This window comes from Pseudomonas sp. NFACC05-1 (assembly GCF_900100135.1).
Lineage (GTDB): Bacteria > Pseudomonadota > Gammaproteobacteria > Pseudomonadales > Pseudomonadaceae > Aquipseudomonas > Aquipseudomonas fluorescens_Q.
This window is the reverse complement of record NZ_FMTR01000037.1, coordinates 1-42,646: the sequence shown is the minus strand read 5'-3', so window position 1 is coordinate 42,646 and position 42,646 is coordinate 1. Positions and strand designations below refer to the sequence as shown.

At 60.1% G+C, this 42,646-nt stretch carries 42 protein-coding genes and 1 pseudogene; 30 read left to right on the top strand and 13 right to left on the bottom strand.

The window, feature by feature from the left end; genetic code table 11:
- Nucleotides 1-866: 50S ribosomal protein L3 N(5)-glutamine methyltransferase (prmB, locus tag BLO97_RS28990; protein WP_092349558.1), on the bottom strand; the 866-nt coding region annotated here is incomplete at its 3' end.
- A 254-nt stretch (nt 867-1,120) separates the two neighbouring features.
- Between prmB and BLO97_RS28985 the strand changes: the two genes are divergently transcribed.
- The 5 genes from BLO97_RS28985 (at nt 1,121) to BLO97_RS28965 (ending at nt 3,892) form a co-directional block, all read left to right on the top strand.
- A complete protein-coding gene (locus BLO97_RS28985; RefSeq protein ID WP_003204493.1) occupies nt 1,121-1,711 on the top strand; it encodes a cysteine hydrolase family protein in 591 nt (196 codons plus the stop codon).
- Between the two features lie 130 nt (nt 1,712-1,841).
- Nucleotides 1,842-2,162: a hypothetical protein gene (locus tag BLO97_RS28980; RefSeq protein WP_063324821.1), complete on the top strand. Its 321-nt coding sequence runs from the start codon at nt 1,842-1,844 to the stop codon at nt 2,160-2,162.
- A gap of 73 nt (nt 2,163-2,235) precedes the next feature.
- The gene (locus BLO97_RS28975; RefSeq protein WP_092349561.1) at nt 2,236-2,793 is read left to right on the top strand and encodes a Smr/MutS family protein; all 558 of its coding nucleotides are present in this window, start codon (nt 2,236-2,238) and stop codon (nt 2,791-2,793) included.
- 77 nt (nt 2,794-2,870) lie between these two features.
- Nucleotides 2,871-3,416 (top strand): GTP cyclohydrolase I FolE, encoded by a 546-nt coding sequence (gene folE, locus BLO97_RS28970; protein WP_072348971.1) that lies wholly within the window; start codon nt 2,871-2,873, stop codon nt 3,414-3,416.
- A gap of 104 nt (nt 3,417-3,520) precedes the next feature.
- The gene (locus BLO97_RS28965; protein ID WP_092147896.1) at nt 3,521-3,892 is read left to right on the top strand and encodes a glutathione S-transferase N-terminal domain-containing protein; all 372 of its coding nucleotides are present in this window, start codon (nt 3,521-3,523) and stop codon (nt 3,890-3,892) included.
- A gap of 79 nt (nt 3,893-3,971) precedes the next feature.
- On the opposite strand, the gene BLO97_RS28960 is transcribed toward BLO97_RS28965, so the two are convergent.
- Nucleotides 3,972-5,138: an aminotransferase-like domain-containing protein gene (locus BLO97_RS28960; protein WP_092224664.1), complete on the bottom strand. Its 1,167-nt coding sequence runs from the start codon at nt 5,136-5,138 to the stop codon at nt 3,972-3,974.
- Nucleotides 5,139-5,219: 81 nt separating this feature from the next.
- On the opposite strand from BLO97_RS28960, the gene BLO97_RS28955 reads away from it, so the two are divergent.
- The 5 genes from BLO97_RS28955 (at nt 5,220) to BLO97_RS28935 (ending at nt 13,644) form a co-directional block, all read left to right on the top strand.
- Nucleotides 5,220-5,666: a MarR family winged helix-turn-helix transcriptional regulator gene (locus BLO97_RS28955; RefSeq protein WP_092147764.1), complete on the top strand. Its 447-nt coding sequence runs from the start codon at nt 5,220-5,222 to the stop codon at nt 5,664-5,666.
- A 333-nt stretch (nt 5,667-5,999) separates the two neighbouring features.
- Entirely contained in the window at nt 6,000-7,349 is a 1,350-nt protein-coding gene (locus BLO97_RS28950) for an NCS2 family permease (RefSeq protein WP_063324817.1), read from the top strand.
- 63 nt (nt 7,350-7,412) lie between these two features.
- Nucleotides 7,413-8,042 (top strand): LysE family translocator, encoded by a 630-nt coding sequence (locus tag BLO97_RS28945; protein WP_092349555.1) that lies wholly within the window; start codon nt 7,413-7,415, stop codon nt 8,040-8,042.
- A 121-nt stretch (nt 8,043-8,163) separates the two neighbouring features.
- Nucleotides 8,164-11,880, top strand: coding sequence for a calcium-binding protein (locus BLO97_RS28940; protein ID WP_175489873.1), 3,717 nt, complete (start codon nt 8,164-8,166; stop codon nt 11,878-11,880).
- Nucleotides 11,881-12,054: 174 nt separating this feature from the next.
- Nucleotides 12,055-13,644 (top strand): hypothetical protein, encoded by a 1,590-nt coding sequence (locus tag BLO97_RS28935; protein WP_139197745.1) that lies wholly within the window; start codon nt 12,055-12,057, stop codon nt 13,642-13,644.
- A 96-nt stretch (nt 13,645-13,740) separates the two neighbouring features.
- Here BLO97_RS28935 and uraH read toward each other — a convergent pair whose 3' ends face one another.
- Complete coding sequence (uraH, locus tag BLO97_RS28930; RefSeq protein WP_092349549.1) at nt 13,741-14,094, bottom strand: hydroxyisourate hydrolase; 354 nt, start codon at nt 14,092-14,094, stop codon at nt 13,741-13,743.
- Nucleotides 14,095-14,507: 413 nt separating this feature from the next.
- Between uraH and puuE the strand changes: the two genes are divergently transcribed.
- The 6 genes from puuE to BLO97_RS28900 all read left to right on the top strand — a co-directional run bounded on the left by puuE (nt 14,508) and on the right by BLO97_RS28900 (nt 20,164).
- Nucleotides 14,508-15,449 (top strand): allantoinase PuuE, encoded by a 942-nt coding sequence (gene puuE, locus BLO97_RS28925; RefSeq protein WP_063324813.1) that lies wholly within the window; start codon nt 14,508-14,510, stop codon nt 15,447-15,449.
- The gene (uraD, locus tag BLO97_RS28920) at nt 15,446-15,961 is read left to right on the top strand and encodes a 2-oxo-4-hydroxy-4-carboxy-5-ureidoimidazoline decarboxylase (RefSeq protein WP_092349546.1); all 516 of its coding nucleotides are present in this window, start codon (nt 15,446-15,448) and stop codon (nt 15,959-15,961) included. Before puuE ends, uraD begins: the two co-directional genes overlap by 4 nt.
- A 54-nt stretch (nt 15,962-16,015) precedes the next feature.
- Complete coding sequence (gene alc, locus BLO97_RS28915) at nt 16,016-17,011, top strand: allantoicase (protein WP_063324811.1); 996 nt, start codon at nt 16,016-16,018, stop codon at nt 17,009-17,011.
- Between the two features lie 147 nt (nt 17,012-17,158).
- Nucleotides 17,159-17,662, top strand: a complete 504-nt coding sequence (locus BLO97_RS28910) for an ureidoglycolate lyase (protein WP_063324810.1) — start codon at nt 17,159-17,161, stop codon at nt 17,660-17,662.
- A gap of 52 nt (nt 17,663-17,714) precedes the next feature.
- The gene (locus BLO97_RS28905; protein ID WP_092147745.1) at nt 17,715-19,016 is read left to right on the top strand and encodes a urate hydroxylase PuuD; all 1,302 of its coding nucleotides are present in this window, start codon (nt 17,715-17,717) and stop codon (nt 19,014-19,016) included.
- A gap of 362 nt (nt 19,017-19,378) precedes the next feature.
- Nucleotides 19,379-20,164 carry an outer membrane protein OmpK gene (locus BLO97_RS28900; protein ID WP_092147742.1) on the top strand — a complete coding sequence of 262 codons (786 nt, stop codon included), beginning with the start codon at nt 19,379-19,381 and terminating at the stop codon, nt 20,162-20,164.
- A 138-nt stretch (nt 20,165-20,302) separates the two neighbouring features.
- Here the strand turns inward: BLO97_RS28900 and BLO97_RS28890 are convergent, their stop codons facing one another.
- Both BLO97_RS28890 and BLO97_RS28885 read right to left on the bottom strand, forming a co-directional pair.
- Nucleotides 20,303-21,463, bottom strand: coding sequence for a patatin-like phospholipase family protein (locus BLO97_RS28890; protein WP_092147736.1), 1,161 nt, complete (start codon nt 21,461-21,463; stop codon nt 20,303-20,305).
- A 44-nt stretch (nt 21,464-21,507) separates the two neighbouring features.
- Nucleotides 21,508-22,440 carry a lipid A biosynthesis lauroyl acyltransferase gene (locus BLO97_RS28885; protein WP_092349544.1) on the bottom strand — a complete coding sequence of 311 codons (933 nt, stop codon included), beginning with the start codon at nt 22,438-22,440 and terminating at the stop codon, nt 21,508-21,510.
- A gap of 118 nt (nt 22,441-22,558) precedes the next feature.
- Between BLO97_RS28885 and minC the strand changes: the two genes are divergently transcribed.
- From minC to BLO97_RS28855, 6 genes are all read left to right on the top strand, one after another.
- Entirely contained in the window at nt 22,559-23,296 is a 738-nt protein-coding gene (gene minC, locus BLO97_RS28880) for a septum site-determining protein MinC (protein ID WP_063324805.1), read from the top strand.
- Nucleotides 23,297-23,496: 200 nt separating this feature from the next.
- Nucleotides 23,497-24,309 carry a septum site-determining protein MinD gene (minD, locus tag BLO97_RS28875; RefSeq protein WP_058542331.1) on the top strand — a complete coding sequence of 271 codons (813 nt, stop codon included), beginning with the start codon at nt 23,497-23,499 and terminating at the stop codon, nt 24,307-24,309.
- On the top strand, nt 24,309-24,563 hold the full coding sequence (gene minE, locus BLO97_RS28870) for a cell division topological specificity factor MinE (RefSeq protein WP_003179111.1): 255 nt from the start codon (nt 24,309-24,311) through the stop codon (nt 24,561-24,563). Before minD ends, minE begins: the two co-directional genes overlap by 1 nt.
- A gap of 102 nt (nt 24,564-24,665) precedes the next feature.
- A complete protein-coding gene (locus BLO97_RS28865) occupies nt 24,666-25,301 on the top strand; it encodes an RluA family pseudouridine synthase (RefSeq protein WP_092224652.1) in 636 nt (211 codons plus the stop codon).
- A 238-nt stretch (nt 25,302-25,539) separates the two neighbouring features.
- Complete coding sequence (locus tag BLO97_RS28860) at nt 25,540-26,829, top strand: M18 family aminopeptidase (protein WP_092224650.1); 1,290 nt, start codon at nt 25,540-25,542, stop codon at nt 26,827-26,829.
- A 262-nt stretch (nt 26,830-27,091) separates the two neighbouring features.
- Nucleotides 27,092-27,274 (top strand): hypothetical protein, encoded by a 183-nt coding sequence (locus tag BLO97_RS28855; protein WP_063324804.1) that lies wholly within the window; start codon nt 27,092-27,094, stop codon nt 27,272-27,274.
- Nucleotides 27,275-27,281: 7 nt separating this feature from the next.
- Here the strand turns inward: BLO97_RS28855 and BLO97_RS28850 are convergent, their stop codons facing one another.
- Nucleotides 27,282-28,028 carry a UTRA domain-containing protein gene (locus BLO97_RS28850; RefSeq protein WP_063324803.1) on the bottom strand — a complete coding sequence of 249 codons (747 nt, stop codon included), beginning with the start codon at nt 28,026-28,028 and terminating at the stop codon, nt 27,282-27,284.
- A 349-nt stretch (nt 28,029-28,377) separates the two neighbouring features.
- Here BLO97_RS28850 and BLO97_RS28845 point away from each other — a divergent pair, with 349 nt between their 5' ends.
- The 6 genes from BLO97_RS28845 (at nt 28,378) to BLO97_RS28820 (ending at nt 33,686) form a co-directional block, all read left to right on the top strand.
- Nucleotides 28,378-29,445, top strand: a complete 1,068-nt coding sequence (locus BLO97_RS28845) for an ABC transporter substrate-binding protein (protein WP_092349541.1) — start codon at nt 28,378-28,380, stop codon at nt 29,443-29,445.
- Nucleotides 29,446-29,564: 119 nt separating this feature from the next.
- A complete protein-coding gene (locus tag BLO97_RS28840) occupies nt 29,565-30,371 on the top strand; it encodes an alkaline phosphatase family protein (protein WP_063324801.1) in 807 nt (268 codons plus the stop codon).
- Between the two features lie 5 nt (nt 30,372-30,376).
- Nucleotides 30,377-31,213 carry an ABC transporter permease gene (locus BLO97_RS28835; RefSeq protein ID WP_161951765.1) on the top strand — a complete coding sequence of 279 codons (837 nt, stop codon included), beginning with the start codon at nt 30,377-30,379 and terminating at the stop codon, nt 31,211-31,213.
- Nucleotides 31,200-32,000 (top strand): ABC transporter permease, encoded by an 801-nt coding sequence (locus BLO97_RS28830; RefSeq protein WP_092201692.1) that lies wholly within the window; start codon nt 31,200-31,202, stop codon nt 31,998-32,000. The genes BLO97_RS28835 and BLO97_RS28830 overlap by 14 nt, the downstream gene beginning before the upstream one ends.
- Nucleotides 31,997-32,986, top strand: coding sequence for an ABC transporter ATP-binding protein (locus tag BLO97_RS28825; protein WP_092147727.1), 990 nt, complete (start codon nt 31,997-31,999; stop codon nt 32,984-32,986). The genes BLO97_RS28830 and BLO97_RS28825 overlap by 4 nt, the downstream gene beginning before the upstream one ends.
- A gap of 46 nt (nt 32,987-33,032) precedes the next feature.
- The gene (locus BLO97_RS28820) at nt 33,033-33,686 is read left to right on the top strand and encodes an HAD family hydrolase (protein WP_063324797.1); all 654 of its coding nucleotides are present in this window, start codon (nt 33,033-33,035) and stop codon (nt 33,684-33,686) included.
- 222 nt (nt 33,687-33,908) lie between these two features.
- Here BLO97_RS28820 and BLO97_RS28815 read toward each other — a convergent pair whose 3' ends face one another.
- From BLO97_RS28815 to BLO97_RS28795, 5 genes are all read right to left on the bottom strand, one after another.
- Nucleotides 33,909-34,697, bottom strand: a complete 789-nt coding sequence (locus tag BLO97_RS28815; RefSeq protein WP_092147724.1) for a DUF2182 domain-containing protein — start codon at nt 34,695-34,697, stop codon at nt 33,909-33,911.
- Complete coding sequence (locus BLO97_RS28810) at nt 34,697-35,332, bottom strand: DUF1326 domain-containing protein (RefSeq protein ID WP_092147721.1); 636 nt, start codon at nt 35,330-35,332, stop codon at nt 34,697-34,699. Before BLO97_RS28810 ends, BLO97_RS28815 begins: the two co-directional genes overlap by 1 nt.
- A gap of 226 nt (nt 35,333-35,558) precedes the next feature.
- Nucleotides 35,559-35,798 carry a hypothetical protein gene (locus BLO97_RS32430; protein WP_092349537.1) on the bottom strand — a complete coding sequence of 80 codons (240 nt, stop codon included), beginning with the start codon at nt 35,796-35,798 and terminating at the stop codon, nt 35,559-35,561.
- A 9-nt stretch (nt 35,799-35,807) separates the two neighbouring features.
- Nucleotides 35,808-36,029: a hypothetical protein gene (locus tag BLO97_RS28800; RefSeq protein WP_092224639.1), complete on the bottom strand. Its 222-nt coding sequence runs from the start codon at nt 36,027-36,029 to the stop codon at nt 35,808-35,810.
- Between the two features lie 255 nt (nt 36,030-36,284).
- Nucleotides 36,285-37,247 carry a zinc-binding dehydrogenase gene (locus tag BLO97_RS28795; RefSeq protein WP_063324792.1) on the bottom strand — a complete coding sequence of 321 codons (963 nt, stop codon included), beginning with the start codon at nt 37,245-37,247 and terminating at the stop codon, nt 36,285-36,287.
- 139 nt (nt 37,248-37,386) lie between these two features.
- Here BLO97_RS28795 and BLO97_RS28790 point away from each other — a divergent pair, with 139 nt between their 5' ends.
- Nucleotides 37,387-39,465, top strand: coding sequence for a carboxy terminal-processing peptidase (locus BLO97_RS28790; protein WP_170846016.1), 2,079 nt, complete (start codon nt 37,387-37,389; stop codon nt 39,463-39,465).
- Nucleotides 39,466-39,583: 118 nt separating this feature from the next.
- Nucleotides 39,584-41,371, top strand: coding sequence for a bifunctional diguanylate cyclase/phosphodiesterase (locus BLO97_RS28785; protein WP_092349534.1), 1,788 nt, complete (start codon nt 39,584-39,586; stop codon nt 41,369-41,371).
- 237 nt (nt 41,372-41,608) lie between these two features.
- On the opposite strand, the gene BLO97_RS28780 is transcribed toward BLO97_RS28785, so the two are convergent.
- Together BLO97_RS28780 and BLO97_RS28775 are read right to left on the bottom strand one after the other, a co-directional pair.
- Entirely contained in the window at nt 41,609-42,025 is a 417-nt protein-coding gene (locus tag BLO97_RS28780; RefSeq protein WP_092201680.1) for a hypothetical protein, read from the bottom strand.
- Nucleotides 42,026-42,034: 9 nt separating this feature from the next.
- Nucleotides 42,035-42,646: pseudogene (locus BLO97_RS28775) on the bottom strand (type IV secretion protein Rhs); the annotation flags it as partial.

The following is a 42,646-nucleotide window of genomic DNA, read 5'->3' as shown; positions in this document are numbered from 1 at the left end:
TCGGCGCTGAGCATGAACACGCCATGACCACCGCGTTCGAAGTCGAGCCAGGCGAAATCGACTTCCGGGTACAACGCCTCGACGTGCACCTGGCTGTTGCCCACCTCGACAATCAATAATCCCTTCTCGGTCAGATGATCGGCCGCCTCGGCCAGCATCCGGCGAACCAGGTTCAAGCCATCATCGCCACAGGCCAGGCCCAGCTCCGGTTCGTGCTGGTACTCCTGCGGCATGTCGGCGAAATCTTCCGCATCGACGTAAGGCGGGTTCGACACGATCAAGTCGAAACGTTGCCCCGGCAGACCGTCGAAGCCATCGCCCTGGACCGTGAACACGCGCTCGTCGACGCCATGGCGCTCGATGTTCTGGTTGGCCACTTCCAGCGCTTCGAACGACAGGTCGGCCAGCACCACCTCGGCCTCCGGGAACTCATAGGCACAGGCAATGCCGATGCAGCCGGAACCGGTGCACAGATCAAGAATTCGTGCCGGTTCCTGGCCCAGCCACGGCTCGAAATGCTTTTCGATCAGTTCGCCGATGGGCGAGCGCGGAATGAGCACGCGCTCGTCGACGATGAACGACATCCCGCAGAACCAGGCCTCACCCAACAAATAGGCGGTTGGCACACGCTCTGTGATACGCCGGCGCAGCAGGCGCTGCACATGAACCAATTCTTCGTCTTCAAGACGGCAGTCCAGGTAGCTGTCGGCAATTTCCCATGGCAGGTGCAATGCGCCCAACACCAGTTGCCGGGCTTCATCCCACGCATTGTCGGTGCCATGGCCGAAAAACAGATCCTCCCCATGGAAACGGCTGACGGCCCAACGGATATGGTCGCGCAGGGTACGGAGACGAGAAGTGATCACGGCGGCAAACTCCAGAAAAATCGACGGGCGAGTCTACCAGTCAAACGCGACCCCACCCAAACACGCCCCGATGACGAACGAAAAACCCCGGACCAATCGTAGGAATTATCCGTTTTTTGATCAGCCTATTGAACAAGATGAGCATCTTGACAAGGCTGTAGGCCAGCAACGGCGGCCCTTGCGATGGAAGCGATTCACAGAACCGCTCAGCCAGAGGACAATGTCGCAAAAGCCCCACTCGAAGGAGCCCCAGAATGTCCGTTCCAAAAACGATGTTTCAACTCAGCGGCCGTGGTTATGCAGCGGCCAATCTGAGTCAAGCGACCCTGATCATCATCGATGCCCAGAAAGAATACCTCGCCGGCCCCCTGGCCCTGAGCGGCATGGATGCAGCCGTCGCGAACATCAAGCAATTGCTCGGCGCGGCCCGTGCAGCCGGTCGGCCAATCGTGCATGTGCGCCACCTGGGCACCCATGGCGGGCTGTTCGATCCACAAGGCGAGCGCGGGGAGTTCATTCCCGGCCTCGAACCCCAGGCCGACGAAACCGTGATCGAAAAGCTACTGCCCAGCGCCTTCCACGGCACCGAGTTGAAAAAGCGCCTGGAAGACTTCGGCCCCCTGGACCTGATCGTGTGCGGGTTCATGAGCCACTCCAGCGTCAGCACCACCGTGCGCGCCGCCAAGAACCTGGGCTTTCGCTGTACCCTGGTGGAAGACGCCTGCGCCACTCGCGACCTGCCGTACAAGGGCGGCGTCCTCAGCGCCGAACACGTTCAGCAGACCGAAATGGCGATCATGGCGGACAACTTCGCCACCCTGGCGTTGACCCGTGACTTCATCTGATTCGCCTTGATGAGCGGCCACTTTCGCCGCTCATCCGCAAAAGCCTCGCATTTGCCGCAATTGCCCTACCTTCAGGAACAACCCGAACATCTTCCGGTCGAAGGGCCGATACCCATTGAGGAAGGTCGGAATGAAGTTATCCGATGGTTTTGACGCACGTCGCTTGCGGCCCAAGGGCCCGAGCAACTGGCGGTTTCGTTTTGGCGCGGCAATCGCCGCGCTACTGGCAACACTCGGTGTGTTGCTGGCCATGGCCGGTGCGGCCAGCCTGCTGGGCCGCCCGCCCGCTCTGGGCGAATTGAATGCCACCCCACTGGGTTCGGCGATCATCCTGGCGATCGGTCTTTTCGTGTTGTTGCTGGGCGTCTGGCTCTGGCGCCGCTGCCGCCGTCGCGCCCGCCAATCCCTGGAGCTGGCCATGGCTCCGCACCTGATGAAAAAGCACGACTGACCCGCCATCCGACGTTTTGTCGCGCCTGATCCCGCCAGAGTTGGGTAAACTGGTCGGCTTCGCGGAGGCTGACATGCAAGACGACGACTTTTCCCTGTTCAAAAGTGCGATCCAGGGCGTAAAACCGATCAAGCACGACCGCGCCGAGACCGGCAAGCCCAAGGCCGACCGCGCACAAATCGCCAAGCTGCGCCAGGCCGCTACCGTGCGCACCGACGCCACGACCGTGGATGGCTTGTCTGATCAGTTCGTGATCGACGTCGGGCCGGAAGACGAGTTGATGTGGGCACGCGACGGTGTCCAGGAAAGCCAGATGCGCAAGCTGAAGGTCGGCCAGATCCCCTTCGAAGGCAGCCTCGACCTGCACGGCATGACCGTGGAAAAGGCCCGGGAAGCTCTTTGGGCGTTCCTGGCCGAAGCCACGAAATTCGAAATCCGCTGCGTGCGCGTCACCCATGGCAAAGCCGTGCGCCTGGACGGTAAGCGGCCGATGATCAAGAGCCACGTCAACACCTGGCTGCGCCAGCACCCGCAAGTGCTGGGCTTCACCTCCTGCCAGGCAAAACACGGCGGCGCCGGAGCGGTGTACGTGATGCTCAAGCGCACCATGATGGAAGGTCGCGACGAATAGCCCTCGATTGCCGAGCTTGCAGCGCCGTGTCCGCCACCGTACCCTTGCCCTTTGCGTAAAATCCCACAGGTAGTTTCATGTCTCTGGAACAGAATTATTCCGCGATCCTCGGCCAATTGGGCGAGGACGTTTCCCGCGAGGGCCTGCTCGACACGCCCAAGCGTGCTGCCAAGGCCATGCAGTACCTCTGCCGCGGTTATGAACAGACCCTTGAAGAAGTCACCAACGGTGCCTTGTTCAGCTCCGACAACAGCGAGATGGTGCTGGTCAAGGACATCGAGTTGTACTCGTTGTGCGAGCACCACCTGCTGCCTTTCATCGGCAAGGCTCACGTGGCCTACATCCCGAGCGGCAAGGTGCTGGGGCTGTCGAAGGTCGCTCGCATCGTCGACATGTATGCCCGTCGCCTGCAGATCCAGGAGAACCTCAGCCGCCAGATCGCCGACGCGGTCCAGCAAGTGACCGGTGCCTTGGGCGTGGCGGTGGTGATCGAGGCCAAGCACATGTGCATGATGATGCGCGGTGTGGAAAAGCAGAATTCCTCGATGATCACCTCGGTGATGCTCGGCGAGTTCCGGGAAAACGCCGCCACTCGCAGCGAATTCCTCAGCCTCATCAAGTAATCCGCCGCATGAAGAAAACCGGCATTGATCGCCGGTTTTTTTTCGCCTGTGAAAAATCAGGTAAGCTGCGCGCCCTCTTCTTCCCTGCCGCGAGGCTTAATACCGTGATCGTCAAAGCGCTTCGGGTTGGCTTGGGCCAGCTCATCATCTTCATCGACTTCATCACCCGCCCGGGCAAGAAAAAGCGCCCGGCCGAGGCCCAGGCGCAGGTCGAGCAGGCCGCTCGCAGCCTGACGCTGTATCAGTTCCACGCCTGCCCGTTCTGCGTGAAAACCCGCCGCACCCTGCGCCGCCTCAACGTACCGGTGGCCCTGCGCGATGCGAAAAACAACGCGCAGGATCGCCAGACACTGCTGGAACAAGGCGGCCGGATCAAGGTGCCGTGCCTGCGGATTGAAGAAAATGGCGAGACCACCTGGATGTATGAGTCCAAGGTGATCATTGAGTATCTGGACAAGCGGTTCTCGGCAGCCTGACCATTTTCCACCGTGACGACTGGCCCCATCGTGAGCTTGCTCGCGATGGGGCCCGGACAGCCACCGCAGAATCCTGATATCAAGCCGCTTTTGCCGCCAACGCCTCCCGCACCACCCCCGCCAAGCGCTTGAGCCCTTCATCCAGCCGCGCCGGGTCGATGTGGCTGAAATTCAAACGCAAGTGCCCCGGGTGCTGGTCCGGCTCGGGGAAAAAGGGCTCCCCCGGCATGAACGCCACGTCGGCAGCCAGTGCGGCGGCGAGCAAGGTGCGGGTGTCCAGCGGTTGCTTGAGGGTCAGCCAGAAGAACAGCCCGCCCTCGGGCACGTTCCAGTCCGCGAGGTCGGTGAAATGCTTCTCCAGCGCGGCCTGGAACCGATCGCGGCGGTCCCGGTAAAAATCCCTCAGCTCACTCAAATGGCGACGGTACCGCTCGGTGCCGATCCATTGCAACGCCTGCCATTGGCCGATGCGATTGGTGTGCAGGTCCGCTGACTGCTTGAGTCGCAGCAGATGCGGGAACAGATCCGGACTGGCAATCAAATAGCCTACCCGTAGCCCCGGCAACAGGGTTTTCGACACGGTGCCGGTGTAGATCCAACTGGCCTTCTTCAAGCGACTGACGATCGGCGTGGCGCTGCCGCCATCGAACGTCAGCTCGCGGTAGGGTTCGTCCTCGATCAGGGTCACGCCAAACTCATCCAGCAGCGCCGCCACGGCATCGCGCTTGGTCTCGCTGTAGCGCACCGCCGAGGGGTTCTGGAAGGTCGGAATCAGGTAGATGAACGCCGGCCGATGCCGCTCCAGCCGAGCCCGTAACGCTTTCAGGTCCGGACCGTCGGCTTCCAGGGGCACCGTGATGCAATCGGCGCCAAACAGCTGGAAAATCTGCAACGCCGCCAGGTAAGTGGGCGCTTCCAACATCACTTCAGTCCCAACGTCGATGTGCAGCTTGGCCGCCAGGTCAAGGGTTTGCTGGGAGCCGCTGACCACCAGCACCTGACTCGCCTCACAGGCCACACCCAGCGCCCGCGCCTGGGCCGCCAGGGCTTCGCGCAGGGCGGGTTCGCCTTCGCTCATGCCGTACTGGCCCATGGACAAGGGCATGGCCGCCCATTCCACTTTCGGCAGCATGGCTTCGGCCGGCAGGCCGCCGGCGAACGACATCACTTCAGGGCGCTGCGCCGCCGCGAGGATTTCTCGAATCAAAGAACTTTTGAGGCGCGAGACACGTTCGGAAAAAGCCATGGGGTCACCTGTAGCGGGGCACGGGAGGAATGAGTCAAACTGGTTGACCGAAATTACGCCGACCCGTGTGGATACGTCAATATGCTTGACCTTAAAAACCCAACTTCCCAACAAATGGCCATGGAAGCGTTCTTCTTCGGTTACCAGGCGTTCACCGCCAAGGCCGATGAAATGCTCGAGCGCCGCGGGTTGAGCCGGGTGCACCAGCGAATCGTTTTTTTCATCGCCCGCTACCCGTCCCTGAGCGTGAAGGAGTTGCTGGCGGTTCTTGGCGTGAGCAAGCAAGCGCTGAACATGCCGTTGCGGCAGCTGATGGAAATGCACCTGGTGAACAGCGTCGCGTCCGAGACCGACAAGCGTAAACGGCTGCTGGAACTGACGGCCGAGGGCGAGCGGTTCGAACAGGCGTTGCGGCGTGAGCAGGTGAAATTGCTGGAGCGGGTGTTTACCGAGGCTGGGGAGGCGGCGGTGAATGGCTGGTTAGCGGTAAACCTGGCACTGGGGAAGGGACAGGTGGCTGTCGACTGAGTTTCCTCCGCAAGCTGTGTATTGCCCGGTCTATCGCCATCGCGGGCAAGCCTTGCTCCCACGGAGGGTCTCAGCGGACGCTCGCTGTGGGAGCAAAGCGTGCTCGCGATAGCGCCCGCAACGGCGATATATCCCTATCGCCCGACATTTCGTCGACAACACAGAAAACATTATTTGCATTATTTGTATACAAAAGCATAATTCGCTTCGTGCGAGTTCCTGACCAATAGGTCAACATACTTCGCCAGCCTTACCTGCCTCAGCGCATCGCAACCACCCCCAGGGCGTATGCGGTGCTGGAAATAACAATAAGACTCTTGAGGAGTACTCGCTGTGGAAAGCCGCAAACCCGAAGCCCGGACGCTGGACCTCTCGCCGCCGCTACGCAGTGGCTGGCTGGAGCGCATCTTCAAACTCAGCTTGCATGGCACCACGGTGAAGACCGAGCTGATTGCCGGCCTGACGACCTTCATCACCATGGCCTACATCATCTTCGTCAACCCCAACATCATGGCCGACGCCGGCATCGATCACGGCGCCGCCTTCGTCGCCACCTGCATCGCCGCGGCCCTGGGTTGCCTGCTGATGGGACTGTACGCCAACTGGCCGGTGGGCCTGGCGCCAGGCATGGGTTTGAACGCGTTCTTCACCTACACCGTGGTCGGGACCATGGGCTACAACTGGGAAACCGCGTTGGGCGCGGTGTTCATTTCCGGTGTGCTGTTCATGATCCTGACCCTGTCACGGGTGCGCGAGTGGCTGCTCAACAGCATTCCAGTGAGCCTGCGGTTCGCCATGGGCGCGGGGGTCGGCTTGTTCCTCGGACTGATCGGCCTGAAAACCGCCGGGATCATCGTCGACAGCCCCGCGACCCTGATCAAGCTCGGCTCGTTGCGTGAGCCCGGTCCATTGTTGGCCGCGGTGTGCTTCCTGATGATCGCCGTGCTCAGTTATCACCGCGTGTTCGGCGCGATCCTGATCAGCATCATCGCGGTGACCCTGGCCGGTTGGGGCCTGGGATTGGTGCAGTACAACGGCGTCATGTCGACACCACCGAGCCTGGCTCCCACCTGGATGGCGATGGACGTAGCCGGTGTGTTCAACGTCAGCATGATCAGCGTGGTGCTGGCCTTCCTGTTCGTGCACATGTTCGACACCGCCGGCACCCTGATGGGCGTTGCCCAGCGCGCCGGCCTGGTGAAAGCCGACGGCAAGATCGAGAACCTGTCCCGCGCCTTGAAAGCCGACAGCGCCTCCAGTGTATTCGGCGCCATGGTTGGCGTGCCGCCGGTGACCAGCTACGTGGAAAGCGCCGCCGGTGTAGCGGCGGGTGGCCGGACGGGGCTTACCGCCGTGACCGTCGGTGTGCTATTTATTGCCGCCATGTTCTTCGCACCGCTGGCCGGGATGATCCCGGCCTACGCCACGGCCGGCGCGTTGATCTACGTCGCCATGCTGATGATGGGCGGCATGGCCCATATCGAATGGGACGAGGCGACCGACAGTATCCCGGCCATCGTCACGGCCATCATGATGCCCCTGACGTTCTCGGTCGCCGACGGTATCGCCCTGGGTTTCATCACCTATGTGGTGCTCAAGGCCGGCACCGGTAAACACAAGGAAATCTCCGTCAGCCTGTGGGTGCTCTGCGCGATCTTCATCGCCAAGTTCATCTTCTTGTAAGCGATACACCTAGCCACCCGCCTCATCCCTTGGATGAGGCTTTTGCACCTGAGGACCCACGCAATGAATCTGGAAACCTGGCTGTTGTTCAGCGGCGCCGCCTTGGTGGTGATCCTCATCCCCGGCCCTCTGTCGCTGTTGATGATCGGCAATAGCCTGAACTACGGCCTGCGCCGCTCGTACCCGGCGTTCCTCGGCGGCGTAATCGCCTCGATCTGCCTGTTGAGCGCATCGGCGCTGGGGCTCGGTGCGTTGTTGATGGCCTCGGAGCAACTGTTCAGCGCCCTGAAGATCGTTGGTGCGCTGTACCTTTTTTATCTAGCCTGGCAGAGCTGGCAGCAGTCGCGCCAACCCGCCCAAGGCGCCGAAGTGCCCCAGGCCGCAGCCGTCCCACGCTTTGGCGCCCTCTTCGGCCGGGCGTTCGTGCTGGGCGCCAGCAACCCGAAGGACATCCTGTTCTTCGCCGCGTTCCTGCCGCAATTCTTGAGCGCCGAGCAAGCGTTCCTGCCGCAACTGTTGATCATGATCGCCACCTGGACCGTGCTCGACCTGCTGTGCAAGCTGGCCTACGGTCTCGGCGCTCACGGCGCGGCGCGGTATTTGCGTACGGGGAAAGGCCAGAGCTGGTTCAACCGCATCAGCGCAGGATTATTTGGCGGCGCGGGCGCAGCCTCTTTACTGTCCAGCCACTGAACCCGTCGTTTTTCATGTCGGGCTTTCGCAAAACACCGCAACAACCAATCGATGTACACCCTTCAGGAAAACACCTTAGATAGAGGGCCATTCACATCATCGTTGAACAAGGACGTTCACAATGACCAAGGTTTTCTATCCCTCCCCTGTTTCTGACGAGCACGCCGTAGTCATTACGGACCTGGGCTTTCATGCCAATGAGCACACCGCCGAAACACTCGACTTCAGGGTGGCCGATGAGACGCCGCTCAGCACCGAACACAAGCATCGGCAGGCCCAACTCGACGTCGTGGATAAACTTTATGGCCCGCTCTCTATCGGCACCGTGAAGGTGACCCGTTCAGCCCTGGATGCGTTGGGCGCCACGACCGATGGACAACCGCTGACAGGGGACAATACTTTTTTCCGCACCCCCAATCGCTTTTTCTTGAACTCGCTGCAGTTCAGCGCCGTTGACATCGAAACGCGTATGACGATCACCAGCGATGTGGACGACTATCGGTTACCCACTTTGCTTTTCGAAATGGCGAGTCAACGTTCGCCCACGGCGCGCCCCTTGTTGAAAGAAAATCCTGATACACAGGCTGAACCAACCGGGTATCGAAGCACGCTTGAAAAGCTTTTGAACGCCGCCCAGAGACTCAACCTCCATGCGCTCTCGCAAACCATGAGTTGGGTGAGCCAAGCGAAGAGCAACCTCCTCATCCCAACGGGCCTTGGCCTCCAGGCCTTCGGCATCTACAGCGGTCTGCGAGGCCTGCAGGACGCCATCCAGAACAAGGACGCTTACCAGACGGTCTTCAACGGGGCCGGCGTGGCGGCCGAGATGGCCTCGATCGGTGTCGAGGCAGCGGTGACCCGACAAGCCACTCAGATGATCAAGGCCGGCCAGAATGCCCTCAGGGATTTCGCCAAAACAGGCTTCGCCATAAGGCTCGCCCGTGGAAGCAGCCTGATCGCCAGCGTACTGACACTGCCTTTCGATATCATCGCCGCTGTCGACTCTTTCAAGGCCGCCGCCCGCGCCACCGGCAAGGAAGCCACCGACCACTACGTCAGCGCCGCCTTGAGCGTCACCAGTGCGGCCATGAGCTTGACCCTCGGCATCGCCGCACTGGCAGGCTTCAGTTCAGCCGGACCCGTGGGCCTTGCCGCAGGGCTTATCCTGGTGGTGGGATCACAAATCTGGGGCGCGATTCGTCAAGTCGATGAAATCGACGACTATATCGAACTCACCGCGCACGAGCGCCTGCGCACCGGTTGGCTCGCTTTCTGGGCAATCAGCCCTGATAAAGACATCCAGGATCGCTACACCCTCGCCAAGGCGACCGCCGAACATACCAAGCGGCTGCGGGCCAATGCCTTGTACTTGCTCAAGGGCCCATTGAAAGACAGCACTGAGGCGATCGTAAACGGAGCATTCACCGTAGAACTCGAACCGGTGACCTACACCACTTGGAATTGGTGGACGGGAGAACAATACCAGGCGACCACAGTACGTCCCAGGATCAAGGACAGCGACGACTGGATCGACGCGCGAAGTGGCGTTACTGCTCAGACGCCCGGCGCAGTCATTGAAACGTCGGCGGAAGATAAAGGCATCCATTGGTATATCGGCGGTGGCGACGACACGGTTCTAGGCGTTGAAAACCAGCCAAATGTCTTCCATTACGGGGCGGGCGTTAAAAAACTGACCGGCGGCGTGAAAGATGACGTTTTCATCTTCGAGGGCTCGGCAGAGCCTCTCAGTGGAGGACAAACAACGAATACCCTGGTGGGAGGCCTGGGCAACGACACGCTCATCTTATCGGGTCGCACCCGCAATAGTCAGGAGCCGCGCCTGGGCTATCAGGTCGACCTGGAGGCCGGGCACGTATCCGTTATCACTCAAGCCAGTCATCAAACAGAGAGCGAACACACTCCCCATACGCGCCTTGAAGGCATTGAAAATGTCGAAATCCCCGAGGGTGGTGCCAACGTCATCAAGGGTAGCGCCGGCCCGAACATCATTAAATCCCGCGGCAATGACTCAATCGAGGCCGGTGCGGGAAATGACCGGATTTTTCTCCTGAATGGAAACAACCGTAATGCAGACGGTGGACCTGGCGATGATGTCTATGCCATTGCACATAAACCCGGTTGTGTCTCCATCAGCGAAGATGGCGTAGGCAACAGCGTCATCGCTCTGGACTGGAGAGCGGACCTGATTGAAAGCTGGCGAATAGAAGAAGGTCACTTGGTTATGACGTCCTGCTTCGACGCAAACGACTGGGCGCTTCGAAAAGTCATCATCAGGAACGTCTATGAAGACACCGATTATCCAAGCCCCCTACAAAACAATAAGCTGACGTTCATCACCCAGGATGGCTACCATTTGGTACCCGACCTGCCTGACACGATCGAGCACCGCGCTCCGCTGGACATTGAAGCCATCGTGGTGCAGGCAGGAACACCACGAAACCCGGCCATTCTCAATGGACGAAGCGAGCAGCAGATCGCCCATGACAAAGACACCAGTTTTTACGTTTCACGCATCAATGAACTCACCACGCTCAAGGTCAAGCAAAAAAGCAAATTCTCCACCACCCTCCATCTGGACTATAGCGACGCTGAACTGACCCGTATCGAAGCCCATTACAGCGCCCACGCCACTCAGGAAGCCGAAGGGGATACCGTAAAATACGGCGAATGTGGCCTGACATTACACTTTGGCGTTCGCCGAGTCGTCTTGAAGAACCTGGCAAGTTCCGATGAACGTTATAGCGCGCAAAACCCGCAGACAGGGCGGCGTGCATTTTCCGCCTTGGGTTCGCATCACACGTTCATTCTGGTCATGAACGACGGCTCATCCTACCGTCTGGTCCAACCCTCGCCTGACTATGATCTGTTGCTGGACAAAACATTCATCGGTAAAGAGCCGGTCGAGTGGAAAACAGAAGCGCCACGGGCACTCACACCGACGAGAAAGCACTACGCCTACCTACAGCCCTTGGACAAGCATCCCCACTACATGCGCAGTTGGGCAGCCTGCGCCCTGCTCACATCCCCTACCGAACAGACAGGCATCGAAGTCCTGATTGGCGAAGGCGCCACCTACCTTGTTCACTTGAGCCCGGACATGACGCTACGCCTGTCCACGCCGGGCGCGCTGGCCGGCGCCAATCCTCGACTCCCCCGGGCCTCGCTATGGGAACTCGACGCCCGGCACCTCGGGCCAGTTGAGATCACGTTTTCTTCCAACCTGCTGCGGATCGGCACAGCAATCATTCATCTTCCAGTCCATGAAGCTGGAGACCTTGTCGACCAGATACGCGTCATCACCGCACGAGGCGTTGTCCATGCTGTCGACAGTCTGTTCGAGCGAGTTTATGTAGAAGCGCTCGATGGCCGGTACTTTGTCCCACTCGCCGATCCCAGCGCAGTGTTGCCCAGCGAACTGTCCAGCCTGGCATCCGAAGAACTGAAGGTCCTTCACATTGCTGTCAAGGATGGGTCTCCCGGCAACTTGAGCTATAACCTCAAGACCCGCCAATGGATCCTCGACACCGATAAGTCCCGAGTCATTGAGACGGCGGACCTGAAAAAAACAGACCTGTGTGAACACGCCCTCCAGATCTATCAGGACCTGGCCCGCGATGGCCTCAGCCAGACCCCACCCATGGGGGATGAAGCCCTGCGTTCGTTGCGTGGCAAGTGCGTGGAATTGATGGAGAGCGTCACATTGGCACACTCGGTGATGTTTGCCCGGGCGCTAGCCCTGAGCGCGGTCTTCGGCATCAGGCTTTCGCAAATGGGCTGGCTCCTCTCATTGGCTGAGCCCTCTCCCGAACAGATATAGGCTTCAGGCATCTTTTCGAAGTTTTTTCCAGACGCCATACATATGTACCGCATCTGCCTGTTGGTTTTCCACGAACATTCTCAAGCCCTGGGCCTGCCCGCTATGCGACAGGCCGCTCGCTTCATGGCCGCATGAATCAACACTATTTTTCAAACTCAAGAACAGGCATTTTCAATGAGTCCAAGACAAAACACCCGGCCCAAGCCGCCAAAGTCGCCCCCCGATACACCTCACTCCAGCCGCGATACGACAGCGGAAACAACGCTCGCAAACCCAGTGAGGGGAGAGGGAATCGATCCACCATCCGTCTCGCCAACCGAGCACGCGATCGAAACGCCTGAATCTTTGCTCTCGACCATTCAGATATCCGAAATGGCATCACCGGCCACCATCCGTGAAGCCCCTGCCTCGGTATCGCTGGACGATTACTACCTTTCACCCGAGCTGGTGCCCATGTTATCGGAGCCGGACGCAACGTCTGGGATCCGGACGTTCAGGACACGCACTTACGTCGAGCTTTCAGAGGGTGGGACGGTGCTGCTTGGACGCGATTCCGAACAGAACTACAGGGCCCGGTCAGGCATCGAACTCGTCGCTTCCGGACCACGCCTGGAGCAAGTGGAAGGCAGCCACCTATGGCGTCAGATTCCGCACCGAGAGGCGATGCACGACGATGATTCCGATCTTGCTTCCACGCCCCATAGGCTATCGGATGATGAGGCGTCGCCAGTGACCGCGCCTAAGCGTCAGCGCGCGACGACCTCACAAAGCGAAGCACCTGGGCAAAGCGCCCCGGTATTCAGTAAGAATTGGGGGATCGACCCAAGATTCATGGTGTCCGAGTTCATCACCCTGGACAACGTCCACTACAAGGTGGTGACACGCAGCGACGCGCGAGAACATCCGATCGCCTACGTTCAGCCGCCCACTCATCCCACCTATGATTTTGACCTGTTGGAAGCTACCCTCCGGCATACGCCTGACGAGCAGCCCCGAGGCGCAATGCAAATCCCACCGGATAACCAGTGGGAAATTGACGCCCGGCTTCCCTTTGAAAAACCACTGACGGCTTACGTCAGGGATTGTTTTCCAGAAGTCACGACAGTCACCTTGGAAAACATCGCAAGAAAGCAATTCGAACTCGCCAATAACGGACCGTTCGCCGATGCCGCGGGCTTGACCGCCCTGCGCCAGATTTTCAACGGCTGGAAAAACGCCAACCTCGCGCCGCATCCGCAATGGTCCGATCCGCTCTTGATGCTGCCAACGCTTGCGACCACGGCCTCCTCCAGAGGGGCTGCCCGCTCGATAACCCTGCCCGCCCCATTTTCGACGGGGACGCTGGAGCGGCTGGATTTTGATCCCATGCGGTTCCAGCGACAGTGGCTTTCTTTCCAGTCGACGTACACACCCGTGGAGTTCAAACGCTTTATGGCCGCCCTTCTGACCCGCAACGGCTACACGGTCATGGAGCCAAGCTCCTACAATAGTTTCCCGGCATTGGTATTCCAACGCGCCGAGCATGACCATGTATTTTTCATGAGCCTGCATCGCACCAGGATCCCAAAGATTTCCCTGCCAACGTACCTGGACCCCAATACAGCCGGCGTCCTCCTGGAAAACCAGCTCGGCGAAGCCGCGGCGAAAGTCGCCAGGGACGCCCACGCTGCCAACAAAATCATCTGGCTCAAAGGCGGTACTGAAATCCGTCCAGGCATTGCCGACACGGTCTTCATCATCCGGGATGACAATTCCAGGCTGTAAATACGCCGCGCAAAAAAAGCCCGCAGTGTGAGCGGGCGAAAAACCAAAGAAGCTTTATGCGCAGTGGCTTCCAGGACCAGGCAGTTGCTTGGGGGCTCAACTGCCTCGATAGGTTGAATAGGCGTAAGGCGAAATCAGCAGGGGCACGTGGTAATGCTCCTGCTCGGCCGAAATGCCGAAGCGCAGCACCACCACATCCAGGAACGCCGGCTCGGACAACTGGACACCACGGGCGCGGTAGTAATCGCCGGCATGGAATTGAATCTGATAGACGCCCGAACGGTAGTTATCCCCTTGCAGCAGCGGCGCGTCGCAGCGACCGTCGCTGTTAGTCAGCGCGCTGGCGACCAGCTGCAGTTGCGAACCTTCCACCCAGTACAACTCGACCTTGATCGAGCTGCCCGGGCAGCCGTGTGCAGCATCCAAAACGTGAGTAGTCAAACGTCCCATTGATTGTGCGTGCCTCGCTGCTGGGCAGTCCGGCGCGACGCCTCCTGAATCAGTTGAAAGACAGGCCGCACCGTTTCGGAGCACGAAACACTACGGCGATGAGCGAATTAAGACACTTTAAAAGAAAATTGTACACAATAAAAAACAGATATTCAGTCGGCACTCGTCCCGACAAAGGTTCCCGCCCAATCTTAAGCCAAACCAACGGATACGCCATTCTTCCAACCATTAATTGACCATATGGGCAGGTTTCTTGCAGTGTAGACAAACCCGGGACAGCGGTGAAAAATGCAAAAAACCAGGCTTACAAATCGCACATAAAGTTGTATACAATCACTCCATCGTCGTGACGCCAGCCTATGATCCATCGCCAGGGCGCCACCCACATGGTTCGAACAAGAAGGAAAACTGCAGTGAGCGCTGACTACCCACGCGACCTGATCGGTTACGGCAATAACCCTCCCCATCCGCAGTGGCCGGGCAATGCCCGTATCGCCCTGTCCTTCGTGCTCAATTACGAAGAAGGCGGCGAGCGCAACATCCTGCATGGCGACAAGGAATCCGAGGCGTTCCTCTCGGAGATGGTCGCGGCACAACCGCTGCAGGGCGAACGCAACATGAGCATGGAATCGCTGTACGAGTATGGCAGCCGTGCCGGGGTCTGGCGGGTCCTCAAGCTGTTCAAGGCATTCGATATCCCGCTGACCATTTTCGCCGTGGCCATGGCCGCCCAGCGCCATCCGGAGGTGATCCGTGCCATGGTCGCCGCCGGTCACGAAATCTGCAGCCACGGCTATCGCTGGATCGACTACCAATACATGGATGAGGCCCAGGAGCGCGAGCACATGCTCGAAGCGATCCGCATCCTCACCGAAATCACTGGCGAGCGCCCGCTGGGTTGGTACACCGGTCGCACCGGCCCCAATACCCGCCGGCTGGTCATGGAGGAAGGCGGTTTTCTCTATGACAGCGACACCTACGACGACGACCTGCCCTACTGGGAACCGAACACGCCCAATGGCAAACCGCATCTGGTGATCCCCTACACCCTCGACACCAACGACATGCGCTTCACCCAGGTGCAGGGTTTCAACAAGGGCGATGATTTCTTCCAATACCTCAAGGACGCCTTCGACGTGCTGTATGCCGAAGGCGCCGAAGCCCCCAAGATGCTCTCCATCGGCTTGCATTGCCGCCTGATCGGCCGCCCTGCCCGCCTGGCGTCCCTCAAGCGTTTCCTCGAATACGTCAAAGGCCATGAACACGTCTGGTTCAGTCGTCGTGTCGACATTGCGCGTCACTGGCAGCAGACCCATCCGTATCAAGGGGCTTCGAAACCAGGAGCGTCGAAATGACCGCCTTCCAGACCCTCAAGCCCTCGACCTTGAGCCGTGAAGCCTTCATCCGGGCTTTTGCCGATATCTACGAACATTCGCCATGGGTCGCGGAAAAGGCTTTCGACCTGGGCCAGGACCCGTCGATCGACCAGATCGAAACCCTGCACCAGCGCATGAGCGACATCCTGTTGAGTGCCGATCACGCCAGCCAGCTGGCACTGATCAACGCTCACCCGGACCTGGCAGGCTTTGCTGCCGTCCAGGGCCAACTGACCGAAGCCAGCACGAACGAACAGGCCGGCGCCGGTATTCACCAATGCACGGCCGAAGAGTTTCAGCGCTTCACCGAGCTGAACGACGCCTACAAGGCCAAGTTCAAGTTTCCCTTCATCATGGCGGTAAAAGGCAGCAACCGGCACCAGATCCTCGCGGCGTTCGAAACGCGCATCCATCACTCGGTAGACACCGAATTCAAATGCGCGCTGGCAGAGATCAACAAGATCGCGTTGTTCCGACTACTGACCCTTTAGCGAGCAGCCTCCTGCAAGCATCCCCAGCCAACTTATTAAAGGCAGACAAGAAGAATGAAAGCTTACGCCGTACCTTTCGAGAAGTTCGTCAACCTGGCCGACGCCCGCCTCGGCACCAAGATCATCTCGGTCACCGATGACTGGTTCGCCGACGCCAACCGTCTGTTCCAGCCGACCCCGGCCGTGTGGAAGGAGGGCGTGTTCGACGACAACGGCAAGTGGATGGACGGCTGGGAATCGCGGCGCAAGCGCTTCGAAGGCTACGACAGCGCAGTGATCCGCCTGGGCGTGGCGGGTTCGATCAAAGGCGTGGACATCGACACCTCATTCTTCACCGGTAACTATCCCCCGTCGGCCTCCCTCGAAGCCTGCTTCCTGACTGAAGGCGAGCCAGACGAAAACACCCAATGGACTGAAGTGCTGTCGGCCGTCGAGTTGCAAGGCAACAGCCACCACTATCACGAAATCAACAACGACCAGGCCTTCAGCCATCTGCGTTTCAATATTTACCCCGATGGCGGCGTGGCTCGGTTGCGGGTCTACGGCATTCCGTACCGCGACTGGTCGGCCGTGGGCGACAACGAACAGATCGACCTGGCCGCAGCCCTCAACGGAGGCCGTGCCCTGGCCTGCTCCGATGAACACTTCGGCCGCATGAGCAACATCCTCAACCCGGGTCGTGGCGTCAACATGGGTGATGGCTGGGAAACCGCCCGTCGTCGCACCCCGGGCAATGACTGGGTCATCGTCGCCCTGGGCCACGCCGGCATCGTTGAGCAAGTCATCGTCGACACCCTGCACTTCAAGGGCAACTACCCCGACAGCTGCTCAATCCAGGGCGCGTTCGTCAAGGGCGGCACCGACAGCCAGATCGAAACCCAATCGCTGTTCTGGCGCGAGCTGCTGCCGAGCCAGAAACTGGAAATGCACGCCGAACACACCTTCGCCGAGCAGATCAAGGCCCTGGGGCCGATCACCCACATCCGCCTGAACGTGTTCCCGGATGGTGGCGTGAGTCGTCTGCGGGTGCTGGGCAAGATAGCGAAGTAGACACCGCACCTGTGGCGAGGGAGCTTGCTCCCGCTGGACTGCGTAGCAGTCCCATTTCGAGGGCCGCTTCGCGACCCAGCGGGAGCAAGCTCCCTCGCCACAAAAGCTGAACAAACGACACAGAATTTTTTGGATAAGAAGACCAGCATGCGCACACTCAAGATCGAACCGTTGACCAAAGAAGCCTTCGCCCCGTTCGGTGACGTGATCGAAACCGATGGCAGCGATCACTTCATGATCAACAACGGCTCGACCATGCGCTTCCATCGCCTGGCAACGGTGCAAACCGCCACGCCGGACGATCAGGCGATCATCAGCATCTTCCGCGCCGACGCGTTGGAGATGCCGTTGACCGTGCGCATGCTGGAGCGCCATCCGCTGGGCAGCCAGGCGTTCATTCCGCTGCTCGGCAACCCCTTTCTGATCGTGGTCGCGCCACTTGGCGATGCACCTGTATCAGGCTTGGTCCGCGCCTTCGTCACCAACGGCAGGCAGGGCATTAATTACCATCGCGGCGTCTGGCACCACCCGGTGCTGACGATCGAAAAGCGGGATGACTTCCTGGTGGTTGATCGCAGTGGCACAGGCAATAACTGCGATGAGCATTTTTTCCAAGAGGATGAGTTACTGATCCTCGCCCCCCACCAATAAGAGAAGCGTCCGATCACGCGCAGACAAGCGTGACGGGCGAGAGGTAAAGACTGTGGAAGCACATATGCTGGAATGGCTGAACCTGAGCGTACGCTGGGTTCATATGATTACTGGCGTGGCCTGGATCGGCGCGTCGTTCTACTTCGTCTGGCTGGAAAACAACCTCAATCGCGTCAATCCAAAAAGTGGTCTGGCTGGTGACTTGTGGGCCATCCACGGTGGCGGCATCTACCACCTGGAAAAATACAAACTCGCGCCACCGTCCATGCCGGACAACCTGCACTGGTTCAAATGGGAAGCCTATTTCACCTGGATGTCGGGTGTCGCGCTGCTGTGCGTGGTGTTCTATTGGAACCCGACCCTATACCTGCTGGCCCCCGGCAGCAGCCTCAGCGGCCCCGAAGGCGTGGCGCTGGGTATCGGCTCGTTGTTCGTCGGCTGGTTCGTCTATTCCTTTCTCTGCGACTCGGCCCTGGGCAAGCGCCCCGCCCTGCTCGGTTTGATCCTGTTTGTGCTGTTGATCGCCGCCGCCTACGGGTTCAGCAAGGTGTTCAGCGGTCGCGGTGCCTACCTGCACGTCGGGGCGGTCATCGGCACGATCATGGTCGGCAACGTGTTCCGCATCATCATGCCAGCCCAACGTGCGCTGGTGGCGGCCATCGCCGAGAACCGCACGCCCGATCCGGCGCTGCCGGCCAAGGGTTTGCTGCGTTCGCGCCACAACAACTACTTCACCCTGCCGGTGCTGTTCATCATGATCAGCAACCATTTCCCGAGCACCTACGGCAGCCAGTACAACTGGCTGATCCTGGCCGGGATCGCCGTGGCGGCGGTGTTGGTGCGGCATTACTTCAACACACGCCATGACAGCAACCGGTTTGCCTGGACGCTGCCAGTCGGCGCCCTGGCGATGATCTGCCTGGCGTATGTCACTGGGCCCAAGCCCATGCCCACCACGCCGGAAGTAGCCAAGGTACCTGGCGTGATCGAGTACCAACCGTTGCCGGAAACGGCAGTGGGTGGCGGCGCGAAACCGGCAACCGCCCCGGCCGCACCGGCATCGGCCCCCACTCAGGCCGCCAACGCTCAGGGCCCATCGTTCGAGAAGGTCCACAGCGTGATCCAGGAGCGCTGTTCGGTCTGCCATTCGGCCAAGCCCACCAGCCCGTTGTTCAGCGCCGCACCAGGTGGGGTGATGTTCGATACACCAGAGCAGATCCAGCAACAGGCTGCGCGCATCCAGGCCCAGGCCGTGGCCACCCAGATCATGCCCTTGGGCAACATCACCCAGATGACCCAGCAGGAACGCGACCTGATCGGCGCGTGGATCAACCAGGGCGCGCGGACCAACTGAGCCGCGCCCCAAATTCGCCGCGAATGCGCCGTTGCAGGGCACTTGATCCCACCAGGACAAGCCCGTACCCTGCGCGGCCGTTCACACCCGGGCAGCGTAAAAAAATCATCGAATCCTGACCGAAACGCCAGCTTATCCAGGCATCACCGGGGATATCGGACGTCCCTGGAAAACATCTTTTTCGACTGTTCCAAATAGCCGGACGAGCTTTTTTCGGGTTTGGCTCAGCTCTTGCTATCAGCATCTGCCATGAGCAAAAAGCTGACCGAACGGATGTTTTTATCCGTAGAAAAAAGCGCCACATCAAGAGCGCTGATCTGAAAAAAAAATGGCGGTACCACTTACCTTTGGGAGCAAACCGAATGAAACGTACATGCACCAGCCTGACACTCGCAGGCGCCTTGTTGGTCGCAGGCCAAGCGATGGCCGATGACCTGTTCCAATGGCAGAACAATAGTCTGACCTACCTGTACGGCAAGGATTTCCAGGTCAACCCGCGCATCCAGCAGACCGTGACCTTCGAACACGCCGATGCCTGGAAATACGGGGATAACTTCTTCTTCCTCGACCGGATCTTCTACAACGGCCAGGATGACAGCCAATCCGGCCCGAACACCTACTACGGTGAGTTCAGCCCACGCCTGTCGTTCGGCAAGATCTTCGACCAGAAGCTGGAACTGGGTCCGATCAAGGACGTGCTGCTGGCCATGACCTATGAATTCGGCGAAGGCGACAACGAGTCCTACCTGATCGGCCCGGGTTTCGACCTGGCGATTCCCGGCTTCGACTACTTCCAGCTGAACTTCTACAACCGCCAGACCGAAGGTCCACGCGCCGGCGACAACGTCTGGCAGATCACCCCGACCTGGGCCTACACCATCCCCATGGGCTCATCCGACCTCCTGATCGACGGTTTCATCGACTGGGTGGTGGACAATGACACCAACTCCAAGGGCACCTACCACGCCAACCTGCACATCAACCCGCAGATCAAATATGACCTGGGCAAGGCGTTGAAGCTCGGTGCCAAGCAGTTGTATGTGGGCGTGGAGTACGACTACTGGAAGAACAAGTACGGGATCGAAGACAGCGACGGGTTCAAGACCAACCAGAGCAATACCAGCTTCTTGCTCAAGTACCATTTCTGATCCGACCCAGTCTCAGGCCCGCCACAGATCCTTGTGGGAGCGGGCTTGCTCGCGAAGACGACTGAACATTCAATATCAGTGCAAGCTGATCCACCGCTTTCGCGAGCAAGCCCGCTGCCACAGGGGCTCGAGATGGACTCATCCCTGAGCCAACCCCAAAAACCGACTCAACGCCTCACGCTGCGCCAGTGCATCCTGGCGTCCCAGCTCGATCAGTTCGCTGCAATAGCCCGACTCGAACAACAGATAACTCAGCACCCCCGCGCCGCTGGTCTTGGTCGCGCCCGGCCCGCGCAAGAATAACCGCAGCGCACGGGGCAGTTCCTGCCGATGGCGGGCGGCGATTTCATCAATGGGCTGGCTGGGCGAAATTACCAGCACGTCCACCGGCGCCGCGCCGAGGGCGTGGGCCGGCACGTCGGCGGGCAGCAGGTGACTGAACCCGTTCAGGCGCTCAAGCAACTCGATGTCGCTTTCCAGGCTGTCAATGAACGTGCTGTTGAGCATATGGCCGCCGATCTGCGCCAGGGTCGGTTGCAGGCCGGTGTAGCTGCGCTCGGCGGGATCCTGACCACCCGCGCCACGGGGATTGCCGCTGACGCCGATCACCAGCACCCGATTGGCCCCCAGGTGCAAGGCCGGGCTGATGGGCGCCGATTGCCGTACCGCGCCGTCACCGAAGTATTGCGGGCCGATCCTGACCGGCGCGAACAACAAGGGAATCGCCGAGCTGGCCAGCAGGTGCTCCACCGATAACTGCGTCGGCACCCCGATACGTCGATGTCGCAGCCAGGCATCGATGGTCCCGCGCCCTTGGTAGAAGGTGACGGCCTGGCCGGATTCATAACCGAACGCCGTCACTGCCACGGCGCGCAGTTGCTGCTCGACGATGGCCTGCTCGATACCCGAGGCGTGGAATTGGGCCTGGAGCAGTTCGCGCAACGGCGAACTGTCGATCAGCGCCACGGGCAACTTGGCCCCCAGGCCCAACAGGCTGTGGGTAATGAAACGCGTCGCCTGGGCGATCACGCCTCGCCAGTCGCTGCGCATGACCTGATGGCTGCGCACCGCTTGCCAGAACGCCGTAAGCCGCTCGATGGCGGTCTTGAAGTCCATCGCCCCGCTCGCCAGGCTGACGGCGTTGATTGCCCCGGCCGACGTACCGACGATCACCGGGAACGGGTTGTCCGCACCGTCTGGCAACAATTCGGCGATGGCCGCCAGCACGCCTACCTGATACGCCGCTCGAGCCCCACCGCCGGAAAGAATCAAACCTGTAACCGGTTCAGCTGGGGTCATCGCAATGCTCCGTGCTCAAGGTGCTGAAAATGGCGGATATTGGCTCAACCGCGTTTGTCGTACAGCTTCGGCTCGCCCGGTGGACGGCTTTTGAAGCGCCGGTGGGCCCAGAGGTATTGCTCAGGACAATCACTCACCGACTGCTCGACCCACTGGTTGATGCGGATGCAATCGGCTTCCTCGGTCTCGCCCGGAAAATCCGTCAGCGGGGCCTGGATCACCAGGCGATAACCGCTGCCGTCGGCCAGGCGTTCCTGGATGAAGGGCACCACCAGCGCCTTGCCCAAGCGGGCGAACTTGCTGGTGGCGGTGACCGTCGCGGCCTGGATGCCGAACAGCGGCACGAACACGCTCTGCTTGGGGCCGTAATCCTGGTCCGGCGCATACCAGATCGCCCGCCCGGCCCGCAGCAGCTTGAGCATGCCGCGCACGTCGTCACGCTCCACGGCCAGGGAGTCGAGGTTGTGCCGCTCGCGGCCGCGGCGCTGGATGAAGTCGAACAGCGGGTTCTTGTGCTCGCGGTACATGCCATCGATGGTGTGCTGCTGGCCGAGCAACGCCGCGCCGATTTCCAGGGTGGTGAAATGCAGCGCCATCAGGATCACGCCCTTGCCCTCGCGCTGGGCCTGCTTGAGATGCTCCAGCCCTTCGACATGGGCCAGTTTCGCCAAACGCGAACGCGACCACCACCAGCTCATGGCCATTTCGAAAAAAGCGATGCCGGTGGAGGCAAAGTTTTCCTTGAGCAGACGCTTGCGCTCGACGGCGGACTTTTGCGGGAAACACAGTTCCAGATTGCGCCGGGCGATGCGCCGTCGGTCGCCGGCTACTCGATACATCAGCGCGCCCAGTGCGCGACCGACCCGCAGCAACAACGGATAAGGCAATTGAACGATCAGCCACAGCAGGCCCAGGCCGCACCACAGCAGCCAGAAACGCGGATGAAAAAATGCAGCTCGAAAACGCGGGCGATCCATTACAGCTTCCATTAAGACATGGGCCGCGCATTCTACATTGTTCGACCCGGGTTGCGGCTGGCGGACGATCTCGTTATAAGTCTCGGCACTTTTAGTGACAAGCCGTTGTACGCCGACCATGAGCCAAACCGAACCGCTAGACCAAGATCCCGTGTTCCAGTTGAAGGGCAGCATGCTCGCCATTACGGTGCTGGAGCTGGCCCGCAACGACCTGGAAGGCCTTGACCGGCAGTTGGCGGCCAAAGTCGCCCAGGCGCCGAACTTCTTCAGCAATGCACCGCTGGTGCTGGCCCTGGACAAGCTGCCGGCCGGCGAAGGCGCGGTGGACCTGCCAGGCCTGATGCGCGTTTGCCGCCAGCACGGCCTGCGCACCCTGGCGATCCGCGCCAGCCGCATCGAAGACATCGCCGCGGCCATCGCCGTGGACATTCCGGTGCTGCCGCCGTCCGGCGCCCGGGAGCGCGTGCTGGAACTGAGCCCGGTCGAAGCCAGGAAAGTCCCGGAAAAACCACCAGAGCCCACCATCAAGCCGACGCGCGTGATCACCTCGCCAGTACGCGGCGGGCAACAGATCTATGCCCAGGGTGGCGATCTGGTCGTGGTGTCCTCGGTCAGCCCGGGCGCGGAACTTCTGGCCGATGGCAACATCCATGTATACGGCCCGATGCGCGGCCGCGCGCTGGCCGGCGTCAAGGGGGATACGAAAGCCAGGATCTTCTGTCAGCAATTAAGCGCTGAACTGGTCTCCATCGCCGGGCAGTACAAGGTTTCCGAGGATTTGCGCCGCGATCCGTTGTGGGGGGCGGGCGTTCAGATCAGCCTGTCGGGCGACGTGTTGAACATCATTCGGCTTTAACGGATACTGCCGCATTTTCCAAGCATCTCTAAAACGAGCGAAAACGGCTTAAACGACGTAGGAAAAAGGATCAGGCAGTGTTTACCGGAGGTAGACCCCGTCCGACATCCGATTCCAGCCAAGCCTGTCCAATTGCAGCCGTTTTCCAGAGATGTTTTTCAGGGGCTGAAAAAGTCCTTTTTCCTTAGGGGTGAAACACCTTGGCCAAGATTCTCGTGGTTACATCCGGCAAGGGTGGTGTGGGTAAGACCACCACCAGCGCCGCTATCGGTACCGGTCTCGCTCTGCGCGGCCACAAGACAGTCATCGTCGACTTCGACGTCGGCCTGCGTAACCTGGACCTGATCATGGGTTGCGAGCGTCGCGTGGTCTATGACTTCGTCAACGTCGTCAACGGTGAAGCGAACCTGCAACAAGCCCTGATCAAGGACAAGCGCCTTGAGAACCTCTACGTGCTGGCCGCCAGCCAGACCCGCGACAAAGACGCGCTGACCCAGGAAGGCGTGGAAAAAGTCCTGATGCAACTCAAGGAAGACTTCGAGTTCGTGGTCTGCGACTCCCCGGCCGGTATCGAGAAAGGTGCCCACCTGGCCATGTACTTCGCCGATGAGGCGATTGTCGTGACCAACCCGGAAGTGTCGTCGGTCCGCGACTCCGACCGCATGCTGGGCCTGCTGGCAAGCAAATCCCGCCGCGCCGAAAAGGGCGAAGAGCCGATCAAGGAACACCTGCTGCTGACTCGCTATAACCCACAACGGGTCAGCGACGGCGAAATGCTCGGCGTCGAAGACGTCAAGGAAATCCTCGCCGTCACTCTGCTGGGCGTCATTCCCGAATCCCAAGCGGTACTCAAGGCCTCCAACTCCGGCGTGCCGGTGATTCTCGACGACCAGAGCGACGCCGGCCAGGCATATAGCGATGCCGTCGATCGCCTGCTGGGCAAAACCGTAGCGCATCGATTCCTCGATGTAACGAAGAAGGGTTTCTTCGAGCGCCTGTTTGGAGGTAGGTAATGAACCTTTTTGACTTCTTTCGTGCCAACAAAAAGCCCAGTACCGCCTCGGTCGCGAAAGAGCGTCTACAGATCATCGTGGCGCACGAACGCGGCCAACGCAGCACCCCTGACTACCTGCCGGCCTTGCAGAAGGAACTGGTGGAAGTGATCCGCAAATACGTCAACATCGGTAGCGATGACGTGCACGTGGCACTGGAAAGCCAGGGCAGTTGCTCGATCCTGGAACTCAACATCACCCTGCCGGATCGCTGATCGCGCCGGCGGGAGCCACGGCGGCTCGGGTCCTTCTCCTCCCATTCGTGGGCTTGAGAAGGGCCCGCGCCGCCGTTGGCGTTTGTAACGAGACTGTTTTCAATGCCCCTGTCCAACATCCGCATCATTCATCAGGACGCCGCTGTCCTGGTGGTCGACAAGCCGACCCTGTTGCTCTCCGTGCCCGGCCGGGCCGACGACAACAAGGACTGCCTGATCACCCGCCTGCAGGAAAACGGCTATCCGGAAGCCCGAATCGTGCACCGACTGGACTGGGAAACCTCCGGTATCATCCTGTTGGCCCGCGACCCGGACACTCATCGCGAACTGTCCCGGCAATTTCATGATCGCGAAACCGAAAAAGCCTACACGGCGTTGTGCTGGGGCCAACCGGAACTGGAGAGCGGCAGCATCGACCTGCCCTTGCGCTACGACCCGCCGACCAAACCCCGGCATGTGGTGGACCATGAGCACGGCAAACACGCCCTGACCTTCTGGCGCGTACTGGAACGTTGCGGCGATTGGTGCCGGGTCGAACTCACGCCGATTACCGGGCGCTCGCACCAGTTGCGCGTGCACATGCTGTCCATCGGTCATCCGCTGCTGGGCGACGGACTCTACGCCCACCCGCAGGCCCTCGCTGCCTGGCCACGCCTGTGCCTGCACGCCAGCATGCTGAGCTTCACTCATCCGCAAAGCGGCGAGCGCCTGCGCTTCGAGTGCCCGGCACCGTTCTAAGAGACACCACCGCCCCCTGTGGGGAGGGGATTTATCCCCGCTGGGCCGCGAAGCGGCCCTAAAGACTGACACCTCGGAAAGTCTGCTTGGGTTGCTGCTGTTGGGGCTGCTGCGCAGCCCAGCGGGAGCAAGCTCCCTCGCCACAGGCCCACCCCGAGTCACTCACATATCCACGCCGCACCCTCCCCAGCGACCACCAATACGGTAAACTGCCGCCCATTGCTGTCTGGAGTTTCTTATGCGCGCAGAGTTGAACCAGGGCCTGATCGACTTTCTCAAGGCCTCCCCTACCCCGTTCCATGCCACCGCCAGCCTTGCCAAGCGCCTGGAAGCGGCTGGCTATCAGCGTCTTGACGAACGCGAGACCTGGGCCACCGAGGCCAACGGTCGCTATTACGTCACGCGCAACGACTCCTCGATCATCGCCTTCAAGCTCGGCCGCAACTCACCGTTGCACGATGGCATCCGCCTGGTCGGTGCCCACACCGACAGCCCCTGCCTGCGGGTCAAACCGCAGCCGGAACTGCAACGCCACGGGTTCTGGCAACTGGGCGTGGAAGTCTACGGCGGCGCGTTGCTGGCGCCGTGGTTCGACCGCGACCTGTCACTGGCCGGGCGCGTGACTTTCCGCCGTGATGGCAAGGTTGAAAGCCAGTTGATCGACTTCAAGGCGCCGATCGCTACGATTCCGAACCTGGCCATCCACCTCAATCGCGAAGCCAACCAGGGTTGGGCCATCAACCCGCAGAATGAACTGCCGCCGATCCTTGCCCAGTTCGCCGGGGACGAGCGCGTCGATTTCCGTGCCGTGCTCACCGATCAACTGGCCCGCGAACACGGCCTGAACGCCGACGTGGTACTCGATTACGAGTTGAGTTTCTACGACACACAAAGCGCTGCGGTCATTGGCCTGCACGGCGATTTCATCGCCGGTGCGCGCCTGGACAACCTGCTGTCGTGCTACGCCGGCCTGCAAGCGTTGCTGAACGCCGATACCGAAGAAACCTGCGTGCTGGTATGCAACGATCACGAGGAGGTCGGTTCGTGCTCGGCCTGTGGTGCCGACGGCCCGATGCTGGAGCAAACCCTGCGTCGCCTGCTGCCTGAAGGTGAAGAGTTCGTCCGCACCATTCAGAAATCCTTGCTGGTGTCGGCGGACAACGCCCACGGCGTGCATCCCAACTATGCCGACAAGCACGACGCCAACCACGGTCCCAAGCTCAACGCCGGCCCGGTGATCAAGGTCAACAGCAACCAGCGCTACGCCACCAACAGCGAAACCGCCGGGTTCTTCCGCCACCTGTGCATGGCTGAAGAAGTGCCGGTGCAGAGCTTCGTAGTGCGCAGCGACATGGGCTGCGGTTCGACCATCGGCCCGATCACCGCCAGCCAACTGGGCGTGCGCACCGTGGACATCGGTCTACCGACCTTCGCCATGCATTCGATCCGCGAACTGTGCGGCAGCCATGACCTGGCGCATCTGGTGAAGGTACTGAGCGCGTTTTATGCCTGTCGTGAGTTGCCATAACCGCTAAACCTATTTGGACCGGAGACATGCAGGCTCTTGTGGCGAGGGGATTTATCCCCGCTGGACTGCGAAGCAGTCCCAGAATTCACCAACCACCGCGATTATCCGGTAGGCGTAGGGGGTTGCTGCGCAACCCAGCGGGGATAAATCCCCTCGCCACAAGAGTGTTCACCTCGGGATCGCGGGGGATGTGACTTACATCATCACATCCTGGGAAAACCCCAACTAGACTGACCTTATCCCCCCCGACAAGGCTGTCTCCATGGTTTCCATATCTTCGTTCAACGCCATGCTGGTGCCCATCATTGCCGGCATGATCCTGCTGGCCATCGGCTTCAACTTCCGTGACAAGAGCGTCGGGGTCTTTGCCATGTGGATCGGCATGTTGCTGATCCTCGCCACGGTGGTGATCAAGATCCTGAGCAAGCTCAACGAATCGCTCTGAGCCTGCCTCAGGCTGCGGGCGATTGTTCCGGTACCGGTTGCTCCGGCACATCCACGCCGACATGGATAGCATCGTGTCGCCAGAATTCCAGGTCGCAATCGATCAGCCGCTGGTGCTGGTCATAGTTGACCCGTGCGATGCGAAGCCCGGGGCTGCCCACCGAAACCTTCAACGCCGCTGCCGCTTCCGGCTGTAACGAGGTGGGCACGATTTCAAACTTCACCCGGCCGTAGTGCAGGTCGTAATGGCGGGCGTACAGTTCGGTGATGGATTGGTTGAGGTCGAACCCCAGGATGTCCGGAAAATACTGCGGGTTCAGGTAGTGCTCGACGTACAGCACCAGCCGCTCGTCGATACGCCGCACGCGGCAGATCTGGATCACGCTGGACAACGCCGGCAGTTGCAACCAGGCACATACCGCCGCCGAGGCCGGTTGCAGGCGCGCCGAGATCACTTGGGTAGAAGGCACACGCCCTTGGGCTGCGACCATGGCGTGGAAATGGCTGCGTTGCATCAGGTTGTAGGCCAGGCGCGGCGGCGAAACGAACCAGCCCCGGCGCTCCTCCCGATAAATCTGCCCCTGGGCTTCGAGCTGCAACAACGCCTCACGCACGGTAATCCGCGTGGTCCCGAACAACTCACTGAGCTTGCGCTCGGCCGGCAATTTGCTGCCGGGCGCCAGCAACCCGTGGTCGAGCTGCTCTTGCAGGACCTGTCCGATGGCTGTCACCGCTTTGGTTGCATCGATGCGCATCAACGTTACCTATCTGGACTAGACCAGCACTGTTTCGGGGCAAGATCGACTGTCCATCGATCCGCTTCTTGGTCCAGCAAGCCTAGGCACTGCACATGACTGGCAGATGACAGAGCCGCCGAACGGTCGTTTTGCAAGCGTGCAAATTAACGGCCAAGTCCTTTCAGATCAGCTGTTTAACCATGGTCTACGCTTAATTCGCAGCCAACCTCCACGAGCCGGGCATTTCCTGAAGCCTCCACCACCGACATCAAAATGTCACAGGGCTCGCCTACATTGGCTCAGGTATTGCTGACCTAGACCAACACAACCGCAATCGCAGCGTTGAAAACGCCCATAGGAGCTTCGGATGAAACAGCTTTTCCTGGCATCACTGTTAGGCTCGACCATTGCCATGTGCACCGCCGCCATGGCCGCTGACACCGATCTGAAAACATTGGAAGCCGCTGCGAAAGCGGAAGGCGCCGTGAACAGCGTCGGCATGCCCGATGACTGGGCAAACTGGAAAGGCACCTGGGACGACCTGGCCAAGGTCTACGGCCTGAAACACATCGACACCGACATGAGTTCGGCCCAGGAAATCGCCAAGTTCGCCGCCGAGAAAGACAACGCCAGCGCCGACATCGGCGACGTCGGTGCAGCTTTCGGCCCGATCGCGGTCAAGCAGGGCGTGGTCCAACCCTACAAGCCAAGCACCTGGGACCAGGTGCCTGCCTGGGCCAAGGACAAGGACGGCAACTGGGCACTGGCCTACACCGGCACCATCGCGTTCATCGTCAACAAGAAGCTGCTGCACGGCTCCGAAGTGCCGACCAAATGGGCTGACCTGAAAACCGGTAAGTACAAAGTCTCCATTGGTGACGTGAGCACCGCGGCCCAGGCGGCCAACGGTGTGCTGGCTGCCGCCCTGGCCAACGGCGGCGACGAGAAAAACCTGCAACCGGCGCTGTTGATGTTCGCCGAGATCGCCAAGCAAGGGCGCCTGTCCATGGCCAACCCGACCATCGCCACGATGGAGAAAGGTGAAGTCGAAGTCGGCGTGGTCTGGGACTTCAACGGCCTGAGCTACAAGGCCAAGATGGCCAACCCGGATGACTACGTCGTGCTGATTCCGTCCGACGGCTCGGTGATCTCCGGCTACACCACCATCATCAACAAATACGCCAAGCACCCGAACGCCGCCAAGCTGGCTCGCGAGTACATCTTCAGCGACGCCGGCCAGATCAACCTGGCCAAGGGCAACGCCCGGCCCATCCGCGCCGAGCACCTGACACTGCCGGAAGAGGTCAAGGCCAAGCTGCTGCCGAATGAGCAGTACAAAGGCGTGACGCCGATCAAGGATGCCGATGCGTGGGAAAAAACCTCCAAGGCTCTGCCGCAGAAATGGCAGGAAGAAGTGATCATCAATATGCAGTGAGGCGCTAGCTCTCGCTCGGATATCCAATGGAAATCCAATTGTGGGAGTGAGCAATCTCGCTCCCACATTGGACCTGCGGTGAATCCGAGTTTTCTGGTGTCCATCCGGAGTCTTGGTCCATGAAGCACAACGTCATCCTGGTGGTGCTCGACGGCCTCAACCATGAGGTCGCCCGGCATGCCATGGGGCATTTGCAGGCTTACGTCGGCGCAGGACGCGCGGCCCTCTACAAACTGGAATGTGAGTTGCCCGCCCTGTCCCGCCCGCTCTATGAATGCATCCTCACTGGCGTCGTGCCCATCGACAGCGGGATCGTGCACAACAACGTCTCGCGCCTGTCGAATCAGCGCAGCATTTTCCACTACGCCACCCAGGCCGGCTTGAGTACGGCGGCCGCGGCGTATCACTGGGTCAGCGAGCTCTACAACGTCTCACCCTTCGTGGCCGGTCGAGATCGTCATACCGACAACCCCGATTTGCCGATCCAGTACGGGCATTTCTATTGGAATGACCACTACCCCGATTCCCATCTGTTCGCCGACGCCGAACACCTGCGCCAGCGCTACTTGCCGAACTTCCTGCTGGTGCACCCGATGAACATCGACGACGCCGGCCACAAGCACGGCCTCGACACCCCGCAATACCGCAACAGCGCCCGCTCGGCCGACATCAACCTGGCGGTCTACCTGCAAGGCTGGCTCGACGCCGGTTACCAGGTGCTGGTGACGTCCGACCACGGCATGAACAACGATCGCTCCCATAACGGCCTGTTGGCCGAAGAACGGGAAGTGCCGCTGTTTGTCCTGGGTGACGGCTTCAGTCTCGATCCCGCGGCCGCGCCCCGGCAGACCGAACTGTGCGGCACCATTTGCCAATTGCTCGGCGTCGACCACGACAAACCCTATTGCCAGGAGTTACTCAAGTGAACGCCATGACGCGCGGCAAATGGCTGGCAGCGTTGTGCCTGGTGCCCTTCGCGATTTTCTTCATCGTGTTCCAGATCGCCCCGCTGCTGTGGGTGCTGGTCAACAGCCTGGAATCGGAAGAGTTCGGCTGGGGCCTGGCCAACTTCAGCAAGATCTTCAGTTCCAAGTTCTACCTGCAAGCGATCCAGCACAGCCTGGAGATCAGCTTCTGGTCCAGTGTGTTCGGCATCGTCATCGCCGTACTCGGCAGCTACTCCCTGCGCCGGGTGGATTCGCGGTTGCGCAACTTCGTCAACGCGTTCGCCAACATGACCAGCAACTTCGCTGGCGTGCCCCTGGCCTTCGCCTTCATCATTTTGCTCGGGTTCAACGGCAGCATCACGATCATGCTCAAACAGGCGGGGATCATCGAGGATTTCAACCTGTATTCGAAAACCGGGCTGATCATCCTCTACACCTACTTCCAGATTCCCCTGGGTGTGCTGCTGCTCTATCCGGCCTTCGACGCCCTGCGCGAAGACTGGCGCGAATCCGCCGAACTGCTGGGGGCCAGCGGTTGGCAGTTCTGGCGGCACATCGGCTTGCCGGTGCTGACCCCGGCGCTGCTGGGCACCTTCGTGATCCTGCTGGCCAACGCCCTCGGCGCCTATGCCACGGTCTATGCGCTGACCACCGGCAACTTCAACGTGCTGCCGATTCGCATCGCCGCCATGGTTTCCGGCGACATTTCCCTCGACCCGAACCTGGCCAGCGCCCTGGCCGTGGTGTTGGTGGCGTTGATGACCGTCGTGACCATCGTCCACCAGTTGCTGCTCAAGAGGAGCTACCATGTCTCGCGCTGAACCGGGCTCCGCCGGGCTCTATCATCGGGCGGTGGTGTACCTGCTGTTCGCCATCCTGCTGCTGCCCCTGGCGGGCACGCTCGTCTACTCCATCGCCAGCAGTTGGTCGGCCACCGTGCTGCCCAGCGGCTTCACGTTCAAATGGTATGTGCAGTTGTGGAGCGATCCGCGCTTTCTCCACGCCTTCGGCCAATCGCTGCTGGTCTGCGTTGGTGCGCTGGTGCTCTCGGTGGTGTTGATCCTGCCGTTGCTGTTCGTGGTGCATTACCACTTTCCGAAACTCGACGCGCTGATGAACATCCTCATCCTGCTGCCCTTCGCGGTGCCGCCGGTGGTGTCGTCGGTGGGGCTGTTGCAACTCTATGGCTCCGGACCGCTGGCGATGGTCGGCACGCCGTGGATCCTGATCGGCTGCTACTTCACCGTCGCCCTGCCGTTCATGTACCGGGCGATCACCAACAACCTGCAAGCCATCAACCTGCGCGACCTGATGGACGCCGCCCAACTGCTCGGCGCCAGCACCTTTCAGGCCGCGTTCCTGGTCGTACTGCCGAACCTGCGCAAGGGCTTGATGGTGGCGTTGCTGCTGTCCTTCTCGTTCCTGTTCGGCGAATTCGTGTTTGCCAACATCCTCGTCGGCACGCGCTATGAAACCCTGCAGGTCTACCTGAACAACATGCGCAACAGCAGCGGCCACTTCACCAGTGCCCTGGTGATTTCCTACTTCTTCTTCGTACTGGTCCTGACCTGGGCGGCCAACATCTTGAACAAGGACAAAAGCCAATGAGCTACGTCAGCGTCCAACACCTGCAAAAAAGCTACGCCGGCACGCCGGTGTTCAGCGACATCAATTGCGAGATCAGCAAAGGCGAGTTCGTCACCCTCCTCGGCCCTTCCGGTTGCGGCAAGTCCACACTGCTGCGCTGCATTGCCGGCCTGACCGCAGTGGATGCTGGCCAGATCATCCTGGACGGGCAAGACATCGTCCCGTTGAGCCCGCAGAAACGCGGCATCGGCATGGTCTTCCAGAGCTACGCCTTGTTCCCCAACATGACCGTGGAACAGAACGTCGCCTTCGGCCTGCGCATGCAAAAAGTCGACGCCTCGGACAGCCACAAGCGTGTGCTGGAGATCCTGCGCCTGGTGGAGCTGCATGATTTTGCCGGCCGCTATCCCCATCAACTCTCCGGCGGCCAATGCCAGCGCGTCGCCCTCGCCCGCTCCCTGGTGACCCGGCCGCGCCTGTTGCTGCTGGACGAGCCGCTGTCGGCCCTGGATGCGCGGATTCGCAAACACCTGCGCGAACAGATCCGTCAGATCCAGCGCGAACTGGGCCTGACCACGATCTTCGTCACACACGACCAGGAAGAAGCCCTGACGATGTCTGATCGGATTTTCCTGATGAACCAGGGAAAGATCGTACAAAGCGGCGATGCCGAAACCCTTTACACTGCGCCGGTCGACGTCTTTGCCGCCGGGTTCATCGGCAACTACAACCTGCTGGACGCCGACAGTGCCAGCCGGCTGCTGCAACGCCCGGTGAACGGCCGCATCGCCATTCGCCCGGAAGCCATCGAGCTGAGTCGCGGTGGCGAAGCCGATGCGCTGATCCGCAGCCACAGCCTGTTGGGCAACGTGATTCGCTACCGGGTCGAGGCCCGTGGCGTGGAACTGGTGGTGGATGTACTCAATCGCTCGGCCGCCGACCTGCACCCCGATGGCGCACGGTTGTCACTTGCCATCGATCCGTCGGCGCTGTGTGAGGTAGCCTGATGGCTTTATCGATTTTGAAGTTGATCTTGAAGAGGAAAACGCGCTGATGGCCCTGGCAATTTTTGATCTGGACGAAACCCTGATCCACGGCGACTGCGCCACCCTCTGGAGCGAACAGATGGGACGCCTGGGCTGGGTCGATCCCGAGTCGTTCATGCAACGCAACAACGCGCTGATGGATGCCTACAGCCACGGCAAACTGAGCATGGAAGAGTACATGGACTTCAGCCTGGAACCGATGATCGGCCGCACACCGGAAGAAATCGAACACTTGGTAGGGCCTTGGGTGGAAGACTTCATCGAACCGATCATCTTCAGCGACGCCACCAAGACCATCGCCGAACACCGCAAGGCCGGCGACCGGATCCTGGTGATCTCGGCTTCGGGCACGCACCTGGTCAAGCCGATTGCCGAACGCCTGGGCATCGACGAGATCCTGGCGATCAACCTTGAAGTGGCCCATGGCGTCTACAGCGGCAAGACCGTAGGCACCCTGACCTACCGCGAAGGCAAGATCGCGCGGTTGCTGGACTGGCTGGATGCCGAGGAAGAAAACCTGGAGGGCGCCAGTTTCTATTCCGACTCGCGCAATGACCTGCCGTTGTTGCTGCGGGTGGATTTCCCCCACGTGGTCAACCCGGATCCCGTGCTGAAGGCCCATGCCGAATCGGCCGGGTGGCCAATCCATACCTGGAAATGAACACTGAACAGCCCCAGGAAGAACACCCAGGCTTGTGTGGCGAGGGAGCTTGCTCCCGCTCGGCTGCGAAGCAGTCGTAAAAACGGTTGACGCGATCTGCCTGGGCAATTGCGTCGTCTCGATTGGGACGGCTACGCCACCCAGCGGGAGCAAGCTCCCTCGCCACGGGGCACGAGTGCGTCGGTAAGTTCCTGACAATAAGGCACACTCGCTCCCACAGGTTCAGCCAAGCAACAGCCACAGGCTCCAGCCGAGCAACAACACACCGCAGACACGGCTGAACCAGAGTCCCTGCGGCAGGTTTTTCTCCAGCAAAATGAAGGCACCGATCACTGCCACCCAGAGCAGGTTCATCACGCCGACCACGAACAGCAGGCCCATCAGGGCCCAGCAGCAGCCCAGGCAGTAAGCGCCATGGGCCAGCCCCATGCGCCAACCCCCGAGCACGTCGGGGCGCCAGTAGCTGAGCAGAAAATGCAGCGGCCCGCGACAATGCTCAAGGCAGACCGCCTTGCCTGGCAGCCACTGATAGACGCCTGCGACCAACAGCAGGCCGGCGCCCAGCGCGGTACTGGTGCTACGCATCCCCGGACTGAGCAGGGCGAGCTGCTCGAGCGCCCATTGCAGCGCCGTGGCGCCCAGGGCAAAACCGGCCCAGACCAGGACATAGGCGCTGCCGAACAGCAGCAGGGCCAGGTGTCGCCGCGGTGCCGGCATGCGCTTGCGCAGCATCTGCTGGTAGATCAACAGCATGGGCAAGGTGCTGGGCAGCATCATGCCGACCATCATCACCACCCACATGGCGAACATCAGCAGCGCATCGGCCAGGCTCCAAGGCATGACCATGCCACCCATCGCCGCATCAGCCATGCCGCCCGGCGCACTCATGTCGCGAGCCATCTCCAGCAACATCAGCCAGGCCAGGGCAGTCAGCGCGAGCAGGCAGAGCAGGAGCAGTAACTGCTCGCCTGTCAGTCGCTTGCTCGGCGTCGCCGCCTGAGGTTCTGCCATTACGGCTCTATGCCATGGCCGGTGAAGTGCACGTGGGCGAGGTGGCTATGACTGCCCTGGGATTGTAGTTTGAGGGCTGAATGCGTCTGGTAGCTGCCGCTGGCCACTTCGGCCTCACGGAACTCGAAGCCGTTGGGCAGGGACAGGCGGGCTCGATGAGGTGAACCGTCGATCGGGCTGCGGATCGGCTCGCCGCTGGCCTGCAGCACGCCTGGAATGTCCAGGTGCGCCAAGCGCTGATCGACATCGATGGAAAGAGTGATGGGCACGAACAGCGGTTCGAACGCTTCACTCATGGTGCTGCTGAACACCTGAAACACGTTGGCCCCAGGGTCGCTCTCCAAGCCAGAAAGAATGGTCAACAGGGCCTGGCGTTGCGCCTCATCGGCGCGTTCATCGATGAACACCTGGCAACTGCCGCTGCCCTCATGGATGGCACCCGGCCAAGCGAAGGTGGCGGCCCAGCACAAACCGTCCAGCGCGACCTGATTGAAATATCCGTGTTCCACTCGCATCGACGCCACCGCCTGGCAGTGACCATGGGTCGGTGGTGCATTGAATTGACAGGGGCAGCCCCAATTGCAGTTGCAGGCAATGAATTCGACGCCCTGCATGCGCCATTCGGCGATGGCCATGATCAACCTCTTCACCTGGCGGGTGAAATGAAAGCTGCGGTTACCCCATCCCCCATTAGTTAACGCTAGCAGGGCCCGCGCATCGGATACGGGCTGCCGACCGAAGGTCAGCTTGCCCGTGGTCGCCGGTCAAAGGTGAAAGCCACCGTCGATATCACCTTGTCGCTGCCACGGGCCGCACCTGCACTGTGCTGGTGAGTCTGCGAAACGGCAACAGGCACTAGAGCTAGAGCCCGCAATACACCTGCATCGCATTCAGGGCCGTATCATCCCCACTGCCCTGATCGGGTTCACTTTTGAGTCGGAATCCCCAGACATATTGTCCCTGAGGGCAGTATGCAGCCGCGCCCCAATCTCCCCATGGCCCTTGTTCTGACGTGTCTGAAGGCACTTGTGCTTGGGCAGCTTCAACGAGCCCCCATGAAAGTGCACAAACCAGCGCGTGTAGAACGACATGATCAGACATGCCAGTGCCCTACTTGAACTTGGAAAAGGCTTTTGCCAGATCCAGAATTGCTTTTTCGTCTTGCCTGTCCATGTCGCCGTCGCCATCAGCGTCGGTTTTGACATTGACGGTATCGTAGGGGCCGTTCTTTTTCGACGCAGAGACAAAAGTCGCGAACAGCAACTTCTTGCCCTTATAGATCTCCAGGACAACGTCGGGCGATCTGTTGTCGTCAACATATTCCTGGGTCATGCGGAGCTCTTTCGTAGCCATCACAGCACCTCTTCTGTCAGTGGACACTAAACAGAGAGACATCTATTACTCTCGAACCCACTCTAGAGTGACTTTCTTCGTGGTGTCTACTGTCAGACTTGACAGGGTGTATCCCTATCTAGCCCTTTGCAAATTCCAGCGAGCGCGGGAGCGAGCACTTACTACAGGACACTCAAATTCCTGTGTCGAGCAAGCTTGCTCGACACAGGAACCGCAGCTGTACTGCTTGCGCGACTAGCTCAGACTCTCGTCGATCACCAACACCAACTTCCCTGACACCTGGTTGGTCGCCAACTCCGCAAACGCCGCTTCGGCATCCTTGATCGCGAAGGTCTTGGCCAGTTGCGGGCTCAGGCGCTTGTCGGCAAACAGCGGCCACACCTGTTGGCCCAGCTCGCTGATCAGGTCGGCCTTGAACTGCTCGTCACGGCTGCGCAAGGTCGAACCGAGCAATTGGATACGCTTGCCCAGCACCTGTGCCAGATCCAGTTCGGTCGAGCGCCCCCCCATCAGGCCGATCAACACCCAGCGGCCGTCAACTGACAAAAGTTTCACGTTGAGTTTGGCGTAGCTGCCGCCCACCGGATCGAGGATCACGTCGAACGGACCGAGATCGTTCAAACTCTCCAGGCCATCGGTGCGTACCACGCCACCCTGGGCGCCCAGGGCCTCGCAATAGGCCAGCCGCTCGGTCGAACCGACACTGACCCAGCATGGGTTGCCGAACGCCTTGCACAGCTGGATCGCGGCCGAGCCGACGCCGCTGGCCCCAGCGTGCAACAGTACTTTTTCACCCGGCTTGAGCGCCGCCAGCTGGAACAGGTTCAGCCACGCAGTGCCGTAGACCTCCGGCAGCGCGGCCGCCTCAGTCAATGACAGGCCCTCCGGCACCGGCAATACATGCCGGCCATCGACCACCACCTCCTCGGCCATCCCACCGCCGGCCAGCAACGCGCAAACGCGGTCGCCCACCTGCCAGGACGAGCCCGGCCCGACCTCGCTGATCACCCCGGCGCACTCCAGCCCCAACACCTGGCTGGCGCCGGGCGGCGGCGGGTAAAGTCCGGCTTTTTGCAGCAAATCGGCCCGATTCAGGCCGGCGGCTGCCACACGAATACGAACTTGCCCGACATCACACGCCGGGCTCGGCTCATCTGCCCATACCACTTGGCCTTCAACGCCTTGCAATGCTTTCACGGTGCCTCCATAGTGAGTCTCGACTGGGCCCGCTGCTTCAACGCCGGGCTTTCTTGCATTATGCGCCCGGGCCACATGGAACCGGCGACTTCAAAGACGGCCTAATATGCGTTATCAATTGTCCCTGCGTCGAATCAGCATGAAGCATCTGTTCCCCAGTACCGCCCTCGCGCTAGTCATTGGCCTCGGCCTGTTACCGCTGTCGAACGATACGTTCGCAGCCAACAGCTGGGACAAGCTTCAGCCCGATCGTGACGAGGTGATTGCCAGCCTTAACGTGGTCGAGTTGCTCAAGCGCCATCACTACAGCAAGCCGCCACTCGATGATGCGCGCTCGATCATCATCTACGACAGCTACCTGAAGCTGCTCGATCCGTCGCGCAGTTACTTCCTGGCCAGCGACATCGCTGAATTCGACAAATGGAAGACCCAGTTCGACGACTTCCTCAAGAGCGGCGACCTGAACGCCGGGTTCACCATCTACAAGCGCTACCTGGACCGCGTGAAGGCGCGTCTGGACTACGCCCTTGCCGAGCTGAACAAAGGCGTCGACAAAATCGATTTCAATACCAAGGAAACCTTGCTGGTCGACCGCAAGGACGCCCCCTGGCTCAAAAGCACAGCCGAACTCGATGACCTGTGGCGCAAGCGCGTCAAGGACGAAGTGCTGCGCATGAAGATCGCCGGCAAGGATTCCAAGCAGATCCAGGAAACCCTGACCAAGCGTTACAAGAACCAATTGGCTCGCCTGGACCAGACTCGCGCCGAAGACGTTTTCCAGGCGTACATCAACACCTTCGCCATGTCCTACGACCCGCACACCAATTATCTGTCGCCGGATAACGCGGAAAACTTCGACATCAACATGAGCCTGTCCCTGGAAGGCATCGGTGCGGTGCTGCAGAGCGACAACGACCAGGTGAAAATCGTGCGCCTGGTCCCGGCGGGCCCGGCGGACAAGACCAAACAGGTCAGCCCGGCGGACAAGATCATCGGCGTCGCCCAAGGCAACAAGGAAATGGTCGACGTGGTCGGCTGGCGCCTGGACGAAGTGGTCAAGCTGATCCGTGGTCCGAAAGGCTCGGTGGTGCGCCTGGAAGTCATTCCGGCCAGCAATGCGCCGAACGACCAGACCAGCAAGATCGTGTCCATCACCCGTGAAGCGGTGAAGCTGGAAGAACAGGCAGCGAAGAAATCGGTCCTCAACCTCAAGCAGGACGGCAAGGACTACAAGCTCGGCATCATCGAGATCCCGGCCTTCTACCTGGACTTCAAGGCCTTCCGCGCCGGGGATCCGGACTACAAGAGCACCACGCGCGACGTCAAGAAGCTGCTGACCGAGCTGCAGAAGGAAAAAGTCGACGGCGTGGTCATCGACTTGCGCAACAACGGCGGCGGCTCCCTGCAGGAAGCCACCGAGCTGACCAGCCTGTTCATCGACAAGGGCCCGACCGTGCTCGTGCGTAACGCCGATGGTCGAGTGGATGTGCTGGAAGACGAAAACCCCGGTGCGTTCTACAAGGGGCCAATGGCCTTGCTGGTCAATCGCCTGTCCGCTTCCGCCTCGGAGATTTTCGCCGGCGCCATGCAGGACTATCACCGTGCGCTGATCATCGGCGGCCAGACCTTCGGCAAAGGCACCGTGCAGACCATCCAGCCCCTCAACCATGGCGAACTGAAGCTGACCCTGGCGAAGTTCTACCGGGTTTCCGGCCAGAGCACCCAGCATCAGGGCGTACTGCCTGACATCGACTACCCGTCGATCATCGACACCAAGGAAATCGGCGAAAGCGCCCTGCCCGAAGCGATGCCGTGGGACACCATCCGCCCGGCGATCAAGCCGGCGGTGGATCCGTTCAAGCCGTTCCTGGCCCAGCTCAAGTCCGAGCATGACACCCGCACGGCCCAGGATGCAGAGTTTGTCTTCATCCGCGACAAGCTGGCCCTGGCGCAGAAGTTGATGATGGAGAAAACCGTCACCCTCAACGAAGCCGACCGTCGCGCGCAGCATGCCGACATCGAGGCCAAGCAACTGACCATGGAAAACCTGCGTCGCAAGGCCAAGGGCGAAGAACCGCTCAAAGAACTGAAGAAAGAGGACGAAGACCTGATCACCGAGCCGGAGAAAACCAAGCCGGAAGACGATGCCTACCTGAGCGAGACCGGGCGGATCCTGCTGGATTACCTGAAACTCAACACAGCGATCGCCAAGCACTAGGATGATGGCCATTTAATGGTGATGCTCGTCTGAGTGTCATCAAACTGACATCAGTCTGTCGTGAAATACAGGACTGGGTGCCACGCACCCGGTCCTTTTTTTATCGCCAGAGATTGCCATGACCACGACAGAACAGCTGAGTGCCTTGAGTTCGATCCTGGCTCAAAGCGGTTTGCACAGCCTGTTCCAACCGATCATCTGCCTTTCCGAACGGCGCATCGTGGGTTATGAAGCCTTGACCCGCGGCCCCTCCAACAGCCCGTTGCACTCCCCCATCGCGCTACTCTCCGTGGCGCGCCAGGCCGGCCGCCTCAGCGAACTAGAGTTGGCCTGCCGCCGCAGCGCCTGCCAGCGCTTCAATGAGCAAAAGCTCCCGGGCAAGCTGTTTCTCAACGTCTCGCCCGAGTCGCTGCTGGAGTCCGCGCACCAGACCGGGCGCACCCTGCAACTGCTGCAGGACCTCGGCATTGCCCCCAGCCAAGTCGTGATCGAACTGACTGAACAAACCCCTATCGATGACTTCCAGCTCCTGCAAACCGCGCTGCATCATTATCGTGCGATGGGTTTCTCGATTGCCCTGGACGACCTGGGCGCCGGCTATTCGAGCCTGCGGCTGTGGTCTGAATTGCGACCCGATTATGTGAAGATCGACCGGCATTTCATCGACGGCATCCACCAGGACGCCCTCAAGCGCGAGTTCGTGGGCTCGATCCTGAAAATCGCCCGGGCCTCCCGCGCCCAGGTGATTGCCGAGGGAATCGAACTGCCGGAAGAATTGGCGGTGCTGATCGAAATGGGCGTCGACCTGGTCCAGGGCTATCTGCTGGCCCGGCCTCAGGAACAACCGTCACGCGATGCCAGGGCGCTGATGCCCAAGCAGGACAGCGGCGTGGCGGCGTTGAGCGATGAGGTCAACGACCTCGGTGCGCTACTCAACGAACAACCGGCAGTGGCCCACAACACGCCGACAGCCACCGTGCTGGAAGCCTTTCGTCGCCAGGCCAACCTCAACTCCCTGGCGGTGCTGGATGATCAAGGGCAGCCCTGCGGCATCGTTCATCGCCATTCGCTCTCGGATGCCTTGCTCAAACCCTTCGCCACCGACCTGTTCGCCCGCAAACCCATCAGCCGCTTGATGAGCGACGACTTTCTCGCAGTGGAGTTGAACCAGTCGTTGCAACAAGTCAGTCGCCTGATCACCAGCCGCGCCCGACAACGCATCGAAGAGGACTTCATCATCACCCTCAACGGCAGCTACATGGGCCTGGGCCGGGTGATCGATGTGCTCAAGCTCATCACTGAACTGAAAATCCAACAGGCCCGCTACGCTAACCCACTGACGCTGCTACCGGGCAACGTCCCGATCCAGCAATGCCTCACGCGCCTGCTGCAGCAGCGGCAGGAGTCGGTGATCTGCTACGTGGACATCGACAGTTTCAAACCCTTCAACGACATCTACGGCTACGGTCGCGGCGACGAAGTCCTGCTGTGCCTGGCCCAATGCCTGAACGAACGCATCGACCCCAGCCGCGACTTCGTCGGTCATATCGGCGGCGACGACTTCCTGCTGGTCCTCGGCCCGGAAGACTGGCGCAGACGCCTGGACCAGCTCCTCAGCGACTTCCAGACCCACTGCCGCCGCTTCTACCGCCCCGAACACCTGGAGGTTGGATGCTTTACAGCGTTGAACCGACAGGGCGTTCGACAGGAGTTCGCGTTGTTGTCGCTGTCGATTGGCGTGGTGCACCTGCGCGCCGAGGCCTGTGAGGAATTGGACGCCAGCCAGTTGGCGGAACTGGCTTCGCAGGCCAAGCACCATGCCAAGGAGATTTTGGGGGGGAGTGTGTATTTAGTAGATGGTTTGGCTGAGCGGGAGGCTGTGGTGGAGTTGGGGTTGTCGGTGTAAGCGGATTCTCCATTCACCGCGGCCCGAACGCCCTGGCGCAACCCCTGTGGCGAGGGGATTTATCCCCGCTGGGCTGCAGAGCAGCCCTAAAGCAGCGAACTCACTCTTCCTGATACTCCGAGTTGTCTGGTTTGGGCGCTGCTCCGCAGCCCAGCGGGGATAAATCCCCTCGCCACAAAAGCAGCTTAGCGGTATGTGGATTGAGCTGAGAGAAGGCCAGAAATTTTGTGTTCGGACCTACCAAGTAGATGGATCTTCGAGGGATGCTTTATCCAAGTCCTCTTTCCATTCTTCGCTTGCCAGCTTGTATATATCCTCAAAAAATTGGCGAGGATCATCAATTTCAGTCTCGTCCCAAGCCATAGAGCGTGGATCATCATAGTCACTCTCAAACTCTTTCGAAAAGTCAAAACCAGGAGAAGAAAGAGCCGACTTCAGAACTTCAAGCAATAGAAATCTGTGCCTATAGGTTAAGTCATCGAACCGCCGTAAAATAAACTCCTTTATTATTTTCTCCCTATCATCCTTTTCGTTTGGATTGAAAACCCAAAGCTGCTCACCCAGCGTCTCTTCAAGATCATATATTGAAATCCCCCCTAGCCAATACGACAGCACAGGCACAAAGGGAAGATCATAATTTACCCACATCAACATTACACACCTCTAATCAGGGAAAGCAGTATAAGGCCTACCCTTAACGGCCTGATCGAACCTAACTTCCGAGTAATCCAAGCTATCCATATACACAGGATTATCCTTATCTTTTTTATTAACCTTATACCCTCTCCCTCCCCCAGGCATCTCTTTTCTTACTACTGGATCACCGTCCTTGGTAAATCCTGTATAAGCTGGCGGCACCCGATTCATCCTAGCAATCGCATCATTAATTGCATGCATCTGCAGCCTCCAACTTATAAATTGCGAGCTATGGTTTATCGGTCCTTTCTTTCCTTTTTTCGTTGGATGACTTCCATCAATTGACCGTTGCCTAATCGCCTTGTCAGATATTTCTGGATTGTGCTTGGCGACAGTGTGCATTTTATATTTCTCCTCATACGCCTCTACGCGCCGCTTAGCATTCGCCTCTCCCAACTCACCAATCCGCGCCCGCCGCTGCTCCGCCGTCATCGGCAACCGCGGCTCCCCCTCATCTACCTGGACCTTACCCGCCGGATCCTGATCCCCAACCGCCGGCCGACACCCACCCTTCCCCGGACAATCCACCAACCCCAACGGATCCACCCACCCCGTCGGGTTCACCGTGTAGCGATACCC

Excerpts from the sequence above, each read along its gene's own strand:
- BLO97_RS28985 (WP_003204493.1), top strand. The coding sequence starts at position 1,121 with ATGTCCGTTCCAAAAACGATGTTTCAACTCAGCGGCCGTGGTTATGCA.
- BLO97_RS28980 (WP_063324821.1), top strand. The coding sequence starts at position 1,842 with ATGAAGTTATCCGATGGTTTTGACGCACGTCGCTTGCGGCCCAAGGGC.
- BLO97_RS28975 (WP_092349561.1), top strand. The coding sequence starts at position 2,236 with ATGCAAGACGACGACTTTTCCCTGTTCAAAAGTGCGATCCAGGGCGTA.
- folE (WP_072348971.1), top strand. The coding sequence starts at position 2,871 with ATGTCTCTGGAACAGAATTATTCCGCGATCCTCGGCCAATTGGGCGAG.
- BLO97_RS28960 (WP_092224664.1), bottom strand. The coding sequence starts at position 5,138 with ATGGCTTTTTCCGAACGTGTCTCGCGCCTCAAAAGTTCTTTGATTCGA.
- BLO97_RS28955 (WP_092147764.1), top strand. The coding sequence starts at position 5,220 with ATGCTTGACCTTAAAAACCCAACTTCCCAACAAATGGCCATGGAAGCG.
- BLO97_RS28945 (WP_092349555.1), top strand. The coding sequence starts at position 7,413 with ATGAATCTGGAAACCTGGCTGTTGTTCAGCGGCGCCGCCTTGGTGGTG.
- BLO97_RS28940 (WP_175489873.1), top strand. The coding sequence starts at position 8,164 with ATGACCAAGGTTTTCTATCCCTCCCCTGTTTCTGACGAGCACGCCGTA.
- BLO97_RS28935 (WP_139197745.1), top strand. The coding sequence starts at position 12,055 with ATGAGTCCAAGACAAAACACCCGGCCCAAGCCGCCAAAGTCGCCCCCC.
- uraH (WP_092349549.1), bottom strand. The coding sequence starts at position 14,094 with ATGGGACGTTTGACTACTCACGTTTTGGATGCTGCACACGGCTGCCCG.
- uraD (WP_092349546.1), top strand. The coding sequence starts at position 15,446 with ATGACCGCCTTCCAGACCCTCAAGCCCTCGACCTTGAGCCGTGAAGCC.
- alc (WP_063324811.1), top strand. The coding sequence starts at position 16,016 with ATGAAAGCTTACGCCGTACCTTTCGAGAAGTTCGTCAACCTGGCCGAC.
- BLO97_RS28910 (WP_063324810.1), top strand. The coding sequence starts at position 17,159 with ATGCGCACACTCAAGATCGAACCGTTGACCAAAGAAGCCTTCGCCCCG.
- BLO97_RS28900 (WP_092147742.1), top strand. The coding sequence starts at position 19,379 with ATGAAACGTACATGCACCAGCCTGACACTCGCAGGCGCCTTGTTGGTC.
- BLO97_RS28890 (WP_092147736.1), bottom strand. The coding sequence starts at position 21,463 with ATGACCCCAGCTGAACCGGTTACAGGTTTGATTCTTTCCGGCGGTGGG.
- BLO97_RS28885 (WP_092349544.1), bottom strand. The coding sequence starts at position 22,440 with ATGGATCGCCCGCGTTTTCGAGCTGCATTTTTTCATCCGCGTTTCTGG.
- minC (WP_063324805.1), top strand. The coding sequence starts at position 22,559 with ATGAGCCAAACCGAACCGCTAGACCAAGATCCCGTGTTCCAGTTGAAG.
- minE (WP_003179111.1), top strand. The coding sequence starts at position 24,309 with ATGAACCTTTTTGACTTCTTTCGTGCCAACAAAAAGCCCAGTACCGCC.
- BLO97_RS28865 (WP_092224652.1), top strand. The coding sequence starts at position 24,666 with ATGCCCCTGTCCAACATCCGCATCATTCATCAGGACGCCGCTGTCCTG.
- BLO97_RS28860 (WP_092224650.1), top strand. The coding sequence starts at position 25,540 with ATGCGCGCAGAGTTGAACCAGGGCCTGATCGACTTTCTCAAGGCCTCC.
- BLO97_RS28855 (WP_063324804.1), top strand. The coding sequence starts at position 27,092 with ATGGTTTCCATATCTTCGTTCAACGCCATGCTGGTGCCCATCATTGCC.
- BLO97_RS28850 (WP_063324803.1), bottom strand. The coding sequence starts at position 28,028 with ATGCGCATCGATGCAACCAAAGCGGTGACAGCCATCGGACAGGTCCTG.
- BLO97_RS28845 (WP_092349541.1), top strand. The coding sequence starts at position 28,378 with ATGAAACAGCTTTTCCTGGCATCACTGTTAGGCTCGACCATTGCCATG.
- BLO97_RS28840 (WP_063324801.1), top strand. The coding sequence starts at position 29,565 with ATGAAGCACAACGTCATCCTGGTGGTGCTCGACGGCCTCAACCATGAG.
- BLO97_RS28835 (WP_161951765.1), top strand. The coding sequence starts at position 30,377 with ATGACGCGCGGCAAATGGCTGGCAGCGTTGTGCCTGGTGCCCTTCGCG.
- BLO97_RS28830 (WP_092201692.1), top strand. The coding sequence starts at position 31,200 with ATGTCTCGCGCTGAACCGGGCTCCGCCGGGCTCTATCATCGGGCGGTG.
- BLO97_RS28825 (WP_092147727.1), top strand. The coding sequence starts at position 31,997 with ATGAGCTACGTCAGCGTCCAACACCTGCAAAAAAGCTACGCCGGCACG.
- BLO97_RS28820 (WP_063324797.1), top strand. The coding sequence starts at position 33,033 with ATGGCCCTGGCAATTTTTGATCTGGACGAAACCCTGATCCACGGCGAC.
- BLO97_RS28815 (WP_092147724.1), bottom strand. The coding sequence starts at position 34,697 with ATGGCAGAACCTCAGGCGGCGACGCCGAGCAAGCGACTGACAGGCGAG.
- BLO97_RS28810 (WP_092147721.1), bottom strand. The coding sequence starts at position 35,332 with ATGGCCATCGCCGAATGGCGCATGCAGGGCGTCGAATTCATTGCCTGC.
- BLO97_RS32430 (WP_092349537.1), bottom strand. The coding sequence starts at position 35,798 with ATGTCTGATCATGTCGTTCTACACGCGCTGGTTTGTGCACTTTCATGG.
- BLO97_RS28800 (WP_092224639.1), bottom strand. The coding sequence starts at position 36,029 with ATGACCCAGGAATATGTTGACGACAACAGATCGCCCGACGTTGTCCTG.
- BLO97_RS28790 (WP_170846016.1), top strand. The coding sequence starts at position 37,387 with ATGAAGCATCTGTTCCCCAGTACCGCCCTCGCGCTAGTCATTGGCCTC.
- BLO97_RS28785 (WP_092349534.1), top strand. The coding sequence starts at position 39,584 with ATGACCACGACAGAACAGCTGAGTGCCTTGAGTTCGATCCTGGCTCAA.
- BLO97_RS28780 (WP_092201680.1), bottom strand. The coding sequence starts at position 42,025 with ATGTTGATGTGGGTAAATTATGATCTTCCCTTTGTGCCTGTGCTGTCG.